A 55,760-nucleotide genomic window follows, 5' to 3' on the forward strand; every position below is an offset into this window, starting at 1 on the left:
CAGCAGGACCGCCATCCAGGCCAGCGTCCAGGTCTCGGGCACGCCCACGGCCGTACCGGCCAGGGACAGCAGGCCCGCGACGGTCAGGGCAGGGGCGTAGAAGGCACTCGGCTTCCAGGTCACGTACCGACCCTACGAGCCGGCCCCGCCCCGGAACATCTGCCGTTCGGCAGATACCGCCCGCGCCTGCCGCCCACGGGCCTGCCGATCGGCGGATGGTTCCGCGGGGCCCGCCCGACCAGGCTTGAGGCATCACCCGCCGCCTCCCGAAAAGGACTTGGACCATGAGCACACTCACCGCAGCCCACCCCGTGACCCACACCCCGGCCGTGACCAGCGGCCCCGTCGTCAGCCGCCCGATCCGCTGGGCGGCGCACGCTGCCGCCCTCACCCTGCTTCCCAGCGGCCTGTGGCGAATCGTGATCGCGGTCGGCATACCCGTCGGCTGGGGAGCCGGCAGCGGGCTGGAGGCCGAGCTCTTCCCCGGCGTGTGGTCCTTCGCCCTGGTGGCCCTGAGCGCCTTCGCCGAAGGCCTCGGCCTGCTCACCCTCGGCCTCGTGCAGCGCTGGGGCGAAGTGGTGCCGAACTGGATCCCCTGGCTGCGGGGCCGCCGGATCCCGCCCCTCGCCGCCGCCGTGCCCGCCGCCCTCGGTGCCGTCGCGGTCACCCTGGTCACGGTGCTCAGCGCCTTCAACTGGTCCACCAACATGTCGGCGCCGGGCTCACCGGCCGGTGGCTACTGGTGGCTGATGACGGCGTGCTACGCCCCGCTGGTCCTGTGGGGCCCGCTGCTCGGGATCGTCACCGTCGCCTACTGGCGGCGCCGCCGGATCCACGGCTGACCGGGGAAATTCGCTGGTACGGGCCGTGCGGCCGGGGCAGAGTGAGACGTGCGGGGAGCAACAAAAGGTCCGGGACAGCCACTTCGAGCGCGCCTCGCGGCGCGGGCTGTCCCGGACCTCTCGTACGTCGTGGCCTGTGGGCTACGCGGCGCCCAGCAGGCGCTCCAGCACCACCGCGATGCCGTCCTCCTGGTTGGAGGTCGTCACCTCGTCGGCCACCGCCTTCAGCTCCGGGTGGGCGTTGGCCATCGCGACACCGTGTGCGGACCAGCCGAACATCGGGATGTCGTTGGGCATGTCTCCGAAGGCGATCGTCTCCGCCGCCTTCACGCCCAGCCGCCGTGCGGCCAGCGACAGGCCCGTGGCCTTGCTCAGGCCCAGCGGCAGGATCTCCACGATGCCCGGGCCGGCCATCACGATGTCGACCAGGCTGCCGACGGTCTCCCGGGCCACCTTGACGAGCTCGTCCTCGCCCATCCCCGGGTGTTGGATGTACAGCTTGTTCAGCGGAGCGGTCCACACCGCCGCGGTGTCCTCCAGATAGAGCGCCGGAAGGCCCTCCTGCACCTGGTAGCCCGGGCCGAACAGCACTTCGCCGTCCACCCCGTCGCGACTGGCGGCCAGCGCCAGCGGACCCACCTCGGCCTCTATCTTCGACAGTGCCAGACCGGCCAGCTGCCGGTCCAGGGTCACCGAGGTCAGCAGCCGGTGCGCTCCCGCGTCGTAGACCTGAGCACCCTGCCCGCACACGGCGATCCCCTTGTAGCCGAGATCGTCCAGCACGTGCCGGGTCCAGGGCACGGCCCGGCCGGTGACGACGATGTGTGCCGCACCCGCCGCGGTGGCCGCGGCGAGTGCTTCACGGGTGCGCTCCGAGACGGTGTCGTCGTCACGCAGCAGCGTGCCGTCGAGGTCCGTCGCGACGAGCTTGTACGGGAAGGGGGCCGGGCTCACTTGGTGATCGGCTCCAGGACCTCGCGACCGCCCAGGTACGGACGGAGGACCGCGGGCACCCGCACCGAGCCGTCGGCCTGCTGGTGGTTCTCCAGGATCGCGACGATGGTGCGCGGGACGGCGCACAGCGTGCCGTTCAGCGTCGACAGCGGCGCGGTCTTCTTGCCGTCGCGGTAGCGGATCGACAGCCGGCGGGCCTGGAAGCCGTTGCAGTTCGAGGCGGAGGTCAGCTCGCGGTACTTGCCCTGGGTCGGGATCCACGCCTCGCAGTCGAACTTGCGCGAGGCGGAGGAGCCCAGGTCACCCGTGGCGACGTCGATGACCTGGAAGGGCAGCTCCAGGCTGGTCAGCCACTGCTTCTCCCATTCCAGGAGCCGCTGGTGCTCGGCCTCGGCGTCCTCCGGTGCGACGTACGAGAACATCTCGACCTTGTCGAACTGGTGGACGCGGAAGATGCCGCGGGTGTCCTTGCCGTACGTACCCGCCTCGCGGCGGAAGCACGGCGAGAAGCCGGCGTACCGCAGCGGCAGCTTGTCGACGTCGATGATCTCGTCCATGTGGTACGCCGCGAGGGGGACCTCGGAGGTGCCGACGAGGTAGTAGTCGTCCTTCTCCAGGTGGTACACGTTCTCCGCGGCCTGGCCGAGGAAGCCGGTGCCCTCCATGGCGCGCGGGCGGACCAGCGCGGGGGTCAGCATCGGGATGAAGCCGGCCTCGGTGGCCTGCGCGATCGCCGCGTTGACCAGGGCCAGCTCCAGCAGGGCGCCGACGCCGGTGAGGTAGTAGAAGCGCGAGCCCGACACCTTGGCGCCGCGCTCGACGTCGATGGCGCCGAGGGACTCGCCGAGTTCCAGGTGGTCCTTGGCCTCGAAGCCCTCGGCGGCGAAGTCACGGATCGTGCCGTGCGTCTCCAGGACGGTGAAGTCCTCCTCGCCGCCGACCGGGACGTCCTCGTGGACGATGTTGCCGAGCTGGAGCAGGAGCTTCTTCGCGGCTTCGTCGGCCTCGTTCTGCTCGGCCTCGGCGGCCTTGACGTCCTGCTTGAGCTGTTCGGCCTTGGTCAGCAGCTCTGCCCGCTCCTCCGGAGAGGCCTTGGGGATGAGCTTGCCGAGCGTCTTCTGCTCGTTGCGCAGTTCGTCGAATCGCATGCCGGAGGACCTACGGCGCTCGTCGGCGGAGAGGAGCGCGTCGACGAGGCCGACGTCCTCTCCACGGGCGCGCTGCGAGGCGCGGACACGGTCAGGGTCTTCACGGAGCAGCCGAAGGTCAATCACCCCTCCAGGCTACCGGGCTGGGCTTCCTGGGATCACATCGATATCACGCTGCGTGTCACTTTGTCCCAATTGGGATGAATGCAAATCTCTTGTCCGGTGGTCGGGCGGGGCCGCTGCCAGGGGGTCGATAAAAGCGGGCTGATTCTCCGAAAAGGGGCACGGCATCGAGCGGCGGCCGGGGCCTGAGCAGCGTCGGAGGGGCTTGCTTGTCCACAGGAATTACCCCCGGGAGCGGCTTATCCACAGGCTGTGTGCGGGATCTGTGGACACCGAATTAGATCAATAGGGATCGGGGAGCGGTCGCGGCCGATCAGGGTTCAAACCGCCCTCACACACTCATTCGGGTGGGAATGACTCGCTCCAAAGAGTTGATCCGTGATACCGGGGTGACGCCGTTCACCTACCGCTCCCCAGCGCGAAACCTGAGCCGCCCGGCCGATATGTCGACCTTGTCGTATCACTCTGTCGACTTGTCCCCAGGTCTTCATCTCAGCCTGTGGATAACTCTGTGGACAGTGGACGAGCTCCTACGCGCGACCGTCGAGGCAGCGCGTCAGCCAGTCGGAGGCCTCGGTGAAGTCGTCGTCGGAGGTCCCGGCCCGTGCGGCCCGTACCTCACTCAGAGCGACCCCGGCGCGCGGGTAGGAACCGAGGAAGCGGATCTGGGGGCAGGTACGCCGCAGACCCATCAGGGCCTCGCTCACCCGGCGGTCGGAGATGTGGCCCTCGGCGTCGACGGCGAAGCAGTAGTTGCCGATGCCCTCGCCCGTCGGGCGGGACTGGATCAGCATCAGGTTCACCCCGCGCACGGCGAACTCCTGGAGCAGCTCCAGCAGCGCACCGGGGTGGTCGTCGCCCAGCCACAGCACGACGGAGGTCTTGTCGGCGCCGGTGGGAGCGGCCGGCCGAGCGGGCCGCCCGACGAGTACGAACCGGGTCTCGGCGTTCTGGGCGTCGTGGATCTCGGTGACCAGCGCCTCCAGCCCGTACGTCGCGGCGGCGAACTCTCCCGCGAAGGCGGCGTCGAAGCGGCCCTCCTGGACCAGCCGGGCCCCGTCGGCGTTGGAGGCGGCCGACTCCCACACCGCGTCGGGCAGGTGCGTCCGCAGCCAGTTGCGCACCTGCGGCTGGGCCACCGGGTGCCCGGTGACCGTCTTGATGTCCGACAGCTTGGTCCCGGGCCGCACCAGCAGCGCGAACGCGATCGGCAGCAGCACCTCGCGGTAGATCATCAGCGGCTCGCCGGAGGCCAGCTCGTCGAGGGTGGCGGTGACCCCGCCCTCCACCGAGTTCTCGATCGGCACCAGAGCGGCCGCGGCATCGCCGCTGCGTACGGCGTCCAGGGCGGCCGGTACCGACACCATCGGGACCAGCTCCCGGGTGGCGGCTTCCGGCAGCGTGCGGAGGGCGGCTTCGGTGAAGGTGCCCTCGGGACCGAGATAGGTGAAGCGGGTGGCCGACATGCGATCAGCCTAATGCCGGGCCGCCCGCCCCCGTGGGGCTGTTCACCCCTCGAGCAGCCGTTGTCCCACGTACTCCCCGGCGCGCGGCCCGGCCGGGACGGCGTACAGGCCACTGGACTCGTGCCGGATGAACTCGGACAGCGCGTCACCGCGGTCGAGCTTGCGCTGCACCGGGACGAACCCGCGCAGCGGGTCGGCCTGCCAGCAGATGAAGAGGAGCCCGGCGTCGGGGGTGCCGTCGGGGGCGAGCCCGTCGTGGAAGGAGAAGGGCCGTCGCAGCATCGCCGCTCCGCCGTTCTGCGCCGGTGCCGAGATCCGGGCGTGGGCGTTGGACGGGATCACGGGCTTGCCGTCGGCGCCGAGCTTGTCCAGCACCATCTTCGTGGTCTCGTCGCCGCCGGTCAGGGGAGCTCCGGTGGCCTTGGTACGGCCGATGACCTGCTCCTGCTGGGCCAGGGACTGCTTGTCCCAGTCGTCGAGCAGCATCCGGATCCGCCGGACGACCGCGTACGAGCCCGAGCCCATCCAGGCGTGCTCGGCCGGCCCCGGGCCGGCCTCCGGCACGAAGATCCGCTTGTCGAAGTCGGGCTCCTTGGGCTTGGGGTTCGCGGTCCCGTCGACCTGGCCCATCAGGTTCCGCGCGGTCATGGGGGTGCCGGTGGCTCCGGGAGAGCGGTTGAAGCCGTTCATCTGCCAGCGCACCCGGGCGGCCTCCCCCGCGTCCTTCTGCACCGCGCGCAGGGCGTGGAAGGCGACGAGCGCGTCGTCCGCACCGATCTGCACCCACAGGTCGCCGTTGCTGCGCTGGGCGTCGATCCGGTCCGAGGAGAAGTCCGGGAGCGGATCGAGGGCCGTCGGGCGCCGTGCGGTGAGGCCGGTGCGCTCGAAGAAGGAGTGGCCGAAGCCGAAGGTGATGGTGAGGGAGGAGGGACCGGCGTCGAGGGCGATCCCGGAGTCGCCCGTCGGCGCGGTCTCGCCCGCCATGAGCCGCCGGGCGGTCTCGGACCAGCGCCGCATCAGAGCGGCGGCCTCGGTCCGGCCGGCCCCCGGAGCCAGGTCGAAGGCGAGCACGTGCCCCTTGGACTGGAGCGGGGTGGTGATCCCGGCCTGGTGGTCCCCGTGGAAGGCGACCTGGGTGGCGCCGAGGGAGCTGAGCGACCCGGCCGAGCCCGGGGTCCCGCCCGCCGGGGTGTCCGCGATCGCGGAGTGCGCGAGGGCGCCGCCCGTGGCGCCCAGTGCGAGCCCGACGGCGCCGGCGGCGCCCACGGTGCCCAGCAGACGGCGCCGGGAGATCTCGATGTCGGGGTTGCTCCCGCTGCTTTCGGTCACGCTGCTCAGCCGATCTTCACGTTCTTCTGGACGGTCGTCTGGTCGATGTCGGAGGTACGTACGGTCACGTCGATGCGCCATTCGCCGGCGAGCGGCAGCTGGACCCCGGACGCGGTCCAGTGTCCGGGAGCGGCGCGGTCGGGGACGACGGGCAGTGGGCCGATCTCCTTGGCCGGGAGGGTGAAGGAGATCTTGACCTCGGGGAGGTCGAGGGGCTTGCCGTCGGGGCCGTCCGCCCACAGGTGGAGGGTGTTGGCGCCGACCCGGCCCGGGTCGAGCTCCAGCCGGACGTTGCCCTTGCCGTTCTGGCCGCCGGTGTCGAAGGGCAGGGTGATCTTGACGGCGCGGTTGGGCACGGCGGTGGTGGCCGCACCGCGGCCGGTCTCCTGCTCCGCCGCGCGGCCCGGCTCGGTGCTGGTCAGGACGGTGGTGACGGCCAGCAGGACGACGGCCACCGCGGCCTCGGCGAGGACGGAGCGGCGCAGCCCCGCCCGGCCCGGGTCGGCGTCGCGGACCTGCTTCTCGCGCGCCTTCTCGCGGGCGGCGCGCTGCCAGGCGAGCTGGGCGGCACGCCGCGGGTCGGCGGCCTCCTCAGCGGTCTCCTCGGCCGCTTCCTCAGCGGTGCCGCCCGCGGCGGACGCGCCGGACGGGCCGCCCACGTCGGCGGTGCCGGACGGCTCGGAGCTGTCCGTGGCGGTCGGTGTTTCACGTGAAACATCGCCTCCGACGAGCACCCCGGCCGGTTCCGCCGTGCGTTCTGCGGCCGGGACCTCCGCGAGGCGGGCGGTCCACTTGCGGGAGAGAGAGGCGACGCCGACGAGTACGGCGACCAGGCCGACCTTGATGATGAGGAGCTGTCCGTAGCTGGTGCCGGTGAGGGCGGACCAGCTGCCGAGCTGGCGCCAGGACTGGTAGATCCCGGTGGCGGCGAGGACCAGGACGCTGACGAAGGCGACCTTGGAGAAGCGCTGCACGGCCTCCCGCTCGATGTCCGGGACCTTGTGGAGGGCGACCAGCAGCGCCGCGAGCCCGCCGAGCCAGGTGGCCACGGCCAGCAGGTGCAGGATGTCGACGGGCATCGCGATGCCCGGCTGGATGCCCGTGGAGGCGTGCTCGGAGAGCGCCCAGGTGGCGGCGATGCCGCCCGCCACGACCGTGCCGCCGATACCGAGCCCGAATGCGAGGTCGTTGGTCTCCTTCCGCGCCTCGGCCTCCTGCGCCGCCGTCTGCTCCGTCCCGGGGGCCTCCGCTCCATGAGCCTCGGCCCCGGCGGGCTTCTGCCGGCGGGCGTAGGCACCGAAGAGCACGGCGATGAACAACGCGGCGGCCCCCAGGAGCAGCAGCCGCGAGACGAACGAGGCCCCGGTCTTCGTGTCCAGGACGGCCCGCAGCCCGTCGAGGTCGAAGACGTCGGAGAACTTCCCGGAGCCGGTGTACGGGGTGCGCAGCACCAGCATCGCCAGCGTGGCGGCGGTCAGGGTGACCCAGCCGCGCACGACCAGCTTCTGCAGCGGCCGCTGGGCCGAACCCCGGCGCCAGCAGAGCAGGATGAAGGCGGCCCCGCCGACGAGGACGGTGAAACCGGCGTAGGCGGCGTAGCGGGCGATGCCGTACGCGATGCCGACCGGCCCGCCGCCCGCCTGCTGGTCGGGGAGGGCGACCTGGGTCGCGGAGGGGGCGCCGATGGAGAAGGTGAAGGCGCCGGAGATCGGGTGGCTGTCGGCGGAGACGGCCTGCCAGGCGACGGTGTAGGTGCCGTCGGGCAGCCCGGAGTGCAGGGCGGTGCCGTAGCGGATCGTGGATCCGCTGCACATGTCCCGCAGCTCACCGGTGTCGACGCGTTTGCCCTGCGGGTCCATGACGCGGATGGAGTCGTCGCCCATGGCGACCTGCTCCGAGAAGGAGAGGGTGACCTGGGCGGGTGCCGTGGCGACCACCGCCCCGTCCTTGGGGTCGCTCGCGGTGAGTGCGGCGTGTGCCGTGGCCGGGGCGGCCGCGGTGAACAGGGTTGCCAGCAGGGCTGCGAGGACCAGCGCGAACCGCGGCAGGAATGCCGTGGCGTGGGCGCGGGCCGGGTGAGGAGCGGGGGCGGTGGCCGTCATGGCGTGTCAGTTCCTCGGTCCGTCAGTGGGCGTTGGAGTTCTGTGCGTTGTACGTCCGTTCCTTGACGTCCAGCTCGACCTTGACCGGGTCGGCCTTCTCGAAACGCAGCTCGATGGTGATCTTGTCACCGACGTTCGGCTTGCTCTTGAGACCCATGAACATGATGTGGTTGCCGCCGCGCTCCAGCTTGAGCTCGCCGTTCGAGGGCACGTCCATCGAGGGGACCTGCTGCATCTTCTGGTCCTTGGTCTCGTGGATCTGCAGATCGTCCGAGAGCGAGCTGGTGACGCCGGTCAGCTTGTCGGCGGTCTTCGAGTCGTTCTTGATGACCATGAAAGCGCCGGCCATCTTGTCGTTGACCGGTTCGGGCATGAAGGCGCCGCTGACGGTCATCTTCGGCTTGCCGGCCCCGTCGGCCTTCGCGCCGGAGTCCGCGTCGGAGGAGGAGCAGCCGGATATGGCGAGCGCTGCCGTCAGGGAGAGGGCGGCGGCGAGGGTGCGGGTGGTGCGGGTGTTCACGGGTTTTCTCCCTTGACGATCTTCGGCAGGTCCTTGGTGTAGTCATCGACGGTCGCGCCCTCGCCGTAGAGGACGTAGCCCTCGTCGGTCTTGGGCGAGAACACGATGACCTGCGCGCCGTGCATGGAGACGACGCTGCCGTCGGCCTCCTTCTTGGCGGCCTCGATACCGATGCCGAGCGTGCGTGCGGCGGCCTGGATGGTGGCGAAGTCCCCGGTCAGTCCGACGAAGGACGGGTCCTGGGCCTTGAGCCACGCGCCGAGGGAGTCGGGGGTGTCCCGTTCGGGGTCCGTGGTGACGAAGACGACCCGGAGCTTGTCCTGGTCCTCCTTGGGGAGCGCCTTCTTGGCGACGGCGACGTTGCTCATCGTCAGGGGGCACACGTCGGGGCAGTTGGTGTAGCCGAAGTAGATGAGCGTCGGCCGGCCCTTGGTCTGCTCGCGCAGGTTCCACGGCTTGCCGGTGGTGTCCGTGAGGACGAGCTCCGGCTTGTCGAAGGGGCGGTCGAGGACGGTCGCCGCGCCGGCCTTCTTCTGGCCGGTGATCTGGGTGACGGAGCCGGTGTCCCCGGCCGTCTTGGTGCCGCAGGCGGTCAGGGCGAGGGCGGCCGCCACCGCGAGGGCGGCGGCCGTCACACGTGTGGTGCGCATGAAGAGATGTCCCTGGGATCGGGGATGGTACGGGCGTTCATGGAACGGCAGGACCCGCGGACGTGTCCGAAGGGCGGGGCCTGCCGGAGCGGCCGGGTCAGGAGGTGCGGCGGCGCGAGGCGACACCGAAGGCCACGCCACCCAGGCCGATCACGATGCCCGCGATGCCGAGGGCACGCGCGGTCGTGTCGGAGCCCTTGGCGGCGGCCTCGTCGTGGTGGTCGTCCTTGGCGTCCTTGCCGGTGTTCTTCGCCTCGTCGGCGGGCTTGGCCGCGGCGTCGTGGTGGCCGTCCGCGGCCTTGGCCGCGGTCAGCTTCAGTACGGGGGCCGGGGTCTGCGGCTCGGCCGCGCCCGGCTTGGTCTCCTCGATCCAGCGCACGACCTCGTTGTTGTCGTACGTCTGGATGGCCTTGAAGACCATCTGGTCGGCCTCGGGGAGCTTGCCGACGGAGACCGGGAACTGCTGGAACTTGCCGGGCTCGATCTTGCCGCCGCTCCAGGTCACCTTGGTGACGGCCTCGTTGATCTGCTTGCCGTGCACGGTCAGCGGCTTGTCGAGCTTGGTCTTCTCGACGTTCACGGTCCAGCCCGGGATGTCCTGCGGCATGACGGACGTGAGCGGCTGGTCGATCGGGAAGTTGACCTCGAGCTGGGTCGTCGAGGCGTTGTCCCGCTCGTTGGGCACCTTGAAGTTGATGACCGCGTACCCGCCCTTGGTGGCCTCGCCGGCGGGCTGCACGCCGACGTGGGCGAAGGCGGGACCGGACAGGACGAGGACGGTGCCGGCGGCGAGGGCGGCGGCGAGGGAGACGCGAGAGGTCTTCATGACAGGAACACTCCACGGAAGCAGTGGTGACGGTGGCTCCGGGCGCAGGCGCGCGCGGAGGTCGCGGCACCGGTGCTCCCACCGTCTGTCCGGGGGGTGAGGTGCCGCGTCAGGCCGCGAGGGCGAGTGCCGTGGGCGGCCCGCGCCTGATCACCGTGTGCTGGAGTGCGTCCCTGCCGGTCGCCGGGGCCGGTGCCGACGGGGTCCGGCGGGCCCGGGGGCCGCGGGCGGGTGCGCCCGGGAGCCCGGCCGCGAGGGCGCGTACGAGGGCCAGCGCGGCGCGCAGCGGACGTACGGGGTCGGCCTCGGTGGTGAGCCGGGACAGTTCGACGAGCCGGAACAGCGCGGCATCGCCCCGGCCCAGCAGCCAGCCGGCGGCCAGCGCGGCCAGCAGGTGGCCGAGCAGCATGGCCGGGCTGAACAGTCCGGTCGCGGGTGCTCCGGCGGCCCCGGCCAGGTGGGCGTGGGTCGCGTGACCCTGCTCGGCCGCCTGGGCGGCCATGGCGGCCGGGTCCAGTCCGGCCGTCTCCAGGATCCGCCGGGCGTCGGCCGGGCTGAGCGGTACCGAGTTGCCCCCGCACACCAGCTGGGCGGCGAGCGCCGCCAGTGAGGTGTCGGCGGCGCCGGCCGGTGCCTGCGCTGCGGCGGCGCCGTGCTGGCCGAGGCCGAACAGGGTGTGCAGCCCGAGCTGTCCGACGGTGAGGCCGACGGCGATCCCGGGCAGCGAGCGCCTGCGCCCCGCCAGAGGAGCGGCGATCGCGAGGACCGCGACGAAGGCGATGCCGAGTACCCACCACGGCACGGCGGCGCACGAGGCGACGGCGTGACCGGCCGCGGACAGCACGACGCAGACCGCGGTGAACACCGCGGCCCGGATCATCCGCAGGCCTGCTCCGGCATGCGTCGTGAGGGGGGCAGTCATGGCCGGGCCATCATCGCACTGCGCTTAGGGCGCCCATACGGCAGGTCCGGAAGGTCCCATGCGTCCCCCTGAACGGCCCCCACCCCGCCACCCCTGTCGTCCGTCGAACCACACGCGCCCCACGGCGCGCACTCGGCGGACGCGCCCGCATACACCGCCGCCCGGGAATGCCACATCGGCCGAATGAGGGCTGTGCCGGCCGTCGGGGGCTTACGGCTCACCGTAGGCGGCAATAGGTAACCGTATGAGCATCTGGTGGTCTCTCCACTTGAGGCGCGAAGCCGCGAGCGTGCCGCTCGCCCGGCGACTGCTGCTCGGGACGATGGAGACCGCGGGGGTGGACCCGGACATCTCCTTCGACCTGTCGGTCGCGCTGAGCGAGGCGTGTGCCAACGCGGTGGAGCACGGCGGCCGCGCCGCCACTCCCCCCGGCGGTCCCGGTCCCGATACCGAGGCGTACCACGTCACGGCCTACCTGGACGGCAACCGCTGCCGCATCGAGGTGACCGACTCGGGGCCCGGGTTCCCGCCCGCGACGGTGGCCCGGCACAGACCCTCGCTGGCCGAGCACGGCCGGGGACTGCACCTGATCGCGGAGCTCGCCGACCACGTCCGCTTCCGCAACCGGCCCGGCCGGGGCGCGGTGGTCAGCTTCGACAAGGTGCTGAAGTGGCGCGACGACGCGCTCCTGAAGGCGTCGTAGCCCTCGCAGCCGCGGAACGCCGACGGGCGGGACCCCCTCCGAGGGGATCCCGCCCGTCGGCGTGCGGCTCGGACCTTCGAGGACCGCGAGGCCGTGAGGGCCGCGAGCCCGCGAAGGCCGCGAAGGCCGCGAAGGCTCAGCCCTTGAGGCGGGCCATCCACGCCTCGACCTCGACCGAGGTGCGGGGCAGCCCGGCGGACAGGTTCCGGTTGCCGTCCTCGGTGACGAGGATGTCGTCCTCGATCCGGACGCCGATGCCGCGGTACTCCTCGGGCACGGTCAGGTCGTCGGCCTGGAAGTACAGACCCGGCTCGACGGTCAGGCACATGCCCGGCTCCAGCGTGCCGTCGACGTACGCCTCGGTGCGCGCGGCGGCGCAGTCGTGGACGTCCATGCCGAGCATGTGGCCGGTGCCGTGCAGGGTCCAGCGGCGCTGGAGGCCGAGCTCCAGGACCCGCTCGACCGGGCCCTCCAGCAGGCCCCACTCGACGAGCTTCTCGGCCAGCACGTGCTGCGAGGCGTCGTGGAAGTCGCGGAACTTCGCCCCCGGCCGGACGGCGGCGATGCCGGCTTCCTGGGACTCGTAGACCGCGTCGTAGATCTTGCGCTGGATGTCGGTGTACGTGCCGCTGATCGGCAGCGTGCGCGTGACGTCGGCGGTGTAGAGGGAGTGGGTCTCCACACCGGCGTCGAGCAGCAGCAGGTCGCCGGAGCGGACGTCGCCGTCGTTGCGGACCCAGTGCAGGGTGCAGGCGTGCGGGCCGGCGGCGCAGATGGAGCCGTAGCCGATGTCGTTGCCCTCGACGCGGGCGCGCAGGAAGAAGGTGCCCTCGATGTAGCGCTCGGAGGTGGCCTCGGCCTTGTCCAGGACCTTCACGACGTCCTCGAAGCCGCGGACGGTGGAGTCGACGGCCTTCTGCAGCTCGCCGATCTCGAAGGCGTCCTTCACGGCGCGGGCCTCGGAGAGGTAGACGCGCAGTTCCTCGTCGCGCTCGGCGGTGACCTTGTCGGTCAGGGCCTTCTCGATGACGGCGTCGTGGCCGCGCACGTTGCGGACCGGGCCCTCGGCCTCGGTGAGGGCGTCGGCCAGCTCGCGCACGTCCTTGGCGGGGATCCCGAGCAGCTGCTGGGCCTCGGTGAGGGAGTGGCGGCGGCCGACCCACAGCTCGCCCTGGCCGGACAGCCAGAACTCGCCGTTCTCGCGGTCGGAGCGGGGCAGCAGGTAGACCGTGGCGGTGTGCCCGGCGGCGCCCGCGGGCTCCAGGACCAGGACGCCGTTCTCGGTCTGGTCGCCCGTGAGGTACGCGTACTCGGTCGAGGCGCGGAAGGGGTACTCGGTGTCGTTCGAGCGGGTCTTCAGCCGGCCCGCGGCGATGACCAGGCGCTCGCCCGGGAAGCGCGCGGACAGGGCGGCGCGGCGGTCCGCCGTGTGCCCGGCCTGCGCGATGGGCTCCAGGCCGTGCAGCTCGGTGTCGGCCCAGCCGGTGCGCATGTTCTCCGCGAGTTCCTCGCTGACGCCCGGGTACAGCGCGTTCTTGCGCTGCTTGTGCTTCTTCTGGGGCTGCTCTTCTTCCGGGGTCTCCGGGGTGAGCTCGTCAGCCACGTCTTCTCCTCAGCTGCTACGACATGCGGGGACCGGGTACGGACCTCGTCCATCGTACGTATGAGGGGAAGGTGCCCGGCAGGACATGTGACAAATGACAAACCAGTCAAACCGGGCGGTGGTGGTGCGGCGGGCCGCAGCGGCTCAGTCGAAGCGCGCCGCGAGCAGGACCACGTCCTCGTCGGGGTCAGTGGAGGGGGCGTCGGGGTCCTCGTCCGGCAGTACGGTCCGCAGGATGTGGTCGCAGATGGCCGCCGGGTCCTCCCGGGCGCTACGGGGAACCCCCGCGGCCGCCGCGTGCAGCCGGGCGTAGGCCCGGTCCATGGGGTCACCGGTACGCCGCAGCAGCCCGTCGGTGTAGAGCAGCACCGTTTCTCCGGGTGCGGGCTCGATCTCCACGCTCGGCGCCTCCCAGCAGGCCAGCATCCCCAGCGGCGCGGAGAGGGTGGTCTCCACGTACTCGGTGCGCCGCTCGCCGATGAGCAGTGGCGGGGTGTGCCCGGCCCCGGCCAGGATGATCTTCCGGGCGGCGGGCTCGCAGTAGGCGAAGAGGGCGGTGGCCGAGCGCGCGGGCTCGGTCAGCCGCATCAGCAGCTCCAGGTCGGACAGGACCGCGACGGGGTCCTCCCCTTCCATGACGGCGTACGCGCGCAGCGAGGCCCGCAGCCGCCCCATCGCGGCGACGGCGCTCGGGCCGCTGCCGGTGACGGAGCCGACGGCCAGCCCCATCGCGCCCTCGGGCAGCGGCAGTGCGTCGTACCAGTCCCCGCCGCCGCGCGGGCCGGTGTGGTGCCGGGCCGCGAGCTGCACCCCGGGGATCCGGGGCAGCCGGCTCGGCAGCAGTTCCTCGGCGACGGTGGCGAGCCGGGTCCGGGAGCGGTCGACCTCGACCATCCGGGCCAGGTGCTCGGCGGCGTGCCGGACGTAGAGCCCCACCAGGTCGCGCTGGCGCTCGCTCGGCTCGGCCTGTTCGTCGTAGAGCCAGACGGCCGCGCCGAGCCGGCCGGTGGCGTCGGCGGTCAGCGGCAGGGCGTAGCTGGCGGCGTAGCCGAGGCGGGCCGCGACCTCGCGGTGGCGCGGGTCGACGGGCGCCGCGTAGCCTCCGGCGCCGGGTGCCGCGGGCGCCGTACCCGGCTCGGGGAGCACCTCGGAGCCGCCGTGGGCGTCGGGGAGTCCGTCGAGGATCCGGCCGTAGGAGGTGGCGCTGCGCGGCACCGTCTCGATGTGGCCGAGGTCGGCGCGGCCCAGTCCGAGGCCGATCGTGGTGCTGGGGCCGAGGCCGTCGGAGGGCTCCAGGACGACCAGGCCGCGGCGGGCGCCGACGAGGGCGGCTCCGGCGCGCAGGAACTCACGGAGGGAGGAGTCGAGGTCACTGGCCCGGGCGAGGCGCTCGGTCAGCTCGTGGAGGGTGGTGAGGTCGGAGACCATGCCCGCCAGCCGGTCCTGGATGACGCTGCTCGCGGCAGGCGTGACGGCCTGGGCGGGAGTGGTGCGCGCACCGGCGGAAGGGGCTGTGGAAGCAGACGTGGACGAGGGCGTGGGCGCGGTAGTTTGCGCTGACGCTGTAACTGCTGGATCGATTCCAGCCACTTTCGGCAGATGCGGGGCGCTCATGGCGTCCGCCTTTCCACCTGGTGCGATTCGCCATATAGCATCGCAAACCCCCAGATCGTGCTGCGCCGCCATCAATGGATCCACATCTACACGCACACGAGGATCGATGTCCAGCATTGCCCAGGTGGGAATCCTGGTGTCCGTGGGACGGCAACTCACTGTCCAGCCTGGGCTAAAACTTGGCCGGAAAAAGCGGGAAGCGGGCGGTTTTTGCGATCGACTGGGCGGGCGTCATGAGGGGTCCGGGTACGTAATCGGTAGCGCCCGGGGGCAGTTGAAGCCCCGGCACCTCCGGGAACCACCCGGTGCGGGCCGTCGTCCTTAGCGGCGGCAGCCGGTCCCGGCGGCCACTGCGGCATCGGCGCGGGTCGCGCGGACCGCTCGCGCCAGACCCTCGCGGGACGTTTGATGGACCTGTAAGAAAACTGCACGAACCGTGTGTACCTGCTTCCGGCGGACAGTGACGCGAAACGTGTACGTGTGGTGAAACACCGCTTACATGGTGTGATGTGGCCCTTCGGCGTTCAACGGAAAGGAACGAGCGCTCATGCGCGAGATCCTCGGAAGGCGTCTCCAGCGGCTCCGCGATCGCTTCAAATTCCCGCGCGCCGTCTCCCTCGCCGTGTCCCGTTCCGTCTCCCGGTCCGCCGCGACGGCCGCGGACGAGCCGGCTCCCTCCCTCCTCGACGGGGCGCTGACCTGCGCGACCCAGTGGCAGTGGCCCGTACTGCCGGGCGTGGGCCGGGCCGGAGCGGACAGCGCGCGCTGCGCCTGCCCCGACCCCGACTGCGTGGTGCCGGGCGCGCATCCCTTCGACCCCGGGCTGCTCGCCGCCACGACCGACCCCCGGATGGTGGCCTGGTGGTGGGCCAGGCGGCCCACGGCCCCGGTGCTGCTGGCCACCGGTGGCGGCGCGCCGTGCGCGGTGAGCCTGCCGGCCGGCGCCGCCGCGCGTGCCGTCGTACGGCTGGACGTGCAGGGCATGCGGCTCGGCCCGATCGTCGCCACCCCCACCCGCTGGTCCCTGATGGTGGCTCCGTACTCGCTGGAGCGGCTCGGTGAACTGCTCTACGCCAAGGACCAGGTGCCCTCCTCGCTGCGTTTCCACGGTGAGGGCGGCTATCTGCTGCTGCCTCCCTCGACGGCTTCCGGCGGTGGGCAGGTCCGCTGGGAGCGGGAGCCCGTGTCCGGCCCCGGCGGCCTCTGGCTGCCGGACGTCGAGGCCGTCGTGGACGCGCTGGTGGAGGCCAGCAGTGGTGCTCCCGGCGGCGGCAGCCGGCTGGCGTACTGAGCGTCCACAGGGAGAACGCGCGGAGGGCGCCGGGGGATCCCGGCCGCCGCCGCGTCACTCGTACGGGTGCCAGCGCGACGAGTTTCCAAGGGAATTGGGCGCGGGGATCTCCGCGGCCCTTTCCCGCGTCGCTATCTTCGGCGAATGAATCTCCGCCTGATCGGTATCGGCGCCGGTGTGCTGATCATCTTGTCGCTTCCCCTGGCCGGAGCGATCGCCGGGCCGGATTTCGCCGGTCAGGACGACGGAAAGGGTGGGGGGTTGCTGTCCTCGCTCGGCCTTTCGGACTCCTCCCGTACGCCGGACGGGGCGCGGCCCGCCGCCGGCCCGGCGCGGCCCGGTCCGGAGCAGGCGCCCCGTACGGATTCCCGGTGCGGCCCCGAACTGAGCTCGCCCCAGGGACTGGAGGCGCAGACCTGCGTCCTGGAGAGCGCGGGGCAGACGTGGGGCCGGAGTTACTACCGGAACACCAGCGGGCGCGCGTTGGAGGCGGTGCTGACGGTGATGGGGCCGGCCGGTCGCACCGTACAGATCAGCTGCGCCGTGGGGGCCGGGGACGAGCCGGGGCTGTGCGAGACGCCCAGGGCGGATTCCGTGGGGACCCGGGAGGACTACTCGGCCGTAGCGGAATTTGCAGTTCCGGATGATGAAGGGCGACTGCTGCTCCGGTCCGGGAGCAACTCACCGGCACCGGGTGACGGTTGAGGACCGCCGTAAATGGAAGGGCCCGGTCGCTGGCGACGGGGGATGCACCAGCGACCGGGCTACAAGAACGGTAACAAGAGATCGCCGGTACGCAAATTCGATCTCTGATATTCAGACACCGATTTGCAGGCGATTAGCGGGAGTTGTGACTCGGGTCACCGGCTCCGCGCCCCCTCGGGACGTCAGCTGAGCGTCACCTGACGGTTGGTGAGTCCGGCGCGCGCCCGGCGCTCCTCCGTGGTCAGCGGGGCGTCCGTGGCCAGGGCCGCGGCCAGCCGCTCCGCGAGCTCGGCGGCCGGCTTCTCCACGTCGTCGGCGGAGACCCCGACGGGCAGGTCCCAGACGGGGACCATCAGGCCGTGGGCGCGGAAGGAGCCGACGAGCTTCGTGCCCTCGCCGAGCGAGGAGGTGCCCGCCGCGTGCAGCCGCGCGAGGGCGTCGAGCAGCTTCTCCTCGGGCTGCGGCATGACCCAGCGCAGGTGGTTCTTGTCCGGGGTCTCGCACCAGTAGGCCGCGTCCACGCCGGCCAGCTTGACGGTCGGGATGGCGGCCGCGTTGGCCCGCTCCAGCGAGGCGGCGATCTCCGGGGAGGCGTTCTGGGCGCTTTCCGCCTCCGGAATCCAGAATTCGAAGCCGCTGTGCACAACCGGCTCGAAAACGCCGTCCAGGTCCAGGAGATCCTGAAGTCGGGGACCCTCGGCGGGCACCCGGCGGGCGGCGACCGGAGTGCCCGGCTCGGCGACGAGCGCGCGCTCCAGGGTGTCGGCCATGTCGCGGGCCAGGTCCCCGGTGGTCGATTCGTTCTGGAGGCCGAGCAGGACGGAGCCGTCCTCGCGGCGCAGGGCCGGCCAGGCCATGGGCAGTACGGTCACCAGCGTGACGGAGGGGACGCCCTCGGGCAGGCCGCCCTTGAGGGTCAGCGGGATGGTGGCCGCTGGGACGAGCTCGCGCAGGGCGACCCAGTCGCACTCGCCGGGCAGGCCCTCGAAGGGGCGCCGCACGTGCTCGGTGACGGCGTGCGCGGCGGCCGCGCCGTGGCAGGCCTTGTAGCGGCGCCCGGAACCGCAGGGGCAGGGCTCGCGCGCGCCCACCACCGGGATCTCCCCGTTGTTGAGCTGCGGCTTCGCGGTCTTCGCGGCGGGGCGCTTCTTGGCCATCGTGGGTGTCTCCCGGTTGCGGCGGTACGGCGGTGTCTCTGGGCGCGAGCCTAGCCGTTCGTACCGCCGGAACCGGTGGGGTGCGGCCGGGAGCACGGTCGGCGTGCGCTCCCGGACGGCCGCCAGTGCGGATGACCGGTACTGCTGTCGGGAACCCGGGTCAGGGGTCCAGGTCGCGGATCCGCGTCACGGATCCAGGTCACGGATCCGGTTCACGGATCCAGGTCGTCGAAGGCCGATACGAGTTCGATCGCCGGGGCAGCGACGCGCGTAGCGAAATCGTCGTGCCGGGGCCCCCGGGCGACGATCACCCATACGGTGACCTCACCCGCCGCTCCGTCCCGGACACCCCAGTCCTGGGCGAGGGCACTGATGATGTTCAGTCCCCGTCCGCCGCGCGCGGTGACCGAGGGTGTGGCCGGGACCGGGCGGGTGGGGCCGCCCCCGTCCGTGACCTCGACCGTCAGCCGCCCCGCCTTGTCGACGCGCCACGCGGCGCGTATTTCCCCGTCCCCGACTTCCCGCGAGCCCAGCGGCCGGCCGTGTCGGCAGGCATTGCTGAGCAGTTCGGAAAGGATCAGTACGGCATCGTCCACGACCGATTCGGACAGGCCGCTGATGCGCAGTTGTTCACGCATCCGATGTCTCGCCTCGCCCACGCCCGCAGGACCATGGCGTACGTCCACGCACGACGACGTGGGCACTTCTTGTGCCATCACCAACGTCACCCCCGGAACCTCCTTAGCCCCACGCCATGGTCTGGATGCCCCAATGGCCTGGACCGGAAACCGCCATGACGGGGGCCTCTGACGCATTCATGACCACTGAACGCGGAGCGGATGCGCCGGAGCACACCCTGTCACCCGTGGGGTGCGTGGGGCGGGTGGGCAAAACCGGACGTCAGCGCCCTAGCTGTGACAGAACTTGGCGCGGCCTGTTCGTGATGATCGCTTCTACACCCAGATCAGCGCATAGCTGAACATCTTCGGGTTCGTTCACGGTCCATACGTGTACGGAGTGCCCGGCCGCCTGGAGCTTGCGGATGAAGCCGGGGTGGTTGCGCACGATCCGCATGCCCGGTCCGGCGATGCGGACTCCGGCGGGGAGCCGCCCGTCGCGCATCCGGGGCGAGATGAACTGCATCAGGTACACGGTCGGGACGGTCGGCGCGGCCGCCCGGACCCGGTGCAGGGAGCGCGCCGAGAAACTCATGACGCGGACGGGGTGTGGGCCCTCGGCGGGCGGGGCGTCCAGGCCGAAGCGCTTGAGGAGGAAGAGGAGGCGTTCCTCCACCTGTCCGGCCCAGCGGGTGGGGTGCTTCGTCTCGATCGCGAGCTGTACGGGCCGGCCGGCGTCGGACACCAGTTCCAACAGCCGTTCCAGGGTGAGTACGGAGGTGCGCTCGGGGTCCGCGTCCCAGTCGGGGGACTCCTCGCGGTCCTTCCAGGAGCCGAAGTCGAGGGCGGCGAGATCGGCCAGCTCCAGTGCGGAGACGGCCCCGCGGCCGTTCGAGGTGCGGTTCACCCGGCGGTCGTGGACCAGGACCAGGTGGCCGTCGGCGGTCAGCCGGACATCGCATTCGAGCGCGTCGGCGCCGTCCTCGATGGCCTTCCGGTAGGCGGCCAGGGTGTGCTCGGGGGCATCCTCCGAGGCGCCGCGGTGGGCGACGACCTGGATGGGGCGCGGCAGTGCGTGGGTCACCCGGTCATGGTGCCACCGAGGGGCCCCCGGGCGTCGGGGCGAGTGTTGCGGATGCGCCCTATATGTCGGAGATAAAGGATAGAGGGAGACGCACAGGTCCGGCTTACAGTGCTCTGACGGGTCATGGGAAAGGCTTCGCTCTGGAACTTGTGCGGCGCGTCGAACGTTTAGTCGGGCCGGTGTCGGGTCGAGGGTGGTCCGGTACCGCCAGGTTTTCCAGCATCTGTGTAAGCCCTGTAGACCGTGTAAGCCGTGTAAGCCGTGTAAGCCGTGTAAGCCGTGTGTGACGAGGAGAGAGCGCTGTGAGCACCGAGAACGAGGGCACCGCGGCCCAGACGCCCCCGGCGGCCCCGTCCGCGCCTCCTGTGCCGGTGGCCGCATCCGCCCCCGAACCGGCGCCGGGCGCGCCGGCCCAGGCCCCCGCCGCCCCGCAGGACGCGCCGCCGCAGGCGCCCGCGGTGCCCCCGGCCCCCGCTGCCGCGCCGGGCGCGGACCAGACCCAGCAGCTCCCGCCGACCCCGGCGGGCCCCCCGGCCTACGAGCAGGCCCCCGCCCCGGCCCAGCCCTACGCCGACGCCCCGACCCAGGTCCAGACGCCCGGCCAGCCGCCCGCGCCCGGCCAGGTCCCGGCGGCGTACGGCGCCGAGGGTTGGCCCCCGCCCCCGCCCGCGGTCCCCGCGTACGGCGGCCACGGCGGCCACGGCGGTGGCTGGGGCGTGCCCCTCACCACCGACGGAACCCCGCCGCCCAAGCGGAAGGGCAAGGGCGGCATGGTCGCCGGCATCCTCGTGGCGGCCCTCCTCGCGGGCGGCGTCGGCGGCGGCGTCGGGTACTGGGCGGCCGAGCGGAGCAACAACGGCTCCGGGTCGACGACCATCAGCGCGGGCAACACCCCGAAGGACCTCAAGCGCGACGCCGGCTCCGTCGCGGGCCTCGCCGCGTCCGCGCTGCCCAGCGTCGTCACCATCGAGGCCTCGGCGGGCGACGGCGAGGGCGGCACCGGCACCGGCTTCGTCTACGACCAGGAAGGCCACATCCTCACCAACAACCACGTGGTGGCCTCCGCGGCGAACGGCGGAAAGCTCTCCGCGACCTTCTCCGACGGCAAGAAGTACGACGCCGAGGTGGTGGGCCGGGCCCAGGGCTACGACGTGGCCGTGCTCAAGCTGAAGAACCCGCCCTCGGGCCTGAAGCCGCTGGCGCTCGGGGACTCTGACAAGGTCGCCGTCGGCGACCCGACCATCGCGATCGGTGCCCCGTTCGGGCTGTCCAACACGGTCACGACCGGCATCGTCAGCGCCAAGAACCGCCCGGTGGCCTCCGGTGACGGCTCCGGCGGCAAGAACTCGTACATGAGCGCCCTCCAGACGGACGCCTCGATCAACCCGGGCAACTCCGGCGGTCCGCTCCTCGACGGGCGCGGCGCGGTCATCGGCATCAACTCGGCCATCCAGTCCGCCGGCAACGGCGGCTTCGGCGGCGGCCAGGCCGGTTCGATCGGCCTCGGCTTCGCCATCCCGATCAACCAGGCCAAGAACGTCGCCCAGTCCCTGATCAAGACGGGCAAGCCGGTCTACCCGGTGATCTCGGTCTCCGTCGACCTCCAGGCGAAGGTCAACGGCGCCAAGATCTCCGAGCAGGGCGCGACTGCGAACGAGCTGGTCGACCCCAACGGCCCGGCCGGCAAGGCGGGCCTCAAGCCCGGCGACGTCATCACCGAGTTCGGCGGCCGGTCGGTCGACAGCGGGCCGACCCTGATCAGCCTGATCTGGACGTACAGGCCGGGCGACACGGTGAAGATGACCTACCTGCGCGAGGGCAAGCCGAACACGGTCGACATCACGCTCGGCTCGCGCGTCGGCGACAAGTAGCGGACGCGCCGCACTCGACGGTGGCTTGATGGGGAGGGGCCGTGGGCGGGATTCCGCCTACGGCCCCTCCCAATATCTGCTTATGCTTCGGGGGTGTTCGATTCACGGCACATACGGACATTCCACGAAGTGGTCGCCGCTGGGTCCTACTCGGCGGCCGCTCGTGTCCTGGGGTACACCCAGCCCGCCATCACCCAGCAGATGAAGGCACTCGAACGTGCCGTCGGCACCCCGCTGTTCACCCGCGTGGGCCGCAGGATGAGGCTGACGGAGGCAGGGGAGTCCCTGGCCCGGCACGCCGAGTCCATCCTCGGCAGCCTCTCGGCCGCCGAGGCCCAGCTCAAGGCGTACACCCGGCTGCGTACCGGGCGGGTACGGGTCTGCGGATTCCCCAGCGCCAATGTCACGCTCGTCCCGGAAGCCCTCAGCGGGCTCGCCAAGGAACATCCCGGCATCCAGGTCGAGCTGTTGGAGGGCGAGCCCCCCGAGTCCCTGCGCCGGCTCCAGCGGGGCGAGTGCGACATCACCCTGGCCTTCACCTACCCGGGCCTGCACGAGGAGATCCCCGAGGACGTCACCGAGGTCAGGCTGCTGGAGGACCAGCTGACGGTGCTGCTGCCCACCGGCCATCCGCTGGCCCGGCGCCGGGCCGTGCACCTGGCGGACCTCGCGGAGGAGCAGTGGATCGCGGGGTGTCCGCGCTGCCGGGCCAACCTGCTGCACGAGTGCGCGGAGCTGGGCTTCGTGCCCGACATCCGCTTCGCCACCGACGACAACCTGGTGGTTCAGAGCCTGGTCGCGCAGGGGCTGGGCGTGGCGATGATGCCCGCGCTCGTCCTGCCCTCGCTCTCCCTCAGCAGGGTCTGCGGCCGGGTTCTCCAGCCCGCCGCCCGCCGCCACATCGCCGCGTACGTCTACCGCGACCACCTGCGGATCCCGGCGACGGCCGTGGTGCTGGAGGAGCTGAAACGGGTCGCGACGAACCGGATCGGCTGCTGAGGCCGCCACTCCAGCAGCTCTCGATCCATAAGCTGTGCTTGGGATTTCAGGGCAGAACTGTCGTTGGACGTGATGGGTGGGCGGGCGGACGCTGCTCCCATGACCACCACCACGCCGGCCCGTACGACCGCGAGGATGGCCGCCCTCGTCAGCGAGATCCGCAGCGTCGTGGACCGGGGCCTCGCCCCCGACCTCACCGCCTACCTGGTCGGCGAGCGCGTCGCCCCGCACCTGGGGACGCCCGATCTGCTCACGCCCGAACAGCGTGAGGGACACGCCGACCGGTACCGGCAGCACATCCTGCACACCGAGCCGGACGGCAGCTTCTCGGTGGTGGCCCTGGTGTGGCTGCCGGGGCAGGAGACCTCCATCCACGACCACGTGTCCTGGTGCGTCGCCGGGGTCCACGAGGGCACGGAGAGCGAGATCCGCTACCGGCTGGCCCCCGCCACGGTGCCCGGCGCAGCGGCCCGGCTCATGCCGACCGAGCAGGTGGTCAACGCCCAGGGCGACGTCTGCGGCTTCGCCCCGCCCGGGGACATCCACAAGGTCCGCAACTCCTGTCGTACGACGGCGACCTCCCTGCACGTCTACGGAGCCGACGTGGCGCGGCTGGGCAGCAGCGTCCGCCGCGTCTACCCCGAACCGACCGGCTGATGGCCCTCCTGAACCGTGCCGTCCACCGGCCGGTAGGGGTGGGCCGGGGCGATGTTTCACGTGAAACGTCCACCTCCTGGCCCGGGTTGCTCCTCGCTGCCACCGGCGCGCTGGTGGCGTGGTGCGTGCACCTGCTGGTCCCCACCGTTCCGATGCTGACCGCCTCGGTGGTCCTCGGGATCGCCGTGGCGCACCTTCCCGGCCTACGGGGCTTCGTACGCGGACCGGCCCGCCCGGGTCTGTCGCTGGCGGGCCGTCGGCTCATGCGGATCGGCATCGTGCTGCTGGGCCTGGGGCTCGGACTGGACCAGGTGGTCCGGCTGGGCTGGGCCACGGTGGCGATGGTGAGCGCGGTGGTGGCCGCCACCTTCTTCGGCACGATCTGGCTCGGCCGCCGCCTCGGGCTCCCCGGTGATCAGCCCCTGCTGATCGCCACCGGGTACTCGATCTGCGGGGCCTCGGCCATCGGCGCGGTCAGCGAGGTGTCGGGCAGTGACGAGGAGGATGTGGCCGCCTCGGTGGCGCTCGTGACCCTCTGCGGAACCCTCGCCATAGCGGTACTCCCGCTCCTCCAGGGCCCGTTGGGGCTCTCCGACCCGTCCTTCGGGCGCTGGGTGGGAGCGAGCGTCCACGATGTCGGCCAGGTGGTCGCGACCGCGCAGACCGCGGGGCCGGGCGCGCTGGGTGAGGCCGTCCTGGTCAAGCTGATGCGGGTGGCGCTGCTGGCCCCGCTGGTGGCGGCGGTGGCCTTCTCGATGCGTGCCCGGAGGCGCGGGGTGCGCACCTCCTCCGGGAAGCGTCCGGCCCCCGTGCCGCTGTTCGTCGCCGGATTCCTGCTGGCGGCCGGGCTGCGGGCCACGGGCGTCCTCCCGACGGCAGCCCTGGAGTGGGCGCACACCGCACAGGAGGCCTTGCTGGCGGCGGCCCTGTTCGGGCTGGGGAGCGCGGTGCACCTGCCGACGCTCGCCCGGACCGGAGGGCGGGCCGCGCTGCTGGGGCTGGGGGCGTGGGTGATGGTGGCCGGGGTCTCGTACGCCGGGGTCCTGCTCACCGTATGACGGTTCGACACAGGGGGAGTTGGCCATTTCCTGGCCGGAACCGACCGAACGTCCGGACTGCCTCCTGACATCTCCGGGCCCTCGTGCGACTCTGCCCCGCACGGCGAACAGCCGATCCGCACCGACAGTTCTTCACCCCCACCCTGCCCGGGTCCACCGGTCCGGGCACGGCAGAAGGAGTCCTGCGTGAATCGTCATCGCACGGCGCCGTCCGTCCTCCTCGCCGCGGGAGCCCTGATCGCGGGGGCCCTGACGGCGGCCTCCCCGTCGGCGGCCGCGGAGTCACCCGCCGACTCACCCGCCTCGTTCCGGCAGCAGCAGACCCCGGGCTTCTGGACGGCGGAGCGGATGCGGGCGGCCACCCCGCTCGATGTCACGGCGTCCCCCGGGCGCACCGGCGCGGTCCGTCCGGCCCCGGCCGCCGCCCCCACCCGGGTGGCCCCCACCTCCCCCACGGCCTTCCCCCAGGCCGGCGGTGCCTGGACGGGCGGCGGGGCGGTCGTGAAGACCTCGGGCCGGGTCTTCTTCACCATGGGTGACCGGACGGCCTCCTGCTCCGGCGACTCGGTCACCAGTGCCAACGGCAGCACCGTCATCACCGCCGGCCACTGCGTGAAGTACCAGGGCGCCTGGCACACCAACTGGGTCTTCGTCCCGGCCTACGACAACGGCAACGCCCCCTACGGCCAGTGGCAGGCGACCAAGACCTTCGCCACCGACCAGTGGGCGGCGAGCGAGGACATGAACATGGACGTCGGCCTGGCCGTCGTCGCCCCGCAGAACGGCCAGAAGCTCAGTCAGGTCGTCGGCGCCCAGGGCATCCTCTTCAACGGCGGGTACAGCAAGAAGATGTACTCCTTCGGCTTCCCCGCGGCAGCGCCCTACGACGGCACCAAGCTCGTCTACTGCAGCGGCAACAGCGGCAAGGACTTCCTGCTGACCAAGGACCACAGCCTGGCCTGCAACATGACGGGCGGCTCCAGCGGCGGCCCCTGGTTCCAGGACTTCAACGAGACGACGGGCCTGGGCACCCAGGTCTCGGTGAACAGCTTCGGCTACAACTTCCTGCCGAACCGGATGTTCGGCCCGTACTTCGGCAACGAGGCGAAGGCCGCCTACGACAAGGCCCAGACCTCCTGACCCACCCCCTCCCCGGACCGCCCGCAACACCCACCCCACCCACCCCCACATCCCGGTACTCTGTACCGGCCAGGTGGGTTGCCCGAGCGGCCTAAGGGAACGGTCTTGAAAACCGTCGTGGCGCGAGTCACCGTGGGTTCAAATCCCACACCCACCGCCAGGTCAGCGAACGTGCTGTTCAGAAGGGGCGCCCCGGATCCGGGGCGCCCCTTCGTCGTTCCTGCTGTATCCGCAGGTCAGGCGCCCTGTGCTGGTTGATGGCTGCCGTGGGCTTGTCAGATGAGCCGCATCGGTTCTGGGCCGTCCGAGTGGTGTTTGTCGGAAGATCGGCGCGCGTCGTGGGGGCGGTGCGGTTGCGGCCACATCATGACGAATGTATGCAGATCCGCCCGTCGGAACATCCGTCGGAACATCGCGAAATGAGGCGCTCGTCATGACCCACCGCAGCGGCATCACGTCGATCTGGGCCACTGTCCTCGCCGCCCTCGTGGCGCTCCTGGCCGCTCTCGGCCTCGGTGGGAAGGCGGCTCCGGCCGCCGCGGCCGCGCCGGTCGCCGGGCCGGCGGTCCCCGCGGTGCGCCGGCCGGTCGCCGTGGCCCGGCGGACGTGGCGGGCGATGATGCGGGGCGGTTCGCTGCCTCCGACGATCAAGCAGCGCATCCGGGCCGAGGCGCACGGCAAGTCCCCCTCGGTGCGACGCTCGACCACCGCGGCGGCCCTGGCCTCCGACGCCGTCCGCACCGCCGTGACCAACCAGGGACGGCTCGCGCTCGCCGCCTAGCGGGTCGTGGCGTGCTGGTCCCGGTGCGTCTGCGTGTGTGCGGGCGAGTACGGGTGCGGGGCCTGGAACAGGTGCAGGTGCAGGTGCAGGTGCAGGTGTAGGGCCCGGTGCAGGTCCGGGCGTACGGAAGAGGCGTACGGAAGAGGCGTACGGAAGAGGCGTACGGAAGAGGCGTACGGCAGACGTACGAGAGCAGGCGCTGGAGCCCGGTCGGTCACGGCCGTGGATCGCGCCGCGCAGTGCCCCCGGGAGTGGGGCACAGGGGGATCGCCCCGGCGGACGCCGGGGGCGCACGGGGGGCGTGAAGCTTGGCAGGGCAGGGTCGCAGGCCCGGGAGACGGTGGGGTTCCCGGACGGCGCGGCCCACTTCGGCATGTCCGGGGCCGGCGGGTTTGGCGGAACGGTTCGCCTCTTGCGCGGCAAGGGGTCCACCGGTGCGAGGCCGCTGACCTGGGGCGTCGGTAGCGCGAATGGGGTTTATCCGGTGTTGGTCATGCTTGCGGGGGAATAGGAGGCTGCGGGGTGGTTCGCCGGGGATTCGGTGGGCAACTCTGGTCTCGCGACGTCGTCACCAACACGGAACGACCGAGGCGGTCGGCCAACTGCCTTGGGGAACACCCGACTTCGGTTTCCTGGAGGATTCAGAAAATGGCAAGCATCCGCACCGCCCGCGTCATCGCCGCCGTCGCCGCCCTCCCCCTCGCCGTCGCGCTCTTCGGCGGGGTGGCCTCGGCCGACAACGGCTCCTTCGCGAACGACGGATCGAATGCGAGCGTCGCCAGCATCATCGGCAGTGGTGTGGGCGGCAGCAACCACGGCAACTCCTCCACCTCGCAGCAGGTGGCCACCGGCTCCGGTGCGTCCAACCAGAACAACACCGCGCAGGTCAACGGCTCGGCCTTCACGGCGATCCACCAGGCCAACTCCAACGTCGCGGTGAACTTCCACCCCTGGTGGTAGCCGCTTCCTGAGTCGCACCGACCACTGAGGGCGCCCGTACGACCGGACCGGCTGGGGTCCGGTAGTGCGGGCGCCCTCGCGCGCGCCCTCGTGTGCGCCCCGGTCCCGCCGGCCCTCGCGACGACCTTGACATCCGCGAGCAATCTGACGGACAGTCAGGTTTACTCGTTGGATGTGACGCCGGGAGGCCCCAGCCGTGCACCTCGCCCCGTCCGAAGGCCAGTTGCGGCTCCGTGCCGAACTGCGCGCGTACTTCAGGAACCTGCTGCCCGACGGGGTGCCCGAGGACCCGGCCGCCCAGCGGGCCCTGCTGCGCCGCATCGGCGCCGACGGTCTCCTCGGCCTCGGCTGGCCCGTCGAGTACGGCGGCCAAGGACGGGGACCGGACGAGCAGTTCGTGTTCTTCGACGAGGCCTACCGGGCCGGCGCGCCCGTCTCCATGGTCACCCTCAACACCGTCGGCCCCACCCTCATGAAGTACGGGACCCAGGAGCAGAAGGACTACTTCCTGCCCCGCATCCTCAGGGGCGAGCTCGTCTTCGCCATCGGCTACTCCGAGCCCGAGGCCGGCACCGACCTGGCGTCCCTGCGCACCCGGGCCGTCCGCGACGGCGGGGACTGGGTGGTCGACGGGCAGAAGATCTTCACCTCCAACGCCCAGAACGCGGACTGGATCTGGCTGGCCTGCCGCACCGACCCCGAGGCCCCCAAGCACAAGGGCATCTCGATCGTCCTGGTCCCCACCGACAGCCCCGGCTTCTCCTGGACCCCGATCGACACGGTCGGCGGACTCACCACCACGGCCACCTACTACGACGGCATCCGGGTCCCGGCGGGCAACCTCGTCGGCCCCGAACACGGCGGCTGGGGCCTGATCACCAACCAGCTCAACCACGAGCGCGTCGCCCTCGCCGCCATCGGCATGCAGGCGGAGGACTTCTACGAAGCCGCCCTCGCCCACGCCCGCACCCCCGACCCGGACACCGGGGAGCGCCCGGCCGACCGGCCCTGGGTGCGTTCCCGCCTGGCCGAGGCGCACGCCCGGCTGGCCGCCGTACGCCTCCTCAACTGGCGCCTCGTCCAGGACGTGGGAGCGGGCACCCTGGCCCCCGGCGACGCCAGCGGGGTGAAGTTCCTCGGCACCGAGTCCACCGTCGAGGTCTACCGGATCTGCCAGGAGGCGGTCGGGGAGGAGGCCCTCCTGCGGGGGCCGGAGGCCTTCGCGGGCGGCGAGCTGGAGCGGATGAACCGGGCCGCCCAGATCAACACCTTCGGCGGCGGGGTCAGCGAGGTCCAGCGGGAGATCGTCGCCATGATGCGGCTCGGCATGAAGGGGAGGAAGCGATGACCACGCCCACGCCCGCAGCGGACGGATCCGGCGCAGCCGCCGACACCGACGCCGCCGAGCGGGACGACGACCGGTTCCACGCGCTGCTCAAGGCCTTCGAGGGCCGCCCGGCCGCCACCGGGGGCCGGGCCAAGGACCCGGTCAACGAGCCGATGATCCGCCACTGGTGCGAGGCGATGGGCGACGCCAACCCCGCCTACACCGGCCCCGCCGCCATCGCCCCGCCCACCATGCTCCAGGCCTGGACGATGGGCGGGCTCTCCGGCCACACCGACCGCTCCTCCGCCTACGAGGAGCTGTTCGAGCTCCTCGACGGCGCGGGCTGCACCTCGGTGGTCGCCACCGACTGCGAGCAGGAGTACCTGCGTCCGCTGCGCCCCGGGGACACGGTGACCTTCGACGCCGTGATCGAGTCGGTCTCCCCGCGCAAGACGACCAAGCTGGGCACCGGCCACTTCGTGACCACCCGGATGGACGTGCACGCGAACGGCGCCCTCGCCGGTACGCACCGCTTCCGCATCCTGAAGTACGCCCCGGCGGCGAAACCCCGCCCCGCGCCGCCCGCCCCGGAGAAGCCGCGCCGCCCGCGCCCCGTGGTCAACCGCGACAACCAGGGCTTCTGGGACGGTGTCCGCGAGCACAAGCTGCTGATCCAGCGCTGCACCGCCTGTCGCACCCTGCGCTTCCCCTGGCTCCCCGGCTGCAACGCCTGCTCCTCCCCCGACTGGGACACCGTCGAGGCGAGCGGCGCGGGCACGGTCTTCTCGTACGTCGTCATGCACCACCCGCCGTTCCCCGCTTTTGACCCTCCGTACGCGGTGGCCCTGGTCGAGCTCGTCGAGGGCGTCCGCATGGTCAGCAACATCACCGGTGTCCCCTACGACAAGGTCCGCATCGGCCTCCCCGTCCAGCTGGAGTTCCTGCGTGTCGACGACGCGCTCGAACTCCCCGTCTTCCGAGGAGGAGCGGGCTGACATGGACTTCCACCCCACCGAGGAACAGGCCGCGGCGGCCGGTCTCGCCGCCCGGATCTTCCGCGACCTCGCCACCCACGAACGCCTCGCCGCGGCCGGCACCGGCAGCGACGCCGAGCTGTGGAAGGCCCTCACCACCGCCGGACTGGCCGCCGCCGTCGAGGAGGTCGGGCTCCTCGGCCTGGTCCTGCTGCTGGAGGAGCAGGGCCGCACCACCGCGCAGGTCCCGTACGCCGCCACCTGCGCCTACGGCATCCTCCCCGTCGCCGCGCACGGCAGCGCCGAGCAGCGGGACCGGCTGCTGCCCCCGCTGGGCACCGGCGAGGCGGTGGCCACCGGGGCCTTCCCGGCCCGCGGGCGGATCACCTCCACGCCCGACGGCCGCCTCACCGGGACGGCCCCCGCCGTGCCCTGGCTGCGCGACGCCACGCACGTGCTGGTCCCGGACGCCGCCCGGACGCTGTGGCTGGTCCGCACGGACGCGCCCGGCGTGGTCACGGAGACGGTCGAGACCACCGCCCCGTGGTCGGCCGGCCGGCTGACCCTGACCGCCGCTCCGGCCGAGCGGCTCGGCGCCGAGGGGGCGTACGAGGCCACCCTCTCCGCCGCCCGCACCGCCTTCGCCGGTCTCCAGGCGGGCGTCTGCGCGGGCTCCCTGGCCCGGGCCGTCGAGTACACCTCCACGCGCGAGCAGTTCGGCCGGCCGCTGTCCACGAACCAGGGCGTCATGCTGCGCGCGGCCGACGCGTACATGGACACCGAGGCGATCCGGGTCACCGCCTACGAGGCCGCCTGGCGCATCGATCAGGGGCTCCCGGCGGCCGAGCACGCACTCACGGCGGCCTGGTGGGCCTCGGAGGCGGGCAAACGGGTCGTGCACACCGGCCAGCACCTGCACGGCGGCATGGGCGCCGACCTCGACCACCCCGTCCACCGGCACTTCCTGTGGGGCCGCCAGCTGGACGCCTACCTGGGCTGCGGCAGCGAGCTGCTGTCCGAACTGGGCGCGTCGATCACAGAGATCACAGAGATCACCGACGTCACAGGGATCACCGACGTCACAGGGATCACCGGGATCGCCGAGGGGGAACACGCATGAACGTCGGCGACGCGCTGCCGCCGCTGGAGATCCCGGTCACCCGCACCCTGATCGTCGCGGGCGCCATCGCCTCCCGCGACTACCAGGACGTGCACCACGACGCGGAGACCGCCCGCGAGAAGGGCTCCCCGGACATCTTCATGAACATCCTGACGACGAACGGCCTGGTCGGCCGGTACATCACCGACCACCTCGGTCCGGACGCCGTCCTGCGCAAGGTGGCCATCCGCCTCGGCGCCCCCAACTACCCGGGCGACACGATGACCCTGACGGGCACCGTCACCGCCCTCGACGGGGACACCTCCGAGATCCGGGTCGTCGGTGCCAACGGCATCGGCCACCACGTCACGGGCACCGTGACCGTCACGCTGGGAGCCGGGTCATGAGCGTGCGCCTGCGTGACGAGCTGGGCGGCCGGGCCGCCATCGCCGGTATCGGCGCGACCGAGTTCTCCAAGGACTCCGGTCGCAGTGAGCTCAAGCTCGCCGTCGAGGCGGTGCACGCCGCGCTCGACGACGCCGGGCTCACCCCGGGCGACGTCGACGGCATGGTCACCTTCACGATGGACACCAGCCCCGAGATCACCGTCGCCCAGGCGGCGGGCATCGGGGAGCTCTCCTTCTTCTCCCGCATCCACTACGGAGGCGGCGCGGCCTGCGCCACCGTTCAGCAGGCCGCACTCGCCGTCGCCACCGGGGTGGCCGAGGTCGTGGTCTGCTACCGGGCCTTCAACGAGCGCTCCGGCCGGCGTTTCGGCTCCGGTGTCCAGCAGCGCGAACCCTCGGCGGAGGGCGCGGCGCTCGGCTGGTCGCTGCCCTGGGGCCTGCTCACCCCGGCCTCCTGGGTGGCGATGGCCGCCCAGCGCTACCTGCACACCTACAACCTGACCCCCGAGGCCTTCGGGCACGTCGCGGTCACCGGCCGCAGGTACGCCGCGAACAACCCGGCCGCGTACTTCCACGGCAAGCCGATCACCCTCGCCGACCACGCCGCCTCCCGCTGGATCGTGGAGCCGCTGCGGCTGCTGGACTGCTGCCAGGAGACGGACGGCGGCCAGGCCCTCGTCGTCACCACCACCGAACGGGCCCGGGACCTGCGGCAGAGGCCCGCCGTCGTCACGGCGGCCGCGCAGGGCGCCGGCCGCCGCCAGGAGGCGATGACCTCCTTCTATCGCGACGACCTCACCGGGCTCCCCGAGATGGACGTGGTCGCCCGCCAGCTCTGGCGGACCAGCGGGCTGCGGCCCTCGGACATCGACGTCGGCATCCTCTACGACCACTTCACGCCCTTCGTCCTCATGCAGCTGGAGGAGTTCGGCTTCTGCGGCCCGGGCGAGGCGGCCGCGTTCGTGGCGGCCGGCGGGCTCCCGATCAACACCCACGGCGGCCAGCTCGGCGAGGCCTACCTGCACGGCATGAACGGGATCGCCGAAGCCGTCCGCCAGCTGCGCGGCACCTCCGTCAACCAGGTGGCGGACGCCGCCCACGTCCTGGTCACGGCCGGTACGGGGGTGCCGACGTCCGGTCTGGTCCTCGGCGCCGACGGCTGAGCCCCGGGCCCCTGGGCCCGCACCTCCTCCACCTGGAGGAGGTGCGGCGGGGCCCGGCCGTACAACCTGAGACGGATCCGGCTTCGGCACCTGCGGCCGATTCCAGGGGCGCCGTGCGCTTCTAGCGTGGACCCATGACCACGCCTGTGTGCACGCTCGCCTCGAACCCGACGCCGTACCCGTCGTTCTCGGCGTACGTCCGGACCCGCGGCACGGTCCTGATGCGTACCGCGCGTTCACTCACCGCCAACCCCTGCGATGCCGAGGACCTGCTCCAGACGGCCCTCGCCAAGACCTACGTCGCCTGGGACCGCATCGAGGACCACCGGGCCCTGGACGGCTATGTCCGGCGGGCCCTGGTCAACACCCGGACCTCGCAGTGGCGCAAGCGCAAGGTCGACGAGTTCGTCTGCGACGAGCTCCCGGAGGCCGAGGCGCCGTCGGCCGCCGACCCCGCCGAGGCGCAGGCCCTGCGGGACGCCATGTGGCGCGCGGTGACCCGGCTGCCGGACCGGCAGCGGGCGATGGTCGTCCTGCGCTACTACGAGGACCTGAGCGAGGCGCAGACGGCGGAACTGCTCGGGGTGTCCGTCGGCACCGTCAAGAGCGCGGTCTCCCGGGCGCTGGTCAAGCTGCGCGAGGATCCCGAACTCACCCCGGTCCGCTGAGGCGAGGCAGTCGCTAGACAGAGGCGAGGCAGAGGCGAGGCAGAGGCGAAGGCTGATCCGGCCGATGTTTCACGTGAAACATCGCCCGACACACCCGACACGCCCGGCCCATCCGACGTGTTTCACGTGAAACATCGGCCGGGACGCGGTACCGAACAGTGATCGGACCGGCTGTTTTGTACTCCCGGGTAGTGACATGCCGACCGGTACGTGCGCAGAATCGGCAGCATCCGACAGCCGCCGCAGCGCCGCAGCGCTCACCGGGAGGACGCTTTGCTGAGCACCATGCAGGACGTACCGCTCCTCGTCACCCGCATACTCCAGCACGGGATGACGATCCACGGAAAGTCCCAGGTCACGACCTGGACCGGGGAGGCCGAGCCGCACCGCCGCAGCTTCGCCGAGATCGGTACCCGCGCCACGCGCCTCGCCAACGCCCTGCGTGACGAGCTCGGGGTCCAGCAGGACGACCGGGTCGCGACCCTCATGTGGAACAACGCCGAGCACGTGGAGGCGTACTTCGCGATCCCGTCCATGGGCGCGGTCCTGCACACGCTGAACCTGCGTCTGCCTCCCGAGCAGCTGGTCTTCATCGTCAACCACGCCGCGGACCGGGTCGTCCTGGTCAACGGAACCCTGCTGCCGCTCCTCGCACCGCTGCTGCCGCACCTGTCGACCATCGAGCACGTCGTGGTCTCGGGCATCGGCGACCGCTCCGTCCTCGACGGGCTCGGCGTGCGCGTGCACGAGTACGAGGAGCTCCTCGCCGGCCGCTCGGACCACTACGACTGGCCCGAGCTGGACGAGCGCCAGGCCGCGGCCATGTGCTACACCTCCGGCACCACCGGGGACCCCAAGGGCGTCATCTACTCCCACCGGTCGATCTACCTGCACTCCATGCAGGTCAACATGGCCGAGTCGATGGGCCTGACCGGCAAGGACACCAGCCTCGTCGTGGTTCCCCAGTTCCACGTGAACGCCTGGGGCCTGCCGCACGCCACCTTCATGACCGGCATCAACATGCTGATGCCGGACCGCTTCCTCCAGCCCGCCCCGCTCGCCGAGATGATCGAGCGGGAGAAGCCCACGCACGCCGCGGCCGTCCCCACCATCTGGCAGGGGCTGCTCGCCGAGGTCACCGCCAACCCGCGCGACCTGAGCTCGATGAAGCAGGTGACCATCGGCGGTGCGGCGTGCCCGCCCTCGCTGATGGAGGCCTACGACAAGCTCGGCGTCCGGCTCTGTCACGCCTGGGGCATGACGGAGACCTCCCCGCTGGGCACCATGGCGCACCCGCCGGCCGGGCTGAGCGCCGACGAGGAGTGGCCGTACCGCATCACGCAGGGTCGTTTCCCGGCGGGCGTCGAGGCCCGTCTCGTCGGTCCCGGCGGCGATCACCTGCCGTGGGACGGTGAGTCCGCGGGAGAGCTGGAGGTACGCGGCAACTGGATCGCGAACGCCTACTACGGGGGTGCCTCCGGCGAACCCTCCCGCCCCGAGGACAAGTTCAGCGCGGACGGCTGGCTCAAGACCGGTGACGTCGGCGTGATCAGCTCCGACGGCTATCTCACGCTGACCGACCGGGCCAAGGACGTCATCAAGTCCGGCGGTGAGTGGATCTCCAGTGTCGAGCTGGAGAACGCGCTGATGGCCCATCCCGAGGTCGCCGAGGCGGCGGTCGTGGCCGTCCCCGACGAGAAGTGGGGCGAGCGTCCGCTGGCCACCGTCGTCCTGCGGGAGGGCGCCACCGTGGACTACGTGGGCCTGCGTGCCTTCCTGGGCCAGTCGATCGCCAAGTGGCAGCTGCCGGAGCGCTGGACGGTCGTCCAGGCGGTCCCGAAGACCAGCGTGGGCAAGTTCGACAAGAAGGTGATCCGCAAGCAGTACGCCGACGGGGACCTGGACGTCACCAAGCTGGACTGACCAGGGGCCGGACCGGCCCCGCCCGCCCGGCGGGGTCCGACGGTCTCAGCCCTTCGTGAGCCATGGCCGCAGCAGCTTGCTGACGGCGGGCATGGCCACGTAGGTCATCAGGGTGCTGAAGACGACGGCGAAGGCGGCCGTGCGCAGCACGAAGTTCAGGTCCACCAGGAACGGCCCCAGCACCGCGTTGCCGACGAGGGAGATCGGGAAGATGGCCAGCCCGGAGCTGATCACCATCTTCCACCGGGGCGGTGCGGGCCGGGTCGTACCCGGCTTGGCGAACCAGGTCTCCATGCCGTGCAGTTCGCGCCGGGCTATCTCGGTGTGGTGGTGGCCCTCGCAGCTGGCGAACCAGCGGGCCCGCTCCGGCGAGTCCTGCCACCGTTGGAAGGCCGCCTGGTCGCGGAAGCGGTGCACCAGGAACCACGGGGCGCCCTCGGCCGCCGGGCGGAACAGCCCGTAGCCCAGGTGGTCCGGGAAGCCCGCGGCGGTCTCCAGGATCCCGCGTGCCCACGTCTCGAAGGCGGCCTCGTACCCGGGCTCCACCTGCCGCGCGATGAGCAGGCTCACCTCCCCGTTGTCGTCGGGGACGGTGTGCTCGGTCGTATCGGTGGTGATGGCCATCGGCCCAGGATGACTAGTTGGTGCCGATCTTGGCCAGCAGGTCCACGATGCGGCCCTGGACATCGGCGGTGGTGGCCCGTTCCGCGAGGAAGAGCACGCTCTCGCCCGACGCCAGCCCGGGCAGGTCGCCCGGCTCGATCCCGGCCGTGGTGTAGACGACCAGCGGGGTGCGGTTCAGCTGCCCGTTGGCGCGCAGCCAGTCCACGATCCCGGCCCGTCGGCGCCGGACCTGCATGAGGTCCATGACCACCAGGTTGGGCCGCATCCGGGTCGCCAGTTCCACGGCGTCGGTGTCGGCGCCCGCCCGGGCGACCTGGAGTCCGCGCCGTTCCAGAGCGGCCGTCAGGGCCGTCGCGATCTCCTCGTGCTCCTCGATCAGCAGCACCCGGGAGGGGTGCTGCTCGCTGTCGCGGGGCGCGAGCGCCTTGAGCAGCACGGCCGGATCGGCCCCGTACGCCGCCTCGCGCGTGGCGTGGCCCAGCCCGGCCGTCACCAGTACGGGGACCTCGGCGGCCACCGCGGCCTGGCGCAGGGACTGCAGGGCGGTCCGGGTGATCGGTCCGGTCAGCGGGTCGACGAACAGCGCGGCGGGGAAGGCCGCGATCTGCGCGTCCACCTCCTCGCGGGAGTGCACGATCACCGGGCGGTAGCCGCGGTCGCTCAGGGCCTGCTGCGTCTGCGCGTCGGGCGCGGGCCACACCAGCAGCCGGCGCGGGTTGTCCAGCGGCTCGGGCGGCAGCTCGTCGTCCACGGGGGCCGGTACGGGCCGGTTGACCACCTCGACGGCCCCGCCGGGACCGTCCAGCGGCTCGGGGCCCTCGGCGGCGCCCGCCTCGGGTGCTCCTATGGCGAACGCCCGGCCCTGGGGGGCCGGTTCGGACAGCCTGCGCCGACGGCCCGAGCCGCTGGTGCCCGCGGCGCCGGGGTCCACGGAGATGCCCTGGCCCAGGGTGCCGAGCGCGCGCACGCTGATCGGCTGCCCCGCCGCCGGGACGTCCCCGGGCTGCCGGGCGCCGGGCAGGGCGACGGCCTGCCCCGCCCCGTCGGTGTCCTCGGGCGCGGTCCGGGCACCCGGTACGGGCCAGGCGGGGGTCGCGGGCAGCGCACGGCGCCGCCCGGTCGGGTGTGCGGGGTCCTCGGCGGCGGCGGGTTCGGCGTTCGCCTGCGGTTCGGTGTCGGCGGGGGCCGTGCCCGCGGGGGCGCCGAGCACGCGGCGGCCGCGACGCCCGCCCTGGGCGTCGGAGTCGCCCGCGGTGCCGGACGCGGGGACCGGGCCGGCCATGGCGTGGGCCTGCGGGGGCGCGGCCGGGGTCGGCCCGGCGGGCAGCGCGAAGCCGCCTTCGGGGGCGATGGGGCGGGGCGCGGCGGGAGCCGTGAGACCGGCCGCCGGTACGGGTCCGCCGCTCTGCGCGGGCGGCCCCGCCGGACCCAGGGCGCGGCGGCGTCCGGCCGGGTGCTCGGTCACCGGGACCGGGGGCACCGCCGGTACGGGAGGGAGCGCCGGCATGGCGGTCCCCTGCGGGGGCACGGGCCGCCCGGCTTCCGGCCGGCCGGGATCGGCGCTGTCGTCGCCGTCACGGCCCCTGCGCCGCCCGGTGCCGAGCCCCGCCGGGTTCACCGGGGACTGCGCGAGCTCCGGACCGCCCTGGCCCGGGCCGTCGGTGCTGCCGTCCGCGCGGCGCCGCCCGGACGGCAGCGCCAGCGCGCCCCCGCCCTCGCGGGCCTCGGGGGCCTTGGCCGGGCCGGTCTCGTCCTCCAGGAAGGCGTCCACCCCGCGCCGGCCCCGCCGGCCGCCGGACACCGTCGCCGGGGCGCCGTTGCCCTGAGCGCCGCCCGCCGTGGTGTCCGCGTCGGGTTCCTGCGCGGGCTCCGGCAGCGTCACCGTCCCGGCTCCCGAGCCCAGCGGCAGCTCCAGTACGTACGCACCGCCGGGCGCGCCCGGTACCTCCACCGTCTGCAGCACGCCGCCGTGCGCGGCGACGACGCCCCGCACGATCGGCTCGTGCACCGGGTTGCCGCCCTCGTAGGGGCCGCGCACCTCGATGCGTACGACGTCGCCGCGCTGCGCCGCGGCCACCACGACGGTGGAGTCGCCGTAGCCGCTGCCCTGTGCGGTCTTGCCGGTGGCGTCGACCCCGGCGACGTCCGCGACCAGGTGCGCGAGGGCGGTCGAGATGCGCTCCGCGTCCACCTCGGCCTCGATGGTCGGGGCGTGCACGGCGAACTGGACCCGGCCGGGTCCGATCAGTTCGACGGCGCCGTCGATGCCGGTCGCGACGACCGTGTTGATCAGGACGTTCTTCTTCTTGAGCTTGTCGCCGCCCGCGTCGAGGCGCTGGAAGCCGAGGACGTTGTCCACCAGGGTGGTCATCCGCGAGTATCCGGCGGCCAGATGGTGCAGCAGCTGGTTGGCCTCGGGCCACAGCTGTCCCGCGTCGTCGGCGGCCAGGGTGGCCAGTTCCCCGCGCAGTTCCTCCAGGGGGCCGCGCAGGGAGTCGCCGAGGACCGCGAGCAGCTGGGCGTGGCGCGCGGCGAGGGCGTCGAAGGGGCGCCGGTCGGTGAAGGTCATCACCGCGCCGACGAGCACCTCCCCGTCCCGTACGGGCGAGGTGGTGAGGTCGACGGCGACCGGCTGGCCGGCCTTGTTCCACAGCACCTGGCCGCGGACCCGGTGCTTGCGGCCGCTGCGCAGGGTGTCGGCGAGCGGGGACTCGTCGAAGGGGAAGGGGGAGCCGTCGGCGCGCGAGTGCTGGATCAGGCCGTGCAGTTCGCGGTTGCCGAGGTCGGTGGCGCGGTATCCGAGGATCTGCGCGGCGGCCGGGTTGACGAGGACGACCCGGCCGTCGGTGTCCGTGCCCACGACGCCCTCGGCGGCGGCGCGCAGGATCATCTCCGTCTGCCGTTGGGAGCGGGCCAGCTCGGCCTCGGTGTCCACGGTCTCGGAGAGGTCGCGCACGACGAGCATCAGCAGTTCGTCGCCGGTGTAGGCGGGCTGGGGCTCGCGGTAGGCGTCACGGCCGTCGAGGTGGGCGCTGGTGAGTTCGACGGGGAATTCGGTGCCGTCGGTCCGGCGCGCCGTCATCCGCTTCGGCTTGGACCGGCCCGTCTCCTCGTCGCCGGGACGGCGCATGGAGCCGGGGATCAGCTTGGAGTCGAAGTCGGGGAACAGGTCGAGGACACCGCGGCCCACGAGCCCCGTGCCGGGACTCTCCATCGCTTCGAGGGCGATCGAATTCGCGTTGACGACCGTGCCGTTGGCGTTGACGAGCAACAGCGCGTCCGGAAGTGCGTCGAGTATTGCTGCGAGGCGAGCAGCGCCTCGGGATGGCCTGCTGCTCACGACGAGCTTCCTCCCTGACCACGACTACCGGCATGTCACGGGAGGAGTCTAAGGGCACCGTCCCGCGGCGGGGTGGCGGATGGACGGTGGAAAACGCGCATCCGCCGCATCCTCCCAGGTCAGGAACCCGTACCCGGAAGCACAGGTTCCAGACGCTTCCACCGGGCGATGCCGCATCCGTCCTCGCGCTGGAACGTGGTGTTCACCTTGTGGCCCCGCCAGGTTCCGGTGACGCGGGCGGTGGCGCGCCCTCCGTGCTGGAAGGTGCACATCTGTCCCCTCGGCGTGGGGGCGAAGGGGTTCTCGCCGGCGTCGGCCAGCTCTTCGAGGCGGGCACAGGCCTGCTCGGCCTCAGGGTGGTTGCCGCCGACGGGGCGGCACTCGAGCCGGTACTCGCCGTCCACGCGCGGGTTCCCGGAGTTGGCGATGTCGATGGTGAGCCGGTCGGGGGTCGCCAGCAGCCGCCCCAGAGGTGGCAGCGGTGGCAGCGGCCCGGCGGCCGCGGCGGCCAGGGCGGAGGTGACGGCGAAGGCGGCGAGACGCAGCATGGGGCACTCCAGGTCGTCCGTACGTCGTACGCCTCACCAACGACGTGCCCGCTCCGACGTTTCGTCCACCGGGCCGCGGGTGTGCGGCGGACGCGTGTGCCGCATGTGTACGAGTGGGCTTAAGGCTTTGCTCTGCGGGCCCGGCTCCTTGTACCGTTGGGAGCGGATTGGTGACCGGCCCTGCGCCTGTGTCATCATCTGCACGCACCCTCGTACGCGGGGGTGTGCTGGAGGCGTCGCCTAGTCCGGTCTATGGCGCCGCACTGCTAATGCGGTTTGGGGCTTACACCCCATCGAGGGTTCAAATCCCTCCGCCTCCGCACATCACGAAGCCCCGGTCCTCACGGACCGGGGCTTCGGTGCGTTCCGGGCCGCGTTCAGGCCTTGGAGGTGTTTCGGATGGCTCCGGATGGGTAGCGCGGCGGGCTCCAGCCCTCGCGCGGAAGCTTCCGGACGATCTTCTTCCAGGCTGTTTCCGCAGGTCAGGGGTCATGGAGCTAATGGATTTCGCGTCCCGGCGAGGTCCATGTATTGTTGTTCTCGCAAGGCCAACGGGGCGCAAAACCCCGGGAAGCCCAAGCACTCGTAGCTTAACGGATAGAGCATCTGACTACGGATCAGAAGGTTGCAGGTTCGAATCCTGCCGAGTGCACAGCAAGGCAGAGGCCCTCAGGAGAAATCCTGAGGGCCTCTGTCGTATGCCGTGCGGCCTGTGCCGGGACGCGCCTGAGGGACCGGTACTCCAGAAGGATGTCTCCCCCAGGGGATGTCAGGGGCGAGATCGCTCCGGCGGGGGAGGTGGACTACGGCCCCTCCTCGTTAGGGTTTCGAAGACGATCGAAATCTGAGGGGGACACCATGGGACTGTTCGGGAACGCGCACACGGTCGATCCGGTCACGGCGCAGCGTGACTACGCGCGGCTGATGGGGCACGGCGAGCAGGTGCACGCCGCGTACCTGCTGATCCGCGACACCATCCTGTTCACCGACCGGCGCCTGATCCTGGTCGACAAGCAGGGCATCACCGGCAAGAAGGTCGAGTACCACTCCGTCCCGTACCGGAGCATCACGCACTTCTCCGTGGAGACCGCCGGCCACTTCGATCTCGACGCCGAGCTGAAGATCTGGATATCCGGCAGCTCCACGCCGATCGAGAAGACCTTCACCAAGGGTGTCGACATCTACGAGGTGCAGGCGATCCTCACCCAGTTCGTGGCGCGCTAAAGAGTCCCTTCCGGATCCCGTTCGGCTTGATAGCGGGATCGCAGGATCCGATACGGTCTCCGCGAGAGCCGACGGGGATCCGGGAGGAACATCGCGTGGACGACATCGACCGGACGCTGCTCCTGCGCCTCCAGGAGGACGCGGGGCAGTCCTACGCCGCGCTCGGCACCGCCGTCGGGCTCTCGGCCGGTGCCACCCACGAGCGCGTACGCAAGCTGCGCGAGCGCGGAGTCATCCGCCGCACCACCGTCGACGTGGACCCGGCGGCGGTCGGCAGCGGGGTGCTGGCCTACGTGATGGTCGACTCCACCGCCTGGATGGGTGACTCCGCGGACGCCTTCGCCGCGATCCCGGAGATCCAGGAGGCGCACATCATCGCGGGCAGCGCCTCGGTGCTGGTCAAGGTGCGCACCGCCTCCACCGAGCAGCTCCAGGACGTGCTGCGCCGGCTCTACGCCATCGACGGTGTCAGCGGGACGCAGGCCACCGTCGTCCTGGACACCTTCTTCGAGCGGCCGCTGCCGCTGTGACCTGGCAGTGCACCGGGATCCGGTGGCGGGACGGACGCCCCGCCATCGGGTGGTACGGGAGCGGGGAGCGCGTCAGCACCCTCGCCTACGGGCAGAGCCTCGCCTTCGTGGCCCAGGGGGAGCGGCACTGTCTGGGCGTGGTGCGGGCCGGGAGGCGCACGCCGTGCCCCACCGGTGCGGTCGTGCCGGGCCGGGCGGGCAGCGCCCAGTGTCCGGAGTGCGCCCGGCTGGACCGGTCCTTCTCGGTGGCGGCCGACACCAATGCCGCCGATCCGCGGACCTACCGGGTGTACCTGGCGTGGTTCGGGCCCGGCATGGTCAAGGTCGGCATCACCGCCGAGGAGCGCGGCTCGGCCCGGCTGTTGGAGCAGGGGGCGGTGACCTGGGCCTGGCTGGGGCGGGGGCCGCTGATGGCGACGCGCCGCACCGAGGAGCTGTTGCGGGCCGCCCTCGGGGTGCCCGACCGGATCGCCTACGCCCGCAAGCGCGCCGTACGGGCCGGGCTGCCGCCGGAGGCCGCGCGGGCCCGAGAGGTCGCCGAGCTGCACGCGCGGGCCGCGGCGCTGCCCGGGTGGCCGGAGTCCCTGGAACGGGTGGACTGCGCGACCACCGACCACGCCGGGGCGTTCGGGCTGGCCGGGCTGCCCGTGCCGGAGCGGGTGGTCACGGAGATGGCGCCCGGCGCCGCCGTCGTGGGACGGCTCGTGGGGGCCGCCGGGCCGGACCTGCACTTCGCGGACGGGCTCGTGCTGGACACCCGGCTGCTGGCGGGCTGGGAACTGGCCGCCGCACCCGCGTGGGCGCTCACCGACGCCCCGTTCGCGGTGATCGCCCCCGCGGTGGCGCCGGTCGAGCAGCACGGCCTCTTCTGACCTTGTCGCGTCGCTGACCGCAAGGTCAAAACTTGGATCCCTTTGGCCCTCCGGAGCCGATTTCTGTGGACATGCCAGGGGACCGCCGCAGAGGGTGGAGGGCATGAGCATCCAGCCTGTTCAGGCCTTCGAACCGCCGTATGTCATGGCCGTATTCAGCAATGTCCGCACCTCCGACGAGAGCGGATACCCCGAGACCAACGCCCGGATGAACGAGATCGTCGCGGGGAACCCGGGCTTCCTCGGCTACGAGTTCGCGCGCACCCCCGGCGGACTCGGCATCACCGTCGCCTACTTCCGCGACCACGAGTCCCTCGGGGTGTGGCGGCAGGACCTGGAGCACCAGGCGGCCATGAAGCAGGGCCGCGCACACTGGTACGAGAGCTACACGCTGCACGTCGCGACCGTCGAGCGGAGCCACGGCTTTGTCCGCAACGGCTGAGGCGGTCCGTGCCTTCCGGGAGCGGCTCGGGGTGCCCGGACTGGTCGACGTCCACACCCACTTCATGCCCGAGCGGGTCCTGGACAAGGTCTGGGACTACTTCGACGGCTTCGGCCCGCTGACCGGGGTCGAGTGGCCCATCACCTACCGGCACGAGGAGGAGCAGCGGGTCGCGCTGCTGCGGGAGTTCGGGGTGCGGGCCTTCACCGCCATGCTCTACCCGCACAAGCCGCAGATGGCCGCCTGGCTGAACTCCTGGGCCGCCGAGTTCGCCGCCCGCACCCCCGACTGCCTGCACACCGCGACCTTCTTCCCGGAGGAGGGCGTGGCGGCGTACGTCCGGCAGGCCGTGGAGCGCGGCGCCCGGGTGTTCAAGGCGCACCTCCAGGTCGGCGGGTACGACCCGAACGACGACCGGCTGGAGCCGGTGTGGGGGCTGCTGGCCGAGGCCGGGATCCCCGTCGTCGTCCACTGCGGTTCGGGGCCCGTCCCCGGCAAGCACACCGGACCCGGGCCGATCGGCCGGCTCCTGGCCCGCCACCCCCGGCTGCCGCTGATCGTCGCGCACATGGGCATGCCCGAGTACGCCGACTTCCTGGACCTCGCCGACCGCTGTCCCGAGGTGCGCCTCGACACCACCATGGCCTTCACCGACTTCGCCGAGCGGCTCGGCGGCTTCCCGCCCGCGGACCTCGGCCGGCTCGCGGATCTCGGGGACCGGATCCTGCTCGGCACCGACTTCCCGAACATCCCCTACCCCTACGAGCACCAGCTCGAGGCCCTGGAACGGCTGGGGCTCGGCGACGACTGGCTGCGCGCGGTCTGCCACGACAACGGCGCCCGGCTCTTCCGCCTCTGAGCCGGGTTTCTCAGGAGATTCACAGGCAGGAGCAAGAACGCTCTCAGAGGCGCGGGCCAGCGTGAGGGCATGACCGCGACGACCACCTCCCACGCGTCCACGTCCACCGGCAACCCGACGGCCCTCGTGCGGCCCGACGGCGGACCCTGCCGGGTCCTCGTCGTCGACGACGAGGCCTCGCTCTCCGAGCTGCTGTCGATGGCCCTGCGCTACGAGGGCTGCGAGGTGCGCACCGCCGGGGACGGGGCGGGCGCGGTGCGGGCGGCCCGGGAGTTCCGGCCGGACGTGGTGGTGCTCGACATCATGCTCCCCGACATGGACGGGCTGGCGGTGCTCGGCCGGCTGCGCCGGGAGATCCCGCAGGTCCCGGTGCTGTTCCTGACCGCCAGGGACTCCGTCGAGGACCGGATCGCGGGCCTCACGGCCGGTGGGGACGACTACGTCACCAAGCCCTTCAGCCTGGAGGAGGTCGTGGCCCGGCTGCGCGGCCTGGTCCGCCGCTCGGGCGCGGCACAGGCGGCGCGCGGCGGCTCGGTGCTGGCCGTCGGCGACCTGCGGCTCGACGAGGACAGCCACGAGGTGGTCCGGGGCGGCCAGGAGGTCCGGCTGACCGCCACCGAGTTCGAGCTGCTGCGCTACCTGATGCGCAACCCGCGCCGGGTGCTGAGCAAGGCGCAGATCCTGGACCGGGTCTGGTCCTACGACTTCGGCGGCCAGGCCAACGTGGTGGAGCTCTACATCTCCTACCTGCGCCGCAAGCTGGAGGCCGGTACCGGGCTGCCCCCGATGATCCACACCCGGCGCGGTGCCGGTTACCTGATCAAGCCGGCCGAGTAGTGGCGGCCCCGCGCCCGCCCCGCCTCCGGTCCCGTACCCGATCCCGCCGTCGGACCGGGGCCGGCCGTCGGCCCTGGTCGCTGCGGACCCGGCTCGTCGTCTCGGCGGTGGCGCTGATCGCCGTGGTGGGCGCGGCCATCGGTACCGTCACCACCCTCGCCCTGCGCTCGTACCTGGTGGACCGGCTCGACGAGCAGCTGCGCGTCTCCCTGGAGATGGCCACCCGGGGTCCCGGCGCGGGCAAAGCGGCCCGGGAGAACAACAACGCCTTCGTCCTGGCCCCCGGCAACCCCTCGGGCACCGCCGGGGTCCGCCTCGACCCCCTCGGCAAGGTCCTCGGCACCGCCCGCAGCACCCCAGCCGAGGAGGGCTCCCTCGACCACATCCGGCCCCTCACCGACTCCCAGACGGCGGCTTTCACCGAAGCCGCCCGCAAGGCCGCGCAGGGCAGGACCGGCCCCGTCGAACTGGACGTGCCGGGACTGGGCGCCTACCGGGTCAGCACCTCCCCCGAGGGGAACCTCGTCCTCGGGGTCCCGCTGCGCGAGGTCGACTCCACCGTGCGGACCCTCGTGGCCGCCGAGGCGTCCGTCACCCTGGCCGGGCTGATCGCCGCCTCCCTCGCCGGTCAGGCCCTCGTCGGGGTCGCCCTGCGCCCGCTGCGCCGGGTCGCCGCCACCGCCACCCGGGTCTCCGAACTCCCCCTGCACAGCGGCGAACCCGCCCTCCACGAGCGGGTCCCGGACGCCGAGGCCGACCCCCGCACCGAGGTCGGGCAGGTGGGCGCCGCGCTCAACCGGATGCTGGGCCACGTCTCCTCGGCCCTCACGGCCCGCCAGCAGAACGAGATGCGGGTCCGCCAGTTCGTCGCCGACGCCAGCCACGAGCTGCGCACCCCGCTGGCCTCCATCCGGGGCTACGCCGAACTGACCCGCCGGGGACGGGAGGAGACGGGCCCCGACACCCGCCACGCGCTGGCCCGCATCGAGTCCGAGGCCACCCGGATGACCGGACTGGTCGAGGACCTGCTGCTGCTGGCCCGGCTCGACGCGGGCCGCCCGCTCTCCACCGGGGACACCGGTACCGACCTCGCGCCCCTCGTCGTCGACGCCGTCAGCGACGCCCGCGCCGCCGGTCCGGGCCACCACTGGAGGCTCGAGCTCCCCGACGAACCCGCGCCCGTACGGGCCGACCCGGCCCGGATCCAGCAGGTCCTGGTCAACCTCCTCGCCAATGCCCGGACCCACACCCCGCCGGGCACCACCGTCACGGCCCATGTTTCACGTGAAACATCGCCGCCGGCGACGGCAGCCGCCCTTCCCGCGGAGGCCGTCCGGATCCGGATCGAGGACGACGGACCCGGGATCCCGCCCGAGCTGCTCCCCCACGTCTTCGAGCGCTTCGCACGCGGTGACGCCTCCCGCTCCCGGGCGGCCGGCTCCACGGGCCTCGGCCTCGCCATCGTCCAGGCCGTGGTCTCGGCGCACGGCGGAGAGGTGGGCGTACGGAGCGAGCCCGGCCGTACGTCCTTCGAGGTCCTGCTCCCGCTCGACACCACCGCCACCGCCACCGCCCTCGCCCCGGCCGGGCCCGGTGCCGGGCACTCACAGACGGGGCACAGGCTCACCACACACCGGTGACAGGGCGCCCCGCGAGGGTCGGTCCATGCCAACCGACACCTCTCCCGGCGCCCTTCCGGCACGGACGCCCCTCGCGCCGCTGCCGGGACTGCCCGTACTCGACGTGGTGATCCCGGTCTTCAACGAGGAGAAGGACCTCGGCCCGTGCGTGCGCCGACTGCACGCGCACCTCACGCGGTCCTTCCCGTACCCCTTCCGCATCACCATCGCCGACAACGCCAGCACCGACCGCACCCCCGAGGTCGCCACCGCCCTCGCGCTCGGCATCGAAGAGGTGCGCAGCACGCGCCTCGAGGAGAAGGGCCGGGGCCGCGCCCTGCGGACCGTCTGGTCCCGCTCGGAGGCGCCCGTCCTCGCGTACATGGACGTGGACCTCTCCACCGACCTCAACGCGCTGCTGCCCCTGGTCGCCCCGCTGATCTCCGGCCACTCCGACCTCGCCATCGGCACCCGCCTCGCCCGCTCCTCCCGGGTGGTGCGGGGGGCGAAGCGGGAGTTCATCTCGCGCGCCTACAACCTGCTGCTGCGCTCCTCGCTCGCCGCCCGCTTCAGCGACGCCCAGTGCGGCTTCAAGGCCATCCGGCGGGAGGTCGCCGAACGGCTGCTGCCGCTGGTGGAGGACTCCGGCTGGTTCTTCGACACCGAGCTGCTGGTGCTCGCCGAGCGGGCCGGGCTGCGCATCCACGAGGTGCCGGTGGACTGGGTCGACGACCCCGACTCCACCGTCCACCTCGCGCGGACGGCCGCCGAGGACCTCAAGGGGGTCTGGCGGGTGGGCCGGGCGCTGGCCGTCGGCGCGCTCCCGCTCGACCGCCTCGCCCGCCCCTTCGGGGACGACCCGCGCGACCGCACCGCGCTGCCGGGGGTCCCGCGCGGGCTGGCCCGCCAGCTCCTCGGCTTCTGCGCCGTCGGGGTCCTGAGCACCCTGCTCTACCTGCTGCTCTACTCCGCCCTGCGCGCGGTGGCCGGGCCGCAGGGGGCCAACGCGGCCGCGCTGCTGCTGTGCGCGGTCGCCAACACCGCCGCCAACCGCCGGCTCACCTTCGGGGTGCGGGGCCGGGCCAGGGCGGTACGCCACCAGGCCCAGGGGCTGGTGGTGTTCGGCATCGGGCTGGCCCTGACCAGCGGTTCGCTCGCCGCCCTCGCGGCAGCCGGGCCACGGACCTCCCACAGCACGGAACTGGCCGTGCTGATCACCGCGAACCTCGCCGCCACCGTGCTGCGCTTCCTGCTCTTCCGCGCCTGGGTCTTCCCCGAACCCCGCGCGCACTCCACCACCCCGACTCCCCCGACGACCCAGGAGGGCCCGTGACCACGGCCGTACCGCCGCTCTTCCCGCCCACCGGGCCCGCTCCCGGGCCCGCCACCGGCTCCGGGCCGGGGTCCGCGACCGCCACCGCACGGCACGCGGCCGGGCGCCCGCGCTGGGAACGCCCCGCCTACGCCGCCCTGCTGCTCGCCACGGCCGTCCTGCTGCTGTGGAACCTGGGCGCCTCCGGCTACGCCAACTCCTTCTACTCCGCGGCCGTCCAGGCCGGCTCCGAGAGCTGGAAGGCCTTCTTCTTCGGCTCCTCCGACGCGGGCAACTCCATCACCGTCGACAAGCCCCCGGCCGCCCTGTGGCCGATGGCCCTGTCCGTACGGCTCTTCGGGCTCGGCTCCTGGCAGATCCTCGCCCCGCAGGCCCTGATGGGCGTCGGCACCACCGCCGTCCTGTACGCGGCCGTACGCCGCCAGTTCGGCCCGGCGGCGGCCCTGCTGAGCGGCGCCGCCTTCGCGCTGACGCCCGTCGCCGCGCTGATGTTCCGCTTCAACAACCCCGACGCGCTGCTCACCCTGCTGCTGACCGTCACCGTGTACTGCGTCCTGCGCGCCCTCGACGGGGCACACACGCGGTGGCTGGTCTGGGCCGGTGTCGCGGTCGGCTTCGCCTTCCTGACCAAGACCCTCCAGGCCTTCGTCATCCTGCCGCCGCTCGCCCTGCTCTACGCCGTCTGCGCGCCGACGCGGCTGCGCCGGCGGCTCGGGCAGCTGCTGCTGGCCGGGCTCGCCATGGTGGTGGCCGGCGGCTGGTGGGTGGCCGTCGTGGAGCTGTGGCCCGCCGGGTCCCGCCCGTACATCGGCGGCTCGCAGAACAACTCCTTCCTGGAGCTGACCCTCGGCTACAACGGCCTCGGCCGGATCAACGGCAACGAGACGGGCAGCGTCGGCGGCGGCGCCCGGCCCGGCGGCGAGGGCGCTGTCGGCCCCGGCGGCGGCGGTGGCGGCGGCTGGGGGGAGACGGGCATCGACCGGCTCTTCTCGGCCAACATCGGCGGTCAGATCTCCTGGCTGCTCCCGGCGGCGCTGGTGCTGCTCGTGGCCGGACTGGTGGTCACCTGGCGGGCCCGCAGGGCCACCGACTCCCTGGAGGGCATGGCCCGCGCGGCCTTCCTGGCCTGGGGCGGCTGCCTGCTGATCACGGCCGTGGTGTTCAGCTGGATGCAGGGCATCTTCCACGAGTACTACACCGTCGCGCTGGCGCCCTTCGTGGCCGCGCTGGCCGGTATGGGCGTGGCCGTGCTGTGGGAGGAGAGGGGGGCCCAGGCGGCCGTGCTCACCCTGTCGGGGACGCTCGCGCTGACCGCGTACTGGGCGTTCGTCCTGCTCGGCCGGTCGGCCGGGTACCTGCCGTGGCTGCGCTGGGCGGTGCTGGTGGCCGGGCTGGGTGCGGCGGCCGCACTGCCGTTCGCGGCGCGGCTGGGCCGCCGGGCGCTGCTCGGGGTGGCCGCCGTCGGGCTGGGTGCGGCGCTGGCCGGCCCGTTCGCGTACTGCCTGACCACGGTGGGTACGGGCCACACGGGCTCCATCGTGACGGCCGGTCCGGCGGTGGCGGGTGGCCGCGGCGGTCCGGGCGGCGGGGCGATGCCGGGCCGTGGCGCGGCCGGGTTCGGGCCCGGCGCGGAGATGCCGCAGCAGGCCGGGCGCGGTGGCGCGGGCGCCCCGGCGGGCGGTGGTCCGGGCTTCGCTCCGCCGGGCGGCCGTCAGGGCGGCCCCGGCGGCGCGGGAGAGACCCGGGGCGGCGGCGCTCCCGGGGGTCTCGGCGGGCTGCTGGGCGGTACCCGGGTCGGTGCGGAGGCGAAGGCCGCCCTGCGCGACGGCGCTTCCGCCCACACCTGGGCGGCCGCCGCCATCGGCTCCCAGAACGCGGCGAGTTACCAGCTGGCCTCCGGCGAGCCGGTGATGGCGATCGGCGGCTTCAACGGCAGCGACCCCTCCCCGACGCTGGAGCAGTTCCAGGCGTACGTGAAGGCGGGCCGCATCCACTGGTTCATCGCCTCGGGAAGCCTCTCGGACGAAACGGCCGACGGCGGCGGCGCGGCCGGCGGCGGCACAGCGGCCGGCCCCGGCGGCGCGGCGGGCCAGGGCGCGGGCGCGGGCCAGAGCCAGGGCCCGGGCGCGGCTCAGGGCACGGGCGCAGGCCAAGGGATGGGCGCAGGCACAGGCCAGGGCGCGGGCGCAGGCCAAGGCGCAGGCCAAGGCGCTGGCCAAGGCGCGCGTGGTGCCGGTGGTCCCGGCGGGGCTGCCGGGAGTGCGATCGAGAGCTGGGTGAAGGCCACCTTCCGGGCGACCACGATCGGCGGTGCCACCTTCTACGACCTGACGGCGCCCACGGCCGGCTCCTCCTGATCCCGCCCGACGGGAGATCGGCGGGAATCCCCTCCGGGGTGAACCGCCGATCAGGGGCCGACCCGTCCTGATCCAGCCCTGATCCACACGCCACCCCCTAGCATCAAGAGGGCGGACCGGGCATTCCGGGCTGATCCCCCTGTCGTGAGGAGGGTGCCTCCATGGTGACCGAGGCCGATCCGGGCGAGGCCAGGACCAGTGTGTGGCTGGCCGCCAGGCCCGTCACCCCCGCCAGACGGCGGAGCGAGGCGCCCTCGGGGCTGGACCGCGACCGGATCACCGCCGCCACCGTGCGGCTGCTCGACGCGGAGGGGCTGGCCCGGTTCTCCATGCGCCGGCTGGCCGCCGAGCTCGGGGTCACCGCGATGTCCCTGTACTGGTACGTCGACACCAAGCACGATCTGCTCGAACTCGCCCTGGACAGTGCCCTGGGGCAGCAGCGGCTGCCGTCCGGCCCGTCGGCGGGGGAGGCTTGGACGGTCCGGCTGCGGGCGCTCGCCTGCGGCTACCGGCGGCTGGTGGCGGAGCACCCGTGGGTGGCCCCGCTGAGCGTGGCCTACCCGAACATCGGCCCGCACGCGCGGGCCCTCGACGCCGCCCTGCGGCGGCTGCTGGACGCCTCCGGCCTGGCGGACACCTGCCGGACGGGCGCCCATCTGGCCGTCTCGCAGTTCTTGAACGGCTGCGGCCTGAACGGCTGCGGGGGGACGGTCCGGCGGGCGCCCGAGGCGGATTTCGCGGTGGCCCTGGACGTCCTGATCGCCGGCATCGAAGCCAAGGCCGCCGCCCGCCGCACCCCCTGACCAGGCCGCCCGACGGGCTCAGCCGGCGGTGACGGTGATCTGCGCGCCGTACGCGTCGAGGGGGCCGACGGAGGTGACGAGCACGCGGTAGGTGCCGCCGGGGACCTCGGGCACGGTGACCGTGGCGCGCAGGTCCCTCGGGTCTAGTGCTGTGACTTCGATGGCGACGAGTTCGATGTCGACCGGGTGCCCGAGCACCCCCGCGATCTGCCGGGCGATCTGCTGCCGGGTGCCGCAGGGCCGGATCGCGCCGTGCTCGGGCGTCCGCATGTCCAGGGTGCGCGATCCGTCCCGTCGGCGGGCCGGGCGCAAGGTCCCCGCGCGCCGGGACCCCCGGCCCGCCCCGAGCCGCCCAGTCCTCCTCCGAACGGCCGGTGTCCCGCGGCTCGAGAGCTGCGGGACACCGGGGTCGGTCGGGAGGGTCGGGGTCGGGGTCAGGCCTTGGCCGGCTCCTGCGGCTCCTTCTGCGTAGAAGCGGAGGACGCGGCCGGGGTGTGGGCGGCCGGCTTCGACTTCAGTGCGACCTCCTTGATGAAGAGCACCAGCACCAGCGAGAGCAGCGCGAAGGGGGCGGCGTAGAGGAAGACGTCGCCGACGCCGTGCCCGTACGCGGACTCGATGACGGTGCGGATCGGCGGGGGCAGCTTGTCGAGGTCGGGGATCCCGCCCCCGGCGGTGCCGCCGTGGCCCATGGCCGCCGCGGCCTTCGGGCCGAGCGCGGCGATGCCGTCCTGGACGTAGTGGGTGACCCGGTTGGCCATGACCGCGCCGAGCGCCGAGACGCCCATGGCGCCGCCGAGCGAGCGGAAGAAGGTGACGACGGAGCTGGCGGCGCCGAGGTCCTCGGGGGCGACCTGGTTCTGGGTGGCGAGGACGAGGTTCTGCATCATCATGCCGAGGCCGAGGCCGGTCAGCGCCATGAAGACCGCGATGTGCCAGTACTCGGTGTCGTAGCGCAGGGTGCCCAGCAGTCCCAGCCCGGCGGTCAGCAGGACGCCGCCGGCGACCAGCCAGGCCTTCCACTTGCCGGTCTTGGTGATGACCTGGCCGGAGACGGTCGAGGAGACGAACAGGCCGCCGATCATCGGGATGGTCAGGACGCCCGACATGGTGGGGGACTCGCCGCGGGCCAGCTGGAAGTACTGGCTGAAGAAGACCGTGCCGGAGAACATCGCGATGCCGACGAACAGGGAGGCCGCCGAGGCCAGGGTGATGGTCTTGTTGCGGAACAGGCGCAGCGGGATGATCGGGTCGCTGGCCTTGGACTCGACGAGGAGGAAGAGCAGGCCGAGTACGACGGCGCCGCCGGTCATCGCCGCGGTGGTCCAGGAGATCCAGTCGTACGAGTCGCCGGCCTGCGTGACCCAGATCAGGAGCAGGGACACGGCCCCGCTGATCAGGAAGGCGCCGAGCCAGTCGACCTTGACGTCGCGGCGGACGACCGGGAGGTGCAGGGTCCGCTGGAGGACGATCAGCGCGATGATCGCGAACGGTACGCCGACGTAGAAGCACCAGCGCCAGCCGAGCCAGTCGGTGTCGGTGATGACGCCGCCCAGCAGCGGGCCGCCCACGGTGGCGACGGCGAAGACCGCGCCGAGGTAGCCGCTGTAGCGGCCGCGCTCGCGCGGGGAGATCATCGCGGCCATCACGATCTGGGCGAGGGCGGACAGGCCGCCGACGCCGATGCCCTGGACCACGCGGCAGGCGATCAGCATGCCGGTGCTCTGGGACAGGCCCGCGACCACGGAGCCGAGGACGTAGATCACCAGGGATATCTGGACGAGCAGCTTCTTGCTGAAGAGGTCGGACAGCTTGCCCCAGAGCGGGGTCGCGGCCGTCATCGACAGCAGGGCGGCGGTGACGACCCAGGTGTAGGAGGACTGGGTGCCGCCGAGATCGCTGATGATCTGCGGGAGGGCGTTGGAGACGATCGTGGAGGACAGGATCGCGACGAACATGCCGAGCATGAGCCCGGACAGCGCCTTCATGATCTGGGGGTGGGTCATGGGTGCGCCGTCGGACGTGGTTTCCGACCGGCCGCCTCCCCGCACACCGTGGGGTGTGGTCGTAGCCATGTGGTTCCTTTGTCCTTTGTCTAGAAGCTCGATCGGAGCCGGGCCAGCAGGGTGTTGAGCGCGTCGACGTCTTCGGGCGACCAGTCGGCCAGTGCCCGCTCCAGCGCGACCGTGTAGCGGGAGCCGAGCTCCGCGAGCACGGCTCGGCCCGCCGGGTTGAGGCGCAGGATCCGGCAGCGCGCGTCGCCGGGGTCGGTCTCCCGGTCGATCCAGCCGCGTTCCGCCACGTGGGTGACGTGCCGGCTGGACACCGACATGTCGACGGCCATCAGCTCGGTCAGCCTGCTGAGCCGCATCTCGCCGTGCCGGTCGAGCACGGTCAGGACGGCGGCGGCGCCGGGCGGGCAGTCGGCGGGCAGGATCCGCGCGAGGTCGCGTTTGACCGCGCCGATCCCGGTGAGCTGTCGGGCCAGCTCCTCGTACCGGGTGCTCTGCGCCGTCTGCGTGGTCACCGGACCGCCCCCCATCTTGTTGCTTAGAGCAACCATAGAAGCGGATGGTTGCTACAGGCAAATGAATCCGGAGGGTGTGGCGGTAAAGGAATCGGAAAACCCGCTAGGGTCCTGAGCCATGTCTGCGAACCCTGCGCACACCAACTCCCCCGAGCCCGACGGCGGCTACGACCCGGCGGGCAGCACCCAGATGTTCCGCGCGTTCGTCGAGGAGGCCGAACCGGCCCGCGCGCCGTCCGTGCCGGGCGCCCGGCGGCGCGCGAAGGAGTCCGGTACGAAGAACAGCGCGCCGGTCGCGCTCGGCATCGCGCTCGCGCTCATGATCGGAGCGGCGCTGTGGGTGGTCCTCCACTGACCCCGGCCGGCGGGGACCCGCTCAGCTCCAGGTGGCGCTGACGTTCCGCGTCTCCACGTGCATGCCGAGGGGGACCCGCCAGGACTCCACGCAGACCGTGTAGGTCTGGGTCTTCGACGTGCCGCCCGCGACGGGCGCCGGCAGGGCCTGGGTGGTGGTGATCGTGGCCCAGTCGATGCCGAGGGCGCCGATGATGTGCGTCGCGAAGCTGACCGTGACCGAACGGGCCGCCGTGGAGCCGGTGTTGGTGAAGGTGACCGTGACGCGTTCGCACCAGCGGTCGGACGCCGCCGCGCGGGCCGGGGAGCTGAGGGCGATCCGGGCCGGGGTGGCGGGCGGCGCCGGGGGCGTGGTGCCGGGCGCGGTCGGGGTGCCGGGGCGCGTGGGCGTGCCGGGCTGAGTCGGCGGGGTTCCGCCGCCGGAGCCGCCGCCGGAGCTGCCCGTACCGCCTGAGCCTGAGCCTGAGCCCGAGCCTGCGCCGCCGCCCGAGCCCGAACCCGCGCCCCCCGTGCCGCCCCGGTCCGGTGGTGCCGCCGGGTCCTGCGGGGTGCCGGGGGCGGGGGCGGAGCCGCCGGGCGGGGTGGTGGTCGCTCCGCCCTGGGCGGAGCTCCCGGGTGCCGGGGACCCCGGCGCGCCGGGCGGCGTAGAGGTGGAGGAAGAGACCGAGGACGAGGCCGGGCCGCTGGGCGGCAGGGGCTGGTACTCGACGCCGGTGCCGGGCGCCACGTTCTCCCCCGGGCCCCGTTCGGGGCCGGCGGCGGCCGCGCCCACGGCGGCGTAGCCGTCGGGTGTCCGGTCGCCGCAGCCGGTGAGGGCGGCGGCGCAGGCCCCGGCGCACAGGGCGAGGGCGAGCGCCGCGCGAGATCCCGTTCGCATCGCGCCAGTTTTCCTGACGCTACGTCAAATAGGAACCCCGCGCGAGGCGTTCGCCTCCCGCGTCACTCCCCGATCAGGCCCACGCGCAGCTGCGCGAGGGTGCGCGTCAGCAGCCGGGAGACGTGCATCTGGGAGATGCCGACCTCCTCGCCGATCTGCGACTGGGTCATGTTGGCGAAGAACCGCAGCATGATGATCTGGCGTTCCCGGGGCGGGAGTTTGGCCAGCAGCGGCTTCAGCGACTCCCGGTACTCGACGCCCTCGAGCGCGGTGTCCTCGTACCCGAGCCGGTCGGCGAGGGAGCCCTCGCCGCCCTCGTCCTCCGGAGAGGGTGAGTCGAGGGAGGAGGCGGTGTAGGCGTTGCCGACGGCGAGACCGTCGACGACCTCCTCCTCGGACACTCCGAGCACGGCCGCGAGCTCGGGCACGGTCGGGGACCGGTCCAGCTTCTGGGCGAGTTCGTCGCTGGCCTTGGTCAGCGCGAGGCGCAGCTCCTGGAGCCTGCGCGGGACGCGGACGGACCAGGATGTGTCTCGAAAGAATCGTTTGATCTCGCCCACGACGGTCGGCATCGCGAACGTCGGGAACTCGACGCCGCGTTCGCAGTCGAAGCGGTCGATCGCCTTGATCAGGCCGATGGTGCCGACCTGGACGATGTCTTCCATCGGCTCGTTGCGGCTGCGGAAGCGGGCCGCCGCGTAGCGCACGAGCGGCAGGTTCAGCTCGATCAGGGTGTCGCGTACGTACGCCCGTTCGGGGCTGTCCGCGTCCAGGGCGGCGAGTCGCTGGAAGAGGGTGCGGGAGAGGGTGCGGGTGTCGATGGCTTCCGAGCGGTCGGACACTGCCGGCGCTTCGCGCTTGACGAGCGTGAGCACCTTGGAGCTGCCCTGGTCTACGGACATGCCACCCCCTTGAGGTCGCGGACGGTCGCGCTTCTCTGCGCGCCCGTCGGAGGAACGCAGCCTCCACCTGAATACCGGAGGCGGGGCTGCGGCAAACGCGGTTCCAGCAGAATGTCACATGTCGGCAACACGCTGTAGCGTCATGTCGACAAGTATCTCCAGCGACAGAGCGCGCACCGAGCGGAATGAGCCGTTTCTGTAGGGAAACGCTGAAAACCCTCCACCCGATCCGGTTAGGCCTCGATCCTGTTTGCGGATCTCAGACGGGCGAAGCTCCGGGCGAGCAGCCGGGACACGTGCATCTGCGAGACGCCGAGCTCGGCGCTGATCTGCGACTGCGTCAGATTGTTGTAGTACCGCAGGAGGAGGATCCGCTGCTCGCGCTCGGGCAGTTGTACGAGCAGGTGCCGTACGAGGTCACGGTGCTCGACGCCGGCCAGCTCGGGGTCCTCGTAGCCGAGCCGGTCGAGCAGCCCGGGCATGCCGTCGCCCTCCTGGGCGGCTTCGAGCGAGGTTGCGTGGTAGCTCCGCCCGGCCTCGATGCAGGAGAGCACCTCGTCCTCGCCGATGCGCAGCCGCTCGGCGATCTCGGCGGTGGTCGGGGTGCGGCCGTGGAGGGTGGTGAGGTCCTCGGTGGCGGCGTTGACCTGCACCCACAGCTCGTGGAGGCGGCGCGGGACGTGGACGGTGCGGACGTTGTCCCGGAAGTAGCGCTTGATCTCGCCCACGACGGTCGGCATGGCGAAGGTCGGGAACTGCACGCCGCGCTCGGGGTCGAAGCGGTCGATGGCGTTGATCAGGCCGATGGTGCCGACCTGGACCACGTCCTCCATGGGTTCGTTGCGGCTGCGGAAGCGGGCGGCCGCGTACCGCACGAGGGGGAGGTTGGCCTCGATGAGGGCCCCGCGCACCCGGTGGTGCTCGCTGGTGCCCGGCTCCAGGCCCTTCAGCTGCCCGAAGAGGACCTGGGTGAGGGCCCGGGTGTCGGCGCCGCGGGTGCTCTGCGACCTCGGGGGGAAGGGCGCGGTG

General features: G+C 72.4%; 53 protein-coding genes and 3 tRNA genes (2 of these 56 cut by a window edge). 31 read left to right on the forward strand and 25 right to left on the reverse strand.

Annotated features, from left to right (window positions below; genetic code table 11):
* A protein-coding gene (locus tag OOK31_RS20910; protein WP_267088796.1) for a sensor histidine kinase crosses the window boundary here: on the reverse strand, nt 1–123 show its start. It extends 867 nt beyond the left edge of the window; 123 of the gene's 990 nt are visible here — the first part of the coding sequence; its start codon is at nt 121–123; its stop codon lies beyond the left edge, outside the window.
* Between the two features lie 161 nt (nt 124–284).
* Between OOK31_RS20910 and OOK31_RS20915 the strand changes: the two genes are divergently transcribed.
* Entirely contained in the window at nt 285–842 is a 558-nt protein-coding gene (locus OOK31_RS20915; protein ID WP_267088797.1) for a hypothetical protein, read from the forward strand.
* A gap of 141 nt (nt 843–983) precedes the next feature.
* On the opposite strand, the gene OOK31_RS20920 is transcribed toward OOK31_RS20915, so the two are convergent.
* The 9 genes from OOK31_RS20920 to OOK31_RS20960 form a co-directional block, all read right to left on the reverse strand.
* On the reverse strand, nt 984–1,796 hold the full coding sequence (locus OOK31_RS20920; RefSeq protein WP_267088798.1) for an HAD family hydrolase: 813 nt from the start codon (nt 1,794–1,796) through the stop codon (nt 984–986).
* The gene (gene serS / locus OOK31_RS20925; RefSeq protein ID WP_267088799.1) at nt 1,793–3,070 is read right to left on the reverse strand and encodes a serine--tRNA ligase; all 1,278 of its coding nucleotides are present in this window, start codon (nt 3,068–3,070) and stop codon (nt 1,793–1,795) included. Before serS ends, OOK31_RS20920 begins: the two co-directional genes overlap by 4 nt.
* 527 nt (nt 3,071–3,597) lie before the next feature.
* A complete protein-coding gene (gene pheA / locus OOK31_RS20930; protein WP_267088800.1) occupies nt 3,598–4,533 on the reverse strand; it encodes a prephenate dehydratase in 936 nt (311 codons plus the stop codon).
* 42 nt (nt 4,534–4,575) lie between these two features.
* Complete coding sequence (gene efeB, locus OOK31_RS20935) at nt 4,576–5,862, reverse strand: iron uptake transporter deferrochelatase/peroxidase subunit (protein WP_267088801.1); 1,287 nt, start codon at nt 5,860–5,862, stop codon at nt 4,576–4,578.
* 5 nt (nt 5,863–5,867) lie between these two features.
* Nucleotides 5,868–7,964, reverse strand: a complete 2,097-nt coding sequence (locus OOK31_RS20940; RefSeq protein ID WP_267088802.1) for a copper resistance protein CopC — start codon at nt 7,962–7,964, stop codon at nt 5,868–5,870.
* A gap of 22 nt (nt 7,965–7,986) precedes the next feature.
* A complete protein-coding gene (locus OOK31_RS20945; RefSeq protein ID WP_267088803.1) occupies nt 7,987–8,484 on the reverse strand; it encodes a copper chaperone PCu(A)C in 498 nt (165 codons plus the stop codon).
* Nucleotides 8,481–9,134 (reverse strand): SCO family protein, encoded by a 654-nt coding sequence (locus OOK31_RS20950; RefSeq protein ID WP_267088804.1) that lies wholly within the window; start codon nt 9,132–9,134, stop codon nt 8,481–8,483. Before OOK31_RS20950 ends, OOK31_RS20945 begins: the two co-directional genes overlap by 4 nt.
* Before the next feature lie 97 nt (nt 9,135–9,231).
* Nucleotides 9,232–9,960 carry a YcnI family protein gene (locus OOK31_RS20955; RefSeq protein ID WP_267088805.1) on the reverse strand — a complete coding sequence of 243 codons (729 nt, stop codon included), beginning with the start codon at nt 9,958–9,960 and terminating at the stop codon, nt 9,232–9,234.
* 109 nt (nt 9,961–10,069) lie between these two features.
* Complete coding sequence (locus tag OOK31_RS20960; protein WP_267088806.1) at nt 10,070–10,882, reverse strand: hypothetical protein; 813 nt, start codon at nt 10,880–10,882, stop codon at nt 10,070–10,072.
* Between the two features lie 244 nt (nt 10,883–11,126).
* Here OOK31_RS20960 and OOK31_RS20965 point away from each other — a divergent pair, with 244 nt between their 5' ends.
* Nucleotides 11,127–11,585 carry an ATP-binding protein gene (locus tag OOK31_RS20965; RefSeq protein ID WP_267088807.1) on the forward strand — a complete coding sequence of 153 codons (459 nt, stop codon included), beginning with the start codon at nt 11,127–11,129 and terminating at the stop codon, nt 11,583–11,585.
* 136 nt (nt 11,586–11,721) lie between these two features.
* On the opposite strand, the gene OOK31_RS20970 is transcribed toward OOK31_RS20965, so the two are convergent.
* Together OOK31_RS20970 and OOK31_RS20975 are read right to left on the reverse strand one after the other, a co-directional pair.
* The gene (locus tag OOK31_RS20970) at nt 11,722–13,188 is read right to left on the reverse strand and encodes an aminopeptidase P family protein (RefSeq protein ID WP_267088808.1); all 1,467 of its coding nucleotides are present in this window, start codon (nt 13,186–13,188) and stop codon (nt 11,722–11,724) included.
* A gap of 144 nt (nt 13,189–13,332) precedes the next feature.
* Nucleotides 13,333–14,919, reverse strand: a complete 1,587-nt coding sequence (locus OOK31_RS20975; RefSeq protein ID WP_267088809.1) for a PP2C family protein-serine/threonine phosphatase — start codon at nt 14,917–14,919, stop codon at nt 13,333–13,335.
* Between the two features lie 430 nt (nt 14,920–15,349).
* Between OOK31_RS20975 and OOK31_RS20980 the strand changes: the two genes are divergently transcribed.
* Nucleotides 15,350–16,093: a bifunctional DNA primase/polymerase gene (locus tag OOK31_RS20980; protein WP_267088810.1), complete on the forward strand. Its 744-nt coding sequence runs from the start codon at nt 15,350–15,352 to the stop codon at nt 16,091–16,093.
* Nucleotides 16,094–16,980: 887 nt separating this feature from the next.
* On the opposite strand, the gene OOK31_RS20990 is transcribed toward OOK31_RS20980, so the two are convergent.
* The 3 genes from OOK31_RS20990 to OOK31_RS21000 all read right to left on the reverse strand — a co-directional run bounded on the left by OOK31_RS20990 (nt 16,981) and on the right by OOK31_RS21000 (nt 19,656).
* On the reverse strand, nt 16,981–17,955 hold the full coding sequence (locus OOK31_RS20990) for a DUF5926 family protein (RefSeq protein ID WP_267088812.1): 975 nt from the start codon (nt 17,953–17,955) through the stop codon (nt 16,981–16,983).
* 212 nt (nt 17,956–18,167) lie between these two features.
* Nucleotides 18,168–18,770, reverse strand: coding sequence for an ATP-binding protein (locus tag OOK31_RS20995; protein ID WP_267088813.1), 603 nt, complete (start codon nt 18,768–18,770; stop codon nt 18,168–18,170).
* A gap of 85 nt (nt 18,771–18,855) precedes the next feature.
* Complete coding sequence (locus OOK31_RS21000) at nt 18,856–19,656, reverse strand: glycerophosphodiester phosphodiesterase (protein ID WP_267088814.1); 801 nt, start codon at nt 19,654–19,656, stop codon at nt 18,856–18,858.
* 302 nt (nt 19,657–19,958) lie between these two features.
* Here OOK31_RS21000 and OOK31_RS21005 point away from each other — a divergent pair, with 302 nt between their 5' ends.
* The 7 genes from OOK31_RS21005 to OOK31_RS21035 all read left to right on the forward strand — a co-directional run bounded on the left by OOK31_RS21005 (nt 19,959) and on the right by OOK31_RS21035 (nt 26,162).
* Nucleotides 19,959–21,527, forward strand: coding sequence for a S1C family serine protease (locus OOK31_RS21005; protein ID WP_267088815.1), 1,569 nt, complete (start codon nt 19,959–19,961; stop codon nt 21,525–21,527).
* Between the two features lie 93 nt (nt 21,528–21,620).
* Nucleotides 21,621–22,526, forward strand: coding sequence for a LysR family transcriptional regulator (locus OOK31_RS21010; RefSeq protein WP_267088816.1), 906 nt, complete (start codon nt 21,621–21,623; stop codon nt 22,524–22,526).
* Nucleotides 22,527–22,625: 99 nt separating this feature from the next.
* Complete coding sequence (locus OOK31_RS21015) at nt 22,626–23,183, forward strand: cysteine dioxygenase family protein (protein WP_267088817.1); 558 nt, start codon at nt 22,626–22,628, stop codon at nt 23,181–23,183.
* Complete coding sequence (locus OOK31_RS21020) at nt 23,183–24,241, forward strand: YeiH family protein (protein WP_267088818.1); 1,059 nt, start codon at nt 23,183–23,185, stop codon at nt 24,239–24,241. Before OOK31_RS21015 ends, OOK31_RS21020 begins: the two co-directional genes overlap by 1 nt.
* Before the next feature lie 186 nt (nt 24,242–24,427).
* On the forward strand, nt 24,428–25,381 hold the full coding sequence (locus tag OOK31_RS21025) for a serine protease (protein WP_267088819.1): 954 nt from the start codon (nt 24,428–24,430) through the stop codon (nt 25,379–25,381).
* A gap of 72 nt (nt 25,382–25,453) precedes the next feature.
* Nucleotides 25,454–25,541 (forward strand) — tRNA-Ser (locus OOK31_RS21030).
* Nucleotides 25,542–25,814: 273 nt separating this feature from the next.
* Nucleotides 25,815–26,162 carry a DUF6344 domain-containing protein gene (locus OOK31_RS21035; RefSeq protein WP_267088820.1) on the forward strand — a complete coding sequence of 116 codons (348 nt, stop codon included), beginning with the start codon at nt 25,815–25,817 and terminating at the stop codon, nt 26,160–26,162.
* On the opposite strand, the gene OOK31_RS21040 is transcribed toward OOK31_RS21035, so the two are convergent.
* The gene (locus OOK31_RS21040) at nt 26,159–26,380 is read right to left on the reverse strand and encodes a hypothetical protein (RefSeq protein ID WP_267088821.1); all 222 of its coding nucleotides are present in this window, start codon (nt 26,378–26,380) and stop codon (nt 26,159–26,161) included. The genes OOK31_RS21035 and OOK31_RS21040 overlap by 4 nt on opposite strands.
* Nucleotides 26,381–26,810: 430 nt before the next feature.
* On the opposite strand from OOK31_RS21040, the gene OOK31_RS21045 reads away from it, so the two are divergent.
* From OOK31_RS21045 to OOK31_RS21080, 8 genes are all read left to right on the forward strand, one after another.
* Nucleotides 26,811–27,122 (forward strand): hypothetical protein, encoded by a 312-nt coding sequence (locus OOK31_RS21045; RefSeq protein WP_267088822.1) that lies wholly within the window; start codon nt 26,811–26,813, stop codon nt 27,120–27,122.
* 196 nt (nt 27,123–27,318) lie between these two features.
* Nucleotides 27,319–28,470 carry an acyl-CoA dehydrogenase family protein gene (locus OOK31_RS21050; RefSeq protein WP_267088823.1) on the forward strand — a complete coding sequence of 384 codons (1,152 nt, stop codon included), beginning with the start codon at nt 27,319–27,321 and terminating at the stop codon, nt 28,468–28,470.
* Entirely contained in the window at nt 28,467–29,444 is a 978-nt protein-coding gene (locus OOK31_RS21055) for a bifunctional MaoC family dehydratase N-terminal/OB-fold nucleic acid binding domain-containing protein (RefSeq protein WP_267088824.1), read from the forward strand. The genes OOK31_RS21050 and OOK31_RS21055 overlap by 4 nt, the downstream gene beginning before the upstream one ends.
* A 1-nt stretch (nt 29,445) precedes the next feature.
* A complete protein-coding gene (locus OOK31_RS21060) occupies nt 29,446–30,543 on the forward strand; it encodes an acyl-CoA dehydrogenase family protein (RefSeq protein ID WP_267088825.1) in 1,098 nt (365 codons plus the stop codon).
* Nucleotides 30,540–30,929: a MaoC family dehydratase gene (locus OOK31_RS21065; protein ID WP_267088826.1), complete on the forward strand. Its 390-nt coding sequence runs from the start codon at nt 30,540–30,542 to the stop codon at nt 30,927–30,929. The genes OOK31_RS21060 and OOK31_RS21065 overlap by 4 nt, the downstream gene beginning before the upstream one ends.
* Nucleotides 30,926–32,092 carry a lipid-transfer protein gene (locus OOK31_RS21070; RefSeq protein WP_267088827.1) on the forward strand — a complete coding sequence of 389 codons (1,167 nt, stop codon included), beginning with the start codon at nt 30,926–30,928 and terminating at the stop codon, nt 32,090–32,092. Before OOK31_RS21065 ends, OOK31_RS21070 begins: the two co-directional genes overlap by 4 nt.
* Before the next feature lie 134 nt (nt 32,093–32,226).
* A complete protein-coding gene (locus tag OOK31_RS21075; protein WP_267088828.1) occupies nt 32,227–32,760 on the forward strand; it encodes a SigE family RNA polymerase sigma factor in 534 nt (177 codons plus the stop codon).
* A 273-nt stretch (nt 32,761–33,033) separates the two neighbouring features.
* Nucleotides 33,034–34,683 (forward strand): long-chain fatty acid--CoA ligase, encoded by a 1,650-nt coding sequence (locus tag OOK31_RS21080; protein ID WP_267088829.1) that lies wholly within the window; start codon nt 33,034–33,036, stop codon nt 34,681–34,683.
* Nucleotides 34,684–34,728: 45 nt separating this feature from the next.
* Here OOK31_RS21080 and OOK31_RS21085 read toward each other — a convergent pair whose 3' ends face one another.
* The 3 genes from OOK31_RS21085 to OOK31_RS21095 form a co-directional block, all read right to left on the reverse strand.
* Nucleotides 34,729–35,307, reverse strand: a complete 579-nt coding sequence (locus OOK31_RS21085; RefSeq protein WP_267088830.1) for an antibiotic biosynthesis monooxygenase — start codon at nt 35,305–35,307, stop codon at nt 34,729–34,731.
* A 13-nt stretch (nt 35,308–35,320) separates the two neighbouring features.
* Entirely contained in the window at nt 35,321–38,647 is a 3,327-nt protein-coding gene (locus OOK31_RS21090; protein ID WP_267088831.1) for a PAS domain-containing protein, read from the reverse strand.
* A 119-nt stretch (nt 38,648–38,766) separates the two neighbouring features.
* A complete protein-coding gene (locus OOK31_RS21095; RefSeq protein WP_267088832.1) occupies nt 38,767–39,195 on the reverse strand; it encodes an SSI family serine proteinase inhibitor in 429 nt (142 codons plus the stop codon).
* 229 nt (nt 39,196–39,424) lie between these two features.
* On the opposite strand from OOK31_RS21095, the gene OOK31_RS21100 reads away from it, so the two are divergent.
* The 12 genes from OOK31_RS21100 to OOK31_RS21155 all read left to right on the forward strand — a co-directional run bounded on the left by OOK31_RS21100 (nt 39,425) and on the right by OOK31_RS21155 (nt 50,071).
* Nucleotides 39,425–39,515 (forward strand) — tRNA-Ser (locus OOK31_RS21100).
* Between the two features lie 259 nt (nt 39,516–39,774).
* Nucleotides 39,775–39,847 (forward strand) — tRNA-Arg (locus OOK31_RS21105).
* A 206-nt stretch (nt 39,848–40,053) separates the two neighbouring features.
* Nucleotides 40,054–40,419 (forward strand): PH domain-containing protein, encoded by a 366-nt coding sequence (locus tag OOK31_RS21110; RefSeq protein WP_267088833.1) that lies wholly within the window; start codon nt 40,054–40,056, stop codon nt 40,417–40,419.
* Nucleotides 40,420–40,514: 95 nt separating this feature from the next.
* Nucleotides 40,515–40,949, forward strand: a complete 435-nt coding sequence (locus OOK31_RS21115; protein WP_267088834.1) for an Lrp/AsnC family transcriptional regulator — start codon at nt 40,515–40,517, stop codon at nt 40,947–40,949.
* Nucleotides 40,946–41,821 carry a DUF2797 domain-containing protein gene (locus OOK31_RS21120; RefSeq protein ID WP_267088835.1) on the forward strand — a complete coding sequence of 292 codons (876 nt, stop codon included), beginning with the start codon at nt 40,946–40,948 and terminating at the stop codon, nt 41,819–41,821. The genes OOK31_RS21115 and OOK31_RS21120 overlap by 4 nt, the downstream gene beginning before the upstream one ends.
* Nucleotides 41,822–41,924: 103 nt before the next feature.
* Nucleotides 41,925–42,263, forward strand: a complete 339-nt coding sequence (locus OOK31_RS21125; RefSeq protein ID WP_267088836.1) for an antibiotic biosynthesis monooxygenase — start codon at nt 41,925–41,927, stop codon at nt 42,261–42,263.
* Nucleotides 42,247–43,122 (forward strand): amidohydrolase family protein, encoded by an 876-nt coding sequence (locus OOK31_RS21130; RefSeq protein ID WP_267088837.1) that lies wholly within the window; start codon nt 42,247–42,249, stop codon nt 43,120–43,122. The genes OOK31_RS21125 and OOK31_RS21130 overlap by 17 nt, the downstream gene beginning before the upstream one ends.
* A 69-nt stretch (nt 43,123–43,191) precedes the next feature.
* On the forward strand, nt 43,192–43,959 hold the full coding sequence (locus OOK31_RS21135) for a response regulator transcription factor (protein ID WP_267088838.1): 768 nt from the start codon (nt 43,192–43,194) through the stop codon (nt 43,957–43,959).
* Nucleotides 43,960–44,066: 107 nt separating this feature from the next.
* Complete coding sequence (locus OOK31_RS21140) at nt 44,067–45,599, forward strand: HAMP domain-containing sensor histidine kinase (protein WP_323188238.1); 1,533 nt, start codon at nt 44,067–44,069, stop codon at nt 45,597–45,599.
* Between the two features lie 25 nt (nt 45,600–45,624).
* Nucleotides 45,625–46,911 carry a glycosyltransferase gene (locus OOK31_RS21145; RefSeq protein WP_267088839.1) on the forward strand — a complete coding sequence of 429 codons (1,287 nt, stop codon included), beginning with the start codon at nt 45,625–45,627 and terminating at the stop codon, nt 46,909–46,911.
* Between the two features lie 137 nt (nt 46,912–47,048).
* Nucleotides 47,049–49,268 (forward strand): glycosyltransferase family 39 protein, encoded by a 2,220-nt coding sequence (locus OOK31_RS21150; protein WP_267088956.1) that lies wholly within the window; start codon nt 47,049–47,051, stop codon nt 49,266–49,268.
* Between the two features lie 161 nt (nt 49,269–49,429).
* Entirely contained in the window at nt 49,430–50,071 is a 642-nt protein-coding gene (locus OOK31_RS21155) for a TetR/AcrR family transcriptional regulator (protein ID WP_267088840.1), read from the forward strand.
* 18 nt (nt 50,072–50,089) lie between these two features.
* Here OOK31_RS21155 and OOK31_RS21160 read toward each other — a convergent pair whose 3' ends face one another.
* The 3 genes from OOK31_RS21160 to OOK31_RS21170 form a co-directional block, all read right to left on the reverse strand.
* Nucleotides 50,090–50,341 (reverse strand): hypothetical protein, encoded by a 252-nt coding sequence (locus OOK31_RS21160; RefSeq protein WP_267088841.1) that lies wholly within the window; start codon nt 50,339–50,341, stop codon nt 50,090–50,092.
* 164 nt (nt 50,342–50,505) lie between these two features.
* On the reverse strand, nt 50,506–52,146 hold the full coding sequence (locus OOK31_RS21165) for an MDR family MFS transporter (RefSeq protein ID WP_267088842.1): 1,641 nt from the start codon (nt 52,144–52,146) through the stop codon (nt 50,506–50,508).
* A gap of 20 nt (nt 52,147–52,166) precedes the next feature.
* Nucleotides 52,167–52,613 (reverse strand): MarR family winged helix-turn-helix transcriptional regulator, encoded by a 447-nt coding sequence (locus OOK31_RS21170; RefSeq protein ID WP_267088843.1) that lies wholly within the window; start codon nt 52,611–52,613, stop codon nt 52,167–52,169.
* A gap of 103 nt (nt 52,614–52,716) precedes the next feature.
* Here OOK31_RS21170 and OOK31_RS21175 point away from each other — a divergent pair, with 103 nt between their 5' ends.
* Nucleotides 52,717–52,953: a hypothetical protein gene (locus OOK31_RS21175; RefSeq protein WP_267088844.1), complete on the forward strand. Its 237-nt coding sequence runs from the start codon at nt 52,717–52,719 to the stop codon at nt 52,951–52,953.
* A 21-nt stretch (nt 52,954–52,974) separates the two neighbouring features.
* Here the strand turns inward: OOK31_RS21175 and OOK31_RS21180 are convergent, their stop codons facing one another.
* The 3 genes from OOK31_RS21180 to OOK31_RS21190 form a co-directional block, all read right to left on the reverse strand.
* Nucleotides 52,975–53,829, reverse strand: a complete 855-nt coding sequence (locus tag OOK31_RS21180) for a hypothetical protein (protein WP_267088845.1) — start codon at nt 53,827–53,829, stop codon at nt 52,975–52,977.
* A gap of 62 nt (nt 53,830–53,891) precedes the next feature.
* The gene (locus OOK31_RS21185) at nt 53,892–54,731 is read right to left on the reverse strand and encodes an RNA polymerase sigma factor SigF (protein WP_267088846.1); all 840 of its coding nucleotides are present in this window, start codon (nt 54,729–54,731) and stop codon (nt 53,892–53,894) included.
* A gap of 233 nt (nt 54,732–54,964) precedes the next feature.
* Nucleotides 54,965–55,760, reverse strand: the 3' portion of a protein-coding gene (locus OOK31_RS21190; protein ID WP_267088847.1) for an RNA polymerase sigma factor SigF. 173 nt of this gene lie beyond the right edge of the window; only the last 796 of its 969 coding nucleotides appear in the window; its start codon lies beyond the right edge, outside the window; it ends in the stop codon at nt 54,965–54,967.

It is taken from the genome of Streptomyces sp. NBC_00249 (genome assembly GCF_026342355.1).
GTDB lineage: Bacteria > Actinomycetota > Actinomycetes > Streptomycetales > Streptomycetaceae > Streptomyces.

What these genes read in the sequence shown, in the direction of transcription:
- OOK31_RS20915 (WP_267088797.1), top strand. Translation starts at nt 285, where the DNA reads ATGAGCACACTCACCGCAGCCCACCCCGTGACCCACACCCCGGCCGTG.
- pheA (WP_267088800.1), bottom strand. Translation starts at nt 4,533, where the DNA reads ATGTCGGCCACCCGCTTCACCTATCTCGGTCCCGAGGGCACCTTCACC.
- OOK31_RS20940 (WP_267088802.1), bottom strand. Translation starts at nt 7,964, where the DNA reads ATGACGGCCACCGCCCCCGCTCCTCACCCGGCCCGCGCCCACGCCACG.
- OOK31_RS20950 (WP_267088804.1), bottom strand. Translation starts at nt 9,134, where the DNA reads ATGCGCACCACACGTGTGACGGCCGCCGCCCTCGCGGTGGCGGCCGCC.
- OOK31_RS20955 (WP_267088805.1), bottom strand. Translation starts at nt 9,960, where the DNA reads ATGAAGACCTCTCGCGTCTCCCTCGCCGCCGCCCTCGCCGCCGGCACC.
- OOK31_RS20960 (WP_267088806.1), bottom strand. Translation starts at nt 10,882, where the DNA reads ATGACTGCCCCCCTCACGACGCATGCCGGAGCAGGCCTGCGGATGATC.
- OOK31_RS20965 (WP_267088807.1), top strand. Translation starts at nt 11,127, where the DNA reads ATGAGCATCTGGTGGTCTCTCCACTTGAGGCGCGAAGCCGCGAGCGTG.
- OOK31_RS20975 (WP_267088809.1), bottom strand. Translation starts at nt 14,919, where the DNA reads ATGCTGGACATCGATCCTCGTGTGCGTGTAGATGTGGATCCATTGATG.
- OOK31_RS20980 (WP_267088810.1), top strand. Translation starts at nt 15,350, where the DNA reads ATGCGCGAGATCCTCGGAAGGCGTCTCCAGCGGCTCCGCGATCGCTTC.
- OOK31_RS20990 (WP_267088812.1), bottom strand. Translation starts at nt 17,955, where the DNA reads ATGGCCAAGAAGCGCCCCGCCGCGAAGACCGCGAAGCCGCAGCTCAAC.
- OOK31_RS20995 (WP_267088813.1), bottom strand. Translation starts at nt 18,770, where the DNA reads ATGCGTCAGAGGCCCCCGTCATGGCGGTTTCCGGTCCAGGCCATTGGG.
- OOK31_RS21015 (WP_267088817.1), top strand. Translation starts at nt 22,626, where the DNA reads ATGACCACCACCACGCCGGCCCGTACGACCGCGAGGATGGCCGCCCTC.
- OOK31_RS21020 (WP_267088818.1), top strand. Translation starts at nt 23,183, where the DNA reads ATGGCCCTCCTGAACCGTGCCGTCCACCGGCCGGTAGGGGTGGGCCGG.
- OOK31_RS21035 (WP_267088820.1), top strand. Translation starts at nt 25,815, where the DNA reads ATGACCCACCGCAGCGGCATCACGTCGATCTGGGCCACTGTCCTCGCC.
- OOK31_RS21045 (WP_267088822.1), top strand. Translation starts at nt 26,811, where the DNA reads ATGGCAAGCATCCGCACCGCCCGCGTCATCGCCGCCGTCGCCGCCCTC.
- OOK31_RS21055 (WP_267088824.1), top strand. Translation starts at nt 28,467, where the DNA reads ATGACCACGCCCACGCCCGCAGCGGACGGATCCGGCGCAGCCGCCGAC.
- OOK31_RS21060 (WP_267088825.1), top strand. Translation starts at nt 29,446, where the DNA reads ATGGACTTCCACCCCACCGAGGAACAGGCCGCGGCGGCCGGTCTCGCC.
- OOK31_RS21065 (WP_267088826.1), top strand. Translation starts at nt 30,540, where the DNA reads ATGAACGTCGGCGACGCGCTGCCGCCGCTGGAGATCCCGGTCACCCGC.
- OOK31_RS21070 (WP_267088827.1), top strand. Translation starts at nt 30,926, where the DNA reads ATGAGCGTGCGCCTGCGTGACGAGCTGGGCGGCCGGGCCGCCATCGCC.
- OOK31_RS21075 (WP_267088828.1), top strand. Translation starts at nt 32,227, where the DNA reads ATGACCACGCCTGTGTGCACGCTCGCCTCGAACCCGACGCCGTACCCG.
- OOK31_RS21085 (WP_267088830.1), bottom strand. Translation starts at nt 35,307, where the DNA reads ATGGCCATCACCACCGATACGACCGAGCACACCGTCCCCGACGACAAC.
- OOK31_RS21095 (WP_267088832.1), bottom strand. Translation starts at nt 39,195, where the DNA reads ATGCTGCGTCTCGCCGCCTTCGCCGTCACCTCCGCCCTGGCCGCCGCG.
- OOK31_RS21110 (WP_267088833.1), top strand. Translation starts at nt 40,054, where the DNA reads ATGGGACTGTTCGGGAACGCGCACACGGTCGATCCGGTCACGGCGCAG.
- OOK31_RS21125 (WP_267088836.1), top strand. Translation starts at nt 41,925, where the DNA reads ATGAGCATCCAGCCTGTTCAGGCCTTCGAACCGCCGTATGTCATGGCC.
- OOK31_RS21135 (WP_267088838.1), top strand. Translation starts at nt 43,192, where the DNA reads ATGACCGCGACGACCACCTCCCACGCGTCCACGTCCACCGGCAACCCG.
- OOK31_RS21145 (WP_267088839.1), top strand. Translation starts at nt 45,625, where the DNA reads ATGCCAACCGACACCTCTCCCGGCGCCCTTCCGGCACGGACGCCCCTC.
- OOK31_RS21155 (WP_267088840.1), top strand. Translation starts at nt 49,430, where the DNA reads ATGGTGACCGAGGCCGATCCGGGCGAGGCCAGGACCAGTGTGTGGCTG.
- OOK31_RS21160 (WP_267088841.1), bottom strand. Translation starts at nt 50,341, where the DNA reads ATGCGGACGCCCGAGCACGGCGCGATCCGGCCCTGCGGCACCCGGCAG.
- OOK31_RS21165 (WP_267088842.1), bottom strand. Translation starts at nt 52,146, where the DNA reads ATGGCTACGACCACACCCCACGGTGTGCGGGGAGGCGGCCGGTCGGAA.
- OOK31_RS21170 (WP_267088843.1), bottom strand. Translation starts at nt 52,613, where the DNA reads ATGGGGGGCGGTCCGGTGACCACGCAGACGGCGCAGAGCACCCGGTAC.
- OOK31_RS21175 (WP_267088844.1), top strand. Translation starts at nt 52,717, where the DNA reads ATGTCTGCGAACCCTGCGCACACCAACTCCCCCGAGCCCGACGGCGGC.
- OOK31_RS21180 (WP_267088845.1), bottom strand. Translation starts at nt 53,829, where the DNA reads ATGCGAACGGGATCTCGCGCGGCGCTCGCCCTCGCCCTGTGCGCCGGG.
- OOK31_RS21185 (WP_267088846.1), bottom strand. Translation starts at nt 54,731, where the DNA reads ATGTCCGTAGACCAGGGCAGCTCCAAGGTGCTCACGCTCGTCAAGCGC.